General features: G+C 70.6%; 43 protein-coding genes (1 of these 43 running past the window's edge). 24 read left to right on the top strand and 19 right to left on the bottom strand.

The annotated features are described in order from the left end of the window. On the bottom strand, nt 1-420 hold the beginning of the coding sequence (locus DLJ59_RS16940; RefSeq protein ID WP_124773604.1) for a peptide deformylase. Its footprint begins 1545 nt before the window's first position; only the first 420 of its 1965 coding nucleotides appear in the window; it begins with the start codon at nt 418-420; the stop codon falls past the left edge of the window. On the opposite strand from DLJ59_RS16940, the gene DLJ59_RS16935 reads away from it, so the two are divergent. Further along, nucleotides 403-1218: an HAD family hydrolase gene (locus DLJ59_RS16935; RefSeq protein ID WP_158630847.1), complete on the top strand. Its 816-nt coding sequence runs from the start codon at nt 403-405 to the stop codon at nt 1216-1218. The two genes, DLJ59_RS16940 and DLJ59_RS16935, sit on opposite strands and share 18 nt — an antisense overlap. Before the next feature lie 121 nt (nt 1219-1339). Here DLJ59_RS16935 and DLJ59_RS36635 read toward each other — a convergent pair whose 3' ends face one another. The 3 genes from DLJ59_RS36635 to DLJ59_RS16920 are packed head-to-tail and all read right to left on the bottom strand — an operon-like array spanning nt 1340 to nt 3741. Further along, nucleotides 1340-2359, bottom strand: a complete 1020-nt coding sequence (locus DLJ59_RS36635) for a hypothetical protein (RefSeq protein WP_167493864.1) — start codon at nt 2357-2359, stop codon at nt 1340-1342. A gap of 3 nt (nt 2360-2362) precedes the next feature. Beyond that, a complete protein-coding gene (locus DLJ59_RS16925; RefSeq protein WP_124773601.1) occupies nt 2363-3373 on the bottom strand; it encodes a S1 family peptidase in 1011 nt (336 codons plus the stop codon). Next, a complete protein-coding gene (locus DLJ59_RS16920) occupies nt 3370-3741 on the bottom strand; it encodes a CU044_2847 family protein (protein WP_124773600.1) in 372 nt (123 codons plus the stop codon). The genes DLJ59_RS16925 and DLJ59_RS16920 overlap by 4 nt, the downstream gene beginning before the upstream one ends. A 253-nt stretch (nt 3742-3994) precedes the next feature. Here DLJ59_RS16920 and DLJ59_RS16915 point away from each other — a divergent pair, with 253 nt between their 5' ends. Then, the gene (locus tag DLJ59_RS16915) at nt 3995-6433 is read left to right on the top strand and encodes a hypothetical protein (RefSeq protein ID WP_124773599.1); all 2439 of its coding nucleotides are present in this window, start codon (nt 3995-3997) and stop codon (nt 6431-6433) included. A gap of 198 nt (nt 6434-6631) precedes the next feature. Next, a complete protein-coding gene (locus tag DLJ59_RS16910; RefSeq protein ID WP_124773598.1) occupies nt 6632-7537 on the top strand; it encodes a ferritin-like domain-containing protein in 906 nt (301 codons plus the stop codon). A 173-nt stretch (nt 7538-7710) separates the two neighbouring features. Here DLJ59_RS16910 and DLJ59_RS16905 read toward each other — a convergent pair whose 3' ends face one another. The 5 genes from DLJ59_RS16905 to DLJ59_RS16885 all read right to left on the bottom strand — a co-directional run bounded on the left by DLJ59_RS16905 (nt 7711) and on the right by DLJ59_RS16885 (nt 13315). Continuing rightward, nucleotides 7711-9837 carry a B12-binding domain-containing radical SAM protein gene (locus DLJ59_RS16905; protein WP_124773597.1) on the bottom strand — a complete coding sequence of 709 codons (2127 nt, stop codon included), beginning with the start codon at nt 9835-9837 and terminating at the stop codon, nt 7711-7713. A 10-nt stretch (nt 9838-9847) separates the two neighbouring features. After that, nucleotides 9848-11245, bottom strand: a complete 1398-nt coding sequence (locus tag DLJ59_RS16900; protein WP_124773596.1) for a TfuA-like protein — start codon at nt 11243-11245, stop codon at nt 9848-9850. Beyond that, entirely contained in the window at nt 11238-12404 is a 1167-nt protein-coding gene (locus tag DLJ59_RS16895) for a YcaO-like family protein (protein WP_124773595.1), read from the bottom strand. The genes DLJ59_RS16900 and DLJ59_RS16895 overlap by 8 nt, the downstream gene beginning before the upstream one ends. Nucleotides 12405-12431: 27 nt before the next feature. Continuing rightward, nucleotides 12432-12806, bottom strand: a complete 375-nt coding sequence (locus DLJ59_RS16890; RefSeq protein WP_124773594.1) for a class IIb bacteriocin, lactobin A/cerein 7B family — start codon at nt 12804-12806, stop codon at nt 12432-12434. Between the two features lie 146 nt (nt 12807-12952). Continuing rightward, entirely contained in the window at nt 12953-13315 is a 363-nt protein-coding gene (locus DLJ59_RS16885; RefSeq protein WP_124773593.1) for a hypothetical protein, read from the bottom strand. A gap of 322 nt (nt 13316-13637) precedes the next feature. Between DLJ59_RS16885 and DLJ59_RS16880 the strand changes: the two genes are divergently transcribed. After that, complete coding sequence (locus DLJ59_RS16880) at nt 13638-14417, top strand: MerR family transcriptional regulator (protein ID WP_124773592.1); 780 nt, start codon at nt 13638-13640, stop codon at nt 14415-14417. An 8-nt stretch (nt 14418-14425) separates the two neighbouring features. Here the strand turns inward: DLJ59_RS16880 and DLJ59_RS36955 are convergent, their stop codons facing one another. The 7 genes from DLJ59_RS36955 to DLJ59_RS37910 form a co-directional block, all read right to left on the bottom strand. Then, a complete protein-coding gene (locus DLJ59_RS36955) occupies nt 14426-17458 on the bottom strand; it encodes an ATP-binding cassette domain-containing protein (RefSeq protein ID WP_208648727.1) in 3033 nt (1010 codons plus the stop codon). 24 nt (nt 17459-17482) lie between these two features. Beyond that, nucleotides 17483-19666, bottom strand: a complete 2184-nt coding sequence (locus tag DLJ59_RS16870; protein ID WP_124773591.1) for an NHLP family bacteriocin export ABC transporter peptidase/permease/ATPase subunit — start codon at nt 19664-19666, stop codon at nt 17483-17485. Further along, entirely contained in the window at nt 19663-20472 is an 810-nt protein-coding gene (locus tag DLJ59_RS16865) for an HlyD family efflux transporter periplasmic adaptor subunit (protein ID WP_124773590.1), read from the bottom strand. The genes DLJ59_RS16870 and DLJ59_RS16865 overlap by 4 nt, the downstream gene beginning before the upstream one ends. After that, entirely contained in the window at nt 20469-21932 is a 1464-nt protein-coding gene (locus DLJ59_RS16860; RefSeq protein ID WP_124773589.1) for a SagB/ThcOx family dehydrogenase, read from the bottom strand. Before DLJ59_RS16860 ends, DLJ59_RS16865 begins: the two co-directional genes overlap by 4 nt. A 73-nt stretch (nt 21933-22005) precedes the next feature. Then, entirely contained in the window at nt 22006-24282 is a 2277-nt protein-coding gene (locus DLJ59_RS16855; RefSeq protein WP_124773588.1) for a TOMM precursor leader peptide-binding protein, read from the bottom strand. 139 nt (nt 24283-24421) lie between these two features. Then, on the bottom strand, nt 24422-25459 hold the full coding sequence (locus DLJ59_RS16850) for a hypothetical protein (RefSeq protein ID WP_124773587.1): 1038 nt from the start codon (nt 25457-25459) through the stop codon (nt 24422-24424). A 139-nt stretch (nt 25460-25598) separates the two neighbouring features. After that, nucleotides 25599-28478 carry an ATP-binding protein gene (locus DLJ59_RS37910; RefSeq protein WP_124773586.1) on the bottom strand — a complete coding sequence of 960 codons (2880 nt, stop codon included), beginning with the start codon at nt 28476-28478 and terminating at the stop codon, nt 25599-25601. 599 nt (nt 28479-29077) lie between these two features. On the opposite strand from DLJ59_RS37910, the gene DLJ59_RS16840 reads away from it, so the two are divergent. Continuing rightward, nucleotides 29078-30388, top strand: a complete 1311-nt coding sequence (locus DLJ59_RS16840) for a hypothetical protein (RefSeq protein WP_124773585.1) — start codon at nt 29078-29080, stop codon at nt 30386-30388. 97 nt (nt 30389-30485) lie between these two features. Here DLJ59_RS16840 and DLJ59_RS16835 read toward each other — a convergent pair whose 3' ends face one another. Both DLJ59_RS16835 and DLJ59_RS16830 read right to left on the bottom strand, forming a co-directional pair. Continuing rightward, nucleotides 30486-31562: a hypothetical protein gene (locus DLJ59_RS16835; RefSeq protein ID WP_208648726.1), complete on the bottom strand. Its 1077-nt coding sequence runs from the start codon at nt 31560-31562 to the stop codon at nt 30486-30488. Nucleotides 31563-31882: 320 nt separating this feature from the next. Further along, nucleotides 31883-32893 (bottom strand): mechanosensitive ion channel family protein, encoded by a 1011-nt coding sequence (locus DLJ59_RS16830; protein WP_244236073.1) that lies wholly within the window; start codon nt 32891-32893, stop codon nt 31883-31885. A 727-nt stretch (nt 32894-33620) separates the two neighbouring features. Here DLJ59_RS16830 and DLJ59_RS16825 point away from each other — a divergent pair. From DLJ59_RS16825 to DLJ59_RS16810, 4 genes are read left to right on the top strand one after another with little or no spacing between them, the layout of a single operon-like run. After that, nucleotides 33621-34217: a sulfite oxidase-like oxidoreductase gene (locus DLJ59_RS16825; RefSeq protein ID WP_124773583.1), complete on the top strand. Its 597-nt coding sequence runs from the start codon at nt 33621-33623 to the stop codon at nt 34215-34217. Continuing rightward, nucleotides 34187-34927, top strand: coding sequence for an FAD-binding oxidoreductase (locus tag DLJ59_RS16820; protein ID WP_124773582.1), 741 nt, complete (start codon nt 34187-34189; stop codon nt 34925-34927). The genes DLJ59_RS16825 and DLJ59_RS16820 overlap by 31 nt, the downstream gene beginning before the upstream one ends. 2 nt (nt 34928-34929) lie before the next feature. Next, nucleotides 34930-35223 (top strand): DUF6510 family protein, encoded by a 294-nt coding sequence (locus DLJ59_RS16815; RefSeq protein WP_124773581.1) that lies wholly within the window; start codon nt 34930-34932, stop codon nt 35221-35223. Nucleotides 35224-35271: 48 nt separating this feature from the next. After that, entirely contained in the window at nt 35272-35682 is a 411-nt protein-coding gene (locus tag DLJ59_RS16810) for a GNAT family N-acetyltransferase (RefSeq protein ID WP_124773580.1), read from the top strand. Nucleotides 35683-35718: 36 nt separating this feature from the next. On the opposite strand, the gene DLJ59_RS16805 is transcribed toward DLJ59_RS16810, so the two are convergent. After that, nucleotides 35719-36636 (bottom strand): NADP-dependent oxidoreductase, encoded by a 918-nt coding sequence (locus DLJ59_RS16805; RefSeq protein ID WP_124773579.1) that lies wholly within the window; start codon nt 36634-36636, stop codon nt 35719-35721. 482 nt (nt 36637-37118) lie between these two features. On the opposite strand from DLJ59_RS16805, the gene msrB reads away from it, so the two are divergent. The 15 genes from msrB to DLJ59_RS16720 all read left to right on the top strand — a co-directional run. Next, on the top strand, nt 37119-37610 hold the full coding sequence (gene msrB / locus DLJ59_RS16800) for a peptide-methionine (R)-S-oxide reductase MsrB (RefSeq protein ID WP_124773578.1): 492 nt from the start codon (nt 37119-37121) through the stop codon (nt 37608-37610). Further along, complete coding sequence (msrA, locus tag DLJ59_RS16795) at nt 37607-38113, top strand: peptide-methionine (S)-S-oxide reductase MsrA (RefSeq protein WP_124773577.1); 507 nt, start codon at nt 37607-37609, stop codon at nt 38111-38113. The genes msrB and msrA overlap by 4 nt, the downstream gene beginning before the upstream one ends. Before the next feature lie 325 nt (nt 38114-38438). Next, entirely contained in the window at nt 38439-39095 is a 657-nt protein-coding gene (locus DLJ59_RS16790; RefSeq protein WP_124773576.1) for a TetR/AcrR family transcriptional regulator, read from the top strand. A 304-nt stretch (nt 39096-39399) separates the two neighbouring features. Beyond that, entirely contained in the window at nt 39400-39903 is a 504-nt protein-coding gene (locus DLJ59_RS16785) for an OsmC family protein (protein ID WP_244236072.1), read from the top strand. 119 nt (nt 39904-40022) lie between these two features. Then, nucleotides 40023-41912 (top strand): Na+/H+ antiporter NhaA, encoded by a 1890-nt coding sequence (nhaA, locus tag DLJ59_RS16780; RefSeq protein WP_124773575.1) that lies wholly within the window; start codon nt 40023-40025, stop codon nt 41910-41912. Between the two features lie 779 nt (nt 41913-42691). Next, nucleotides 42692-43984, top strand: coding sequence for a serpin family protein (locus DLJ59_RS16770; RefSeq protein ID WP_158630845.1), 1293 nt, complete (start codon nt 42692-42694; stop codon nt 43982-43984). Nucleotides 43985-44146: 162 nt separating this feature from the next. Further along, complete coding sequence (locus tag DLJ59_RS16765; RefSeq protein WP_124773573.1) at nt 44147-45247, top strand: threonine aldolase family protein; 1101 nt, start codon at nt 44147-44149, stop codon at nt 45245-45247. Nucleotides 45248-45478: 231 nt separating this feature from the next. Then, the gene (locus tag DLJ59_RS16755) at nt 45479-46060 is read left to right on the top strand and encodes a dihydrofolate reductase family protein (RefSeq protein ID WP_124773572.1); all 582 of its coding nucleotides are present in this window, start codon (nt 45479-45481) and stop codon (nt 46058-46060) included. 510 nt (nt 46061-46570) lie between these two features. Further along, nucleotides 46571-50401 (top strand): CHAT domain-containing protein, encoded by a 3831-nt coding sequence (locus tag DLJ59_RS16750; protein ID WP_124773571.1) that lies wholly within the window; start codon nt 46571-46573, stop codon nt 50399-50401. A 43-nt stretch (nt 50402-50444) separates the two neighbouring features. Further along, nucleotides 50445-51668: a hypothetical protein gene (locus DLJ59_RS16745; RefSeq protein WP_124773570.1), complete on the top strand. Its 1224-nt coding sequence runs from the start codon at nt 50445-50447 to the stop codon at nt 51666-51668. Then, nucleotides 51665-53524 carry an AAA family ATPase gene (locus tag DLJ59_RS16740; RefSeq protein WP_124773569.1) on the top strand — a complete coding sequence of 620 codons (1860 nt, stop codon included), beginning with the start codon at nt 51665-51667 and terminating at the stop codon, nt 53522-53524. The genes DLJ59_RS16745 and DLJ59_RS16740 overlap by 4 nt, the downstream gene beginning before the upstream one ends. Beyond that, a complete protein-coding gene (locus tag DLJ59_RS16735; RefSeq protein ID WP_124773568.1) occupies nt 53524-54174 on the top strand; it encodes a 4Fe-4S single cluster domain-containing protein in 651 nt (216 codons plus the stop codon). Before DLJ59_RS16740 ends, DLJ59_RS16735 begins: the two co-directional genes overlap by 1 nt. Further along, entirely contained in the window at nt 54162-54626 is a 465-nt protein-coding gene (locus tag DLJ59_RS36950) for an FHA domain-containing protein (protein ID WP_208648725.1), read from the top strand. Before DLJ59_RS16735 ends, DLJ59_RS36950 begins: the two co-directional genes overlap by 13 nt. Beyond that, on the top strand, nt 54623-57232 hold the full coding sequence (locus DLJ59_RS16725) for a protein kinase domain-containing protein (RefSeq protein ID WP_158630844.1): 2610 nt from the start codon (nt 54623-54625) through the stop codon (nt 57230-57232). Before DLJ59_RS36950 ends, DLJ59_RS16725 begins: the two co-directional genes overlap by 4 nt. Next, the coding region (locus DLJ59_RS16720; RefSeq protein ID WP_148096953.1) for a helix-turn-helix domain-containing protein at nt 57229-57671 on the top strand (443 nt) is incomplete at its 3' end. The genes DLJ59_RS16725 and DLJ59_RS16720, both read left to right, overlap by 4 nt.

Here is a 57671-nt window from a genome sequence, read left to right as displayed (position 1 = left end):
CTGCACATGCCTGCCCAGGTCGCGCCCCTGACCCGGCCCCCACATCTGCACCGCCACGTTGTAGCGGTCCTTCAGATCCGCCCGGATGCGAAGCGGTTCCGCGCCACTGCCGGCAAGGGCTTCGCCAAGCCTGAGCACCGCGACGTCCGCAACGTCGAAGTCGTCACCGGTCGGCAGCCACGCCACCACCTCGGCGCTGCGTTCGATCCAACTGTTCGATGCCCCCAGCAGAGCGAAATGCAGCGAGACGCGGCTGTTCTTCGGGACTCTGTCCGGCTGTCGGACGGCACGGTCGAGCGCCACATTCACCACGTGGGCGCAGGTCAGCATCAGCCGCTCCCCGACAAGGAAGGCAAGCCCGACAGGCTCGGCTTTCGCCCGGCCGAGAACGAAGGCGATCGCTTGCTCGACCCGGTACATCAGCACAACCTCCGTCGGGAAAGCGGTTGGCCGATCGTATCGGCAGCATTCTGGCCCAGCCAGGATGGCGCGTTGATTCGTGGCCTGCCGAGGAGCACCATGACCGCCATGGATGAGTGGGCAGTTCTGTTCGACCTCGACGGCACCCTGGTCGACACCGCGCCAATCTGGCGGTCCGCTTTCGTAGCCCTGATCGACGCGCGACAGCCCGTTCCGGCCGGGGCAACAGACGGCCTGCTCGGTCTGACCGCACTGGAGGCCATCACGACGATCCACCGCCGGCTCGGCTGGTCCGGCCTGGACCCCGTCGAGGATGTGGCGGAAGTCGAGGCGGCGGTTCGGCAGCGTTACCGTGACGGTGCGACGAGTTGGCACACCGAGGGGCTACACCTGATCGCGGCTCTGCAAGCGGACAGCGCGCCCGTCGGGCTCGTCACATCGAGCAGCCGATACGTCCTCGACGCTCTGCTGATTCACTCCGCTGCGCCCCGGTTCGACGTCGTGGTTTGCGGCAACGACGTGAAGCGGACGAAGCCGGCACCCGATCCGTATCTGTTGGCGGCACGGCGGCTGGGCCTTCCGCCAGCACGCTGCGCAGTCGTAGAAGACTCACCTACCGGACTCGCCAGCGCAGTTGCTGCCGGGTGCCCGGTGGTGCTGATCGGTGGCCACGGGCAACCAGGGGCGGTCCCGGTGGCGAGCCTCGGTCGACTCACCGTGACCGCTCTGCGTCAGCTGGTATCTCCAGCGATTCACCAGGCATCCGGCGACGCCGCGCGGCAGCCGACAGAGTCCTGATTCCGGGGCCAGCCGCCAGGCACACGGGGCCACGGCGACGACGTGGGGGTCAGCCCGCTGCCCGCGCAGGCTGACCCCGACGCCCTCATCTTTCGTGGTCACCGCACTCGCGTCGTCCGCGTCACTCCGGGCCGAGCGGTGGTAGCGGAGGAATGCTGGTGGGCATGGTCGGCTGCCCCGAGGCGCCACCGTTGTGGCGGCGCAGGTATTCCCGAAGGGTATGGATCATGCTCTCGGTGGTCGAGCCCGAAACGCCCTCGATGTGGACCTGGTCGGTCGCGGAGATACCCATCACCAGCTCGATGGCTGGCCGCCCGGCGACCATGAGCCGTAGGGTCTGCCGGCCGGTCAGGTGCACGATGCCCCCGGTGGCGGTCGGGATCTCGGTCGCCGTCTGGTTCGACGGCACCGGATGGCCGGGCTGTCCCGGCTGGCCGGGGTAGCCGGGGTGGCCGGGCTGGCCGGGGGGCTGCGGCGCCTGGGTTCCCGGCGGGATGAAGATGTTCACCCGGTCACTGGCGGTCTCCAGCCCGTCCACGCTCTGCAGGTGGTATTCCTTCGTGGCATCGCTGACGGTCGCGCCGGACCGCATGTCGAGGATGGACTCGTAGGTCAGTAGCCGATAGTTCGACAGGTAGACGACCAGGATCTTGTAGAGCGAGGCGCGCAGCACGCCGTCAGCACCGCGGGCAATCTGGTACAGGCCATCCGGCGGCAGACCGTGGAAGACCAGAAGGTTCTCGCCCCACTTGAGGGTGACTTCGCCCGGGTGGCGGTTCAACCGCCGACGGCCGGCGTCCGCCGCGTAGTTCTCACCCTCCTGCAGCCAGGCGTCCATTTGGGTGTCGGTGGCGCGCGGGTAGGCCGCGGCGATCGCCGCGTTGTAGGCCGAGTACGAGGCGGCGAGCTTGATCCCACCGACGACGACGGCCGCACCACCGCCGAGGATGCCCAGGCAGCCGAGACACGCCAAACCTGCGAGGCCACTGTCGCTGGAGGCACCGACCAGCGACACGAGGCCGATGACAAGGAGCAGGCCGCCGCCGCCGAGCGCGATCAACGGCCCGAGGTACGAGGGCTTCTGCGGCACCCGGTTGAAGTACTTGTGTACCAGCTCTTCCCTACTGTGGTTCTGCGTCATGCCTCATCCCATGGATCGACGATAAAGTTTGCGCCAGGTCAGGCACTCCGTTGCCGGGACGTGGCTGACGATTTCGATCGCGTGGCTGGTCGACACACGGCTGGTGTCCAGGTCGTGATGGCTGGCGCGACCTGACACCGGCAGGCTGCGCAGGCTGTAGTAGTCCTCACGGACCAGCGCCAGGAGCGCCCGCGCGTGAACCGAGCCCGAATCGAGGCGGCAGGCTTCGCCCAGCAGCCGCTCGATGCCGTCGATGACCTCGCCGGAGTGATTCGCCGGGCGGACGCCTTGTAGCAGCACGAGTGCCCAGTAGTAGTACAGATCCGAGCTGCGGCGGTGCCTGCTGTGCAGATCGGGGAGCCGATCGAGAGCCGCCGTGTATCGCCGGGCGTTGAGAGACCGCAGCAGGGTGACGTAGTCGGGGTCTCCGGCGAGCGGATCGGCGAGCAGAGCGGCGAGCCACGGGGCGCTCGTGACGATGGTGTCGTTGGGAATGATCCAAGCGGATCGTTCCGAGAGCGACCTGTCCGCGCTGACGACCATGCCGACGACGAGCCCGGTGGCCGCGTCCGTAGCGGCACCGCCACTGAAGCCGGGCTCAACCCATGCCGTGTGACCATGGACGGCGTCGATCTGGAGCCACTCGCCGGTGCGGCTCGGGCCTGACACCCGCGCTTGGCTTCGACGCCCTTCCTGGCGGCGGTCCGGAAGCCCGAAGAGGTCGAGGATCGTTCCCACAGCGGGTCGGGTCGCCGGGCCCATCGGCGCGACCGCGCCCGCCGGATGACCGGCAATGTCGATCGTCGCGACGTCCGGAATCGGGTTGTCGACGCTGTCGAATGCGCGGGGGATGTCTACCGTGCGGGTGCCGGGCAGCGAGGCGACCTGGCAATGCCGCTGGCCGGGACCGATGAGGTGGGCGCAGGTGAGTGCGCGGGTCGGCGTGACAGCGAAGCCACATCCCGTGCTCGCGCCGGTCACCTCCAATCGCCACACCTCATCGGAGCCGGTCATGGCTTGCTGGTATCCGCGGAGTCATCGCGCCGCCAGAGCAGCTCGACCGAAATGTTGCCCTCTACGGCCGAGCGGGCGATCACAGCGCCGACCTCGGTCGTCAATTTCACCCCGAATCCGATCTTGATCTCGTCGGGACTCGACGCTCTACGCAGGTCGGCGAGTACGGCCTCGGCCGCATCGCGAATATGGCCCAGATTCGACTCGAAGAACTCGCGTGCTTCCCGGACGCCATTCACCCGTCTGCCGGCGGGAGTCGAGCCGCGACGTTCCTCCTCCACCTCGACAATGACTGAGGTGCCATCACGGACGACAAATCTGACCAGTTCGGTTTCCGGCATCGTCCCCCCAGATTCGATCTCGACCATACCAAGATGGATAGTCGGTTAAGACACCCGAACGTTCACCGTCAATCAACGCATGGCCGTCCGGCGGCAGCCGAGCCACCACATTAGACGGATCGAATCCGTGACGCGGTGTCGGGTTGACGACAAGCCTTTTCCCGAAGGACGTCCCATGGATCGATGAAAGGCGCTGCCCGACAACGATGCTGGTGTCAGACCAGCGGCGTGCCCCGACCCCCCGCCGCCTCCTTGATCATCCCTGGCATCATTCGCTCTCGTGTCAGCAGCGATCTCGTTCAGCGCCGAGCACGGCCTGTGGATGCTTCCCCGCGGCCAGCTCCGCATCGACTGCGCGACGTGGGTGAGGGCGCGGTTCAACGAGTTCGTCGAGCTCGAGCTGCTGCGCCACGGCAGCGGAAGCCGGAACGAGTGGATCGACGTCGTCGTGGCGCTCGTCCCGCGACCGGACAACGAGTACAACCCCAAGGCGATCTCGATCGCCCAGCCGATCACGTACGGCGGGTCGTACCGGGACCGGCACATGGCGTTCGTGTACGACGCCGACCACGGCCTCGTCGGAGGAGACCGCTTCCACGACCTGGCGGAGGCGGCGCAGGCGGCGGAGATCGGTTGCCATGCTCGGCTGAGGGCCGGTCAGGCGGACGGCGAGTTGCAGCTGTGGGTGTCCTCACCCGGAGAGGCGCTCGCGCTCATCGACGACTTCCTCAGCCGTCGCGAGGACCGGACGGACGGCGCTCTCGTCACGGCGGTGCCGGGAATGGACCACATTCCGCCGGCACGGGCCGAGCAGGCCGTGCTGCTCGAAGCCCAAGCCGAGAACCACGTACGCCAGTGGCGGCTGGACCCACCCGCCGACGTCTCCTCCACACCGCTGCGCGTCCAGCAACAGTCCGTGTTCGGCAACCACCTGGTCTACGTCGTCAACCAGGCCGGTGGTCGGATCGGACAGCTCAAGGACGAGGTGCTGTTCCTCGACGACGAGCGTCACCGGCGAGCAGCTCTGGACGCGCTCGAACGCGCAGGTATCCCGCAACACGATGCGGTTGTCGGCGACTGGTTTCCCGACGCGGTGCTGGTGCACCGTGGTGCGCGGTGGCTTCTCAAGCCGCGTGGTGCCGAGCCCTCGATGGGGTGGTACGACCCCGAGACCGAGGTCCTTCACGTCCATGCCGACGCGTACCGGGAACCCGCCGAGATCCTGCTGCGGCGGCACGGCATCGTCCCCGTCGCGACTCGCTGGGCCGCACCCGATCCGGAGCAGTTCCTCCGTCACCTCGGTGTCGCCGACCGGTACGCGGCCGAGTCCCGGCGGGCGTCGGAACTGGCCGAGCAACAGGTGTGGCGGATGTGGGCCCGTCACCGGGACGTGTTTCCCAACGGGCTGGCCGATCTGTCGCCCCTGCGGTGGACCGACGAGAAGGAGAACCGGATCTTCGCTGAGGACGGCACCTACTGGCTCCACCACGACAGTTACTACCTGCGTGACGTGGAGTCCCTGTTCGGTCCGCACGACCACGGCGAGTATCGGCACGGCCAGAAGCCCGTTCCCTGTCGCCTCTGCGGCAGAGACGCGCTGACCGCGACCCGGCGTGCGGAGCCGGGGGCCAAGTCGCTCGCGTACTGCTCCGGGTGCGCCCGTAAGGCCGTGAAGGGGTTCCTGGTCGACCGCGGCTGCGACGAGTCGTGGGAGCCACTGGCCGTCTGGTGCCTGCAGCAACTCGCCGCGGAACTGGGCGGCCCGCCCAGCCAGGCGCAGATCCCGCGGCTGGTGTCGACAGTGGAACCGGCCGCGGCGGACCGCGCCATGCTCATCCGTATGCACGTTCCCCGGGCCCGCGTCCGCCGCGCGGTTGCCGGCGCCGAGCAGCGCGCACCGCTCATCTGGGCCGACTGGCTGAAGCGGGCGGGGCTGCTCGGAGACGGTGTGCAGTTGGCTCGCGGCACCGTCACCGTCGCCTCGGACGGCCACCTGTGCCGGTCCCTCCTCGAACGGCACATCGACGACTTCCTGACCGCGAACGGCATCGCCCATGAGGTCGAGCCCTACTGGCCCTACGATCCCGACCTGAACACCACCGGCCTGCGGGCCGACTGGCTGCTCGACGACGGCACCTACGTCGAGGCCTGGGGCCTCCCGGACGAGCCGGCCTACGCGAGCAAGATGGAGCGGAAGGTCGAGCTCGCCGCTCGCACTGGCATCCGCCTCGTCGGCGTGACCTCGGCTGACCTCGGCAACCTGCACAACGTCTTCGCGTCGTGGATCATTGGCGAACCTCGGCCGGTGCCGAGCGTGGTATTCGGCAAGCCGGACGATCCACGGCTCCAGCGACCCAGGAAGCCTGGATCACCGGCACCACGCGCCACCAACCCCAGCGCGAACGCCGAAACACGTGCCGCGCGACTTGAGCGCTGCCGTCGGGCGGTCGCCCTCCAGGAGGCGGGAATGAACCGCGCGGCGATCGGTGCGGAGCTGGGAATGGGGCCGGATGCGGTGAAGGCCCTTCTGCGGGACGGAAAGTTCTACGCAGCCCCCGACTCCGATCCCGCACGTCGCCAACTGGCGGTCGACGCCCACGAGGCCCAGAGCAGAGGCATGACCAAGGACCAGTTCCGGCAGGCGCGGGCTCTCGCGCCACCGAAGGCGCACGAGTGCTGGAAGGACGCCGACGTTCTGTTCGAGCGCCACGCTGGTTGATGTCGTACAAAGGCGCGTCCGCGGGCGGAAGGGGCCTCCCACCGCACCCGCCGAACTGCCCCGGGTCAGGCATGCTCGACCATATTTCCGCAAACAATTCCTGAGGTTCGTTCTCACAGCTAACGTGAGAGTCATCCATTTCGGTCGGGTTGACTGAGACGGACAGCTAGGACCTGTATGCACCAAAACGGAGGCAGCATGGACAAGTGGTTCATCTCAGAGGCGGTGTCACGCAGTGCAGAATCCGAAACAGATCGGCGAAGGCTCACGGCCTTGGTTGATCCAGGGGTCTGCGCGGCCGATCCGGCAGGTGGCGGCTCGCCGAGCGACGCGGCCATCCTCAACTTCGCGCTCAATCTCGAATATCTCGAAGCCGAGTTCTATCTCCGCGCGACGACAGGATCCGGGCTTCCCGACGAGATGACTACCGGCACCGGGGTGCGCGGTGAGGTGTCCGGCGGAGGTTCAGTCAACTTCAGCAGCAACTTCGTGCAGAGGTTCGCGAAGGAAATCGCCGCCGACGAGATGCAGCACGTGGCCTTCCTGCGATCCGCGCTCGGCAACGCCGCTGTTGCTCGTCCCGCGATTTCGCTGGACACGAGCTTCACCGCGGCGGCGACTGCCGCTGGTCTAATCAAGCAGGGCGAAAGCTTTGACCCGTACGCGAACGACCTCAATTTCCTCTTTGCGGCGTTCCTGTTCGAAGACGTCGGAGTGTCGGCGTTCAAGGGCTCCGCGTCACTGCTGTCGAACAAAACGTACCTTGATGCGGCAGCTGGCCTTTTGGCCACCGAGGCGTACCACGCGGGGATTGTCCGATCCGCGCTCTACAGCGCCGGACTCACCGACGACACAGTATTTGACTCGGTACGAAAGATCTCTGACGCGCGCAACAGTCTTGATGGTCCAACGGATGACGACCAGGGGGTCGGCACGGCGACCGACCCGAATTTCATCCCCACCGATGAAAACGGCATGTGCTACGGCCGCACGGCCCAATCGGTTTTGAACATCGTGTACCTGAGCCCGAACCAGGTGAGTTCGGGTGGCTTCTACCCGGCCGGCGTGAACGGCGAGATCGCGGTGAGCGCCGCAACGGCCTGAGAGCCGCGCACACCCGGACCTGGCCCGGTTCCGCACCAACCGGGCACAGGGGCGCGTACCGTCAGGACCGAGCCGCTGGCGTCGGGATCGGGCCGGACCACGACGTACGACCTGCACTACCCGAACGACGACCGGTCGGGCGCCTGGACGGAATACCCCGCCGGGCGGCCGGCTCACCGCACCGGCTCGGCCGGGAGCCGATGCCGGCGAATCAACCGCTGCCCGATGAAGGTCCGCCAGACCCGGTCCGCGACGGTCGGTTCGACGATCCAGAGCCGACGCTGCGCCTCGGCGAGGGTGAGCGGCGCGTGGAAGAGATCCAGGAACAGTCGGCTGCTGCGGTTGAGTGCGAACACCTGCCCGTCGACCCGGCGGAACAGGTGCCGGTCCGCCGGCAGGTCGCCCGGGACGCCCTCCTGCTCGTCGGACCGGATCCGCCGGTACGCCTCCCAGACCTGCTCGTCGTCGCGGTCCACGAAGGCGCCGTTGGCGAGGAACTCGGTCTGGTCGTCGGTGTCGTGCCGAACCCGATCGTTGGCGAGGACGCCACGCACCGCCGTGCCGTACCGGTCGTGGTAGAAGAACGTGTGCGGGGTGTCGGTGCTGCCCAGCCACGGACGGTGGTAGTGCCCGGGGTTCAGGCCGGCCTTGGCCTGGGCGACCTCGGCCTGCGCCGCCTCGGTCACCGGCTCGTCGTACTTGAGCATCCGGACGATGTCCGACCCTTCCACCGGCCGCACGTTGGTGATGCCGAACCGATCGGGTTCCTTGGCGACGATGGCGCCCGGGGTGAGCATGAAGTCACCGAGCCCGCCGAGGGTCCACAGGTCCGGGTTGTCGCGCAGGAAGGTGACGCTGTCCAACGCCTCTTCGCGGGTCTCGGTGGGGAAACCGGTGAAGCCCATCATCTGCACACCGATGTTGGCCTTGGTCATCGCGGTCATGGTGCGGCGCACCTGTTCCGGCTTCGTACCCTTGTCGATCAGGTCGAGGATGCGCTGGTTACCGGACTCGAAGCCGACCGAGATGGCCACGCAGCCGCTGCGCCGCAGCAACTCGCAGCGCTCGTCCGACCAGTACTTCTCCAGCCGGATCTCGGCGCCCCAGCGGAAGTCCAGCCCTCGCTCGACGACCTGCTCGGCGAAGCGCAGGATGGTCGCGGGAGCGAGCACGTCGACCGAGAAGTAGATGAACTTGGCGAACTTCGACAGCTCGGTGACGTCCGCGATCATGGTGCTCACCGTGTCCTGCCGCCATGGGCTGGTGGGACCGTCGGTGTTCAGCCCGTAGTCGCAGAACGTGCACTTGTTCCAGTAGCAGCCCCGGGTCGGCGAGTAGTAGACGAACCGCTCCGGGCTGAGGTAGAGGTCCCAGGGCAGGCCGGAGAAGTCCGGCACCGGCACCTGCGCCAGGCGCTCGTACCGCAGGGGCAGTTGGCGCTGGCGGCCGTACTTGGGGTGCAGCCGGACGTTGGGGTGCCCGGCCGGGAGGGTGCCGGCAGCCACCGCGTCCAGGATCTCCGTGTACGCGCTCTCCCCCTCGCCGACGACGATCGCGTCGAAGTCGGCCAGCACCTGGAAGACGTACTCCGGTTTGCTGGCGCACTTCCAGACGTCGGAGATCTCCGTGCCACCCGCGATGAGGAAGACGTCCGGGCAGGCCCGCCGGACGAGTCGGGCGATCCAGAGCGCGAACGGCAACTGCCACTGGTACGTGGCGCTGATGCCGATCACCTGGTGCCCGCCGGCGGCCAGCCGTGGGATCAGCACGTCCTCGTAGTACGGCAGGAAGGGCCGGTTGAGCCGAGCGAGCAGCGTCTCGTCGGTCAGCGCGGCCACCGAGCCGATCGAGATCATCGGCGGTGGGTGGAGCCGGAAGCCGGCGTGGAACTGCCCGGGGAACCCGACCGTGCCGAGCGCGTCCATCCAGGAGATCACGCCCTCGACGGCGTCCTGGTAGTGCCGGTAGTCGTAGAACAGGGTCGGATCCTGCAGCACCCCGATCGACCGACGCAGCCGCTCCGGATCCGGGTCGGGCAGGCCGAGCTGGTTGGCCTGGGCCATCAGCGCGTCCGTGCCACTGAGGTCGTCGATCGAGAGCCGGGACAGCTCGCGGCGAAGCCAGTCGTACGCCGACGGGGTGTACGAGTGGTGGAACGCCTCGATGTTGGCGTCGATGATCTCCGCCGGCCGGTGCCCCTGTGCCCGGGCGTACGAATCGAGGTAGTTCAGGGAGTGGTATCCCGAGGTGGGATCGGTCAGCGGGGGGTAGATCAGTGCCGCCTTCACCGTGCCGCTCATCGACTCCTCCTCAACCGACCCGGGCCGCGGAACCGGCCAGGGTGTCCTCTTGGGCGCGCGTGCCCACCGCGGGCAGTCGCGGGGAACCGAACGCCTTGACGTACGCGACCAACGGTTCGGCGGCGTACCGGAACGCCGCGAGGTCGACGAAGCCCCGGTCCCACGCCGCCGCTTCCAGCTCGTCGGCGGCACAGCCCCACAGTCGGGCGAAGCACGCGTCGACGATCTCGGTGCGGAAGTGCAGTCGACCACCCGGGCGGCGGTTCCCCGTCGTACGCGGGACGAGCGTCTCGTTCAGCGACGCCGCGGTCGCCGCGACCTGCCGCGCCGCGGTGAGCAACGCGGGGGTACGCAGCGGCGCCGCGACCATCCACAGCGCCAGGCTGCGGTACGGCGTGGTGCCGAACGCCCGCACCAGCAGCCGCAGCACCGCCTCGCGGTCGTCGAGGCCCCGTTCCCGGTCGGTCAGCCAGTCCCATCCGCTCGGCGGCGCGCCGGTCAGCCCTCGCCGGCGGGCGACCTCGGCGGCGCGCTCCTCGACCATCGGGTCGGCGATGTCGACCTCGGCCAGCCCGGCCAGCACCGCCCGCCGGTGCCAGGTCGCCGACTCGGGATGCAGCAGCATCAGCACCGCGGCGGCCTCCCGGTCGCTGGCCCAGTGCCCGCCGACCGACTCGCCGGCGAACCGCGAGCGCCAGCTGTCGAGAAAGCGGGTGTGCAGGTTGTCGATCGGCTGGTCGCCGGCGTGCGCCGGGCACAGCTCGGGGGCGTTGTCCGCCGCCATCGACAGCAGCATCCGCGCGTCGGCGCCCTTGGTGTCGCAGGGGTTCTGCCGGTGCCAGGTCAGAAAGCGGTCCACCACGGTCGCCGCCTCGGGTGGCGCGCTGCGCTCCAGCGCCCGGTACGACCGCCGCCGGAAGGGCAGGTCCCGGCCGATGTTCAGCAGCAGCACCGCCTCGGCGTCGCTGAGCACACCGGCCGCGACGGCGCGGCGCAGCGCGACCCTGATGTTCACCAGGGGGACGCTCAAGGAACGGTGGCCTTCCTCGGCGGGCCCGTGCACGACGGCCACCTCGTCGTCGCCCGTGACGACCCCGTCGCGGTAGAGCTGGAACACTTCGCCCACGCCACGCATCCCGAACGGCCACAGCTCGGCGGCGCGCAGCGCGCCCATGCTGGCGGCGCCGGCAACTGTCACGCCGCTGTCGAGCAGGTCGAGGATCTCCCGGTGGCGGACCGGCGGGTGTTGCAGGAAGAACCCGTCGATGACGAGGACCCGGTCGCCGGGGGCGACGTCCAGGCGGAGCAGGTCGCCGTGCGCGACGGGCGGCAGCACCACCGCGTCGGGCAGCAGCCGACCGACCTCGTCGGCCGGCAGGCTCGGACCGATGAAGACGACGTCAGTCACGGGGCACTCCCGGTCGGGTACTCAGGGCACGCTCGTCGAACATCCGCAGGCCGGGGGCGAACACCTTGCTCACCGGTATGCCGATGTCGTCGTGGGTCAGGTCGACGCTGAACGGCTCGACGCCGGTGACCCGCTGCACCCGCGACGCCAGCTCGCGCAGCACCTGGGTCACGTCCCCCGCCGGTGGCGAATCCCGGCGGACCGGCCGGAGGGGCCGATCGACGGTGGGCGGCGGCACCGGCGGTCCGCCGACGTCCTGGTACGCGGTGGCGTCGATGTCATCCCGGGCACCGGAGACCATGACGAGCCTCGATTGCGCTGCCTCCGCCATGGCTCGACCGACGGCGATCTCCGGGTCCAGGTGGCAGCCGAAGCCGCCGAAGGTGACCGGCAGGTCCTCCGACCAGATCGAGGCGGCGTAGCAGGGGACGTCGACCGCGTTGGTGATGTCGCAGACCTCCACCCAGCAACCGGCCCGCACCAGCGCGTCGTGCACCGTGCGGGTCATCGCGTTGGTGGCGGTGGCCGGGTCGGCGTAGGTGCGCTCGGCCAACGGTGAGGTGCAGTACGGGGCGATGCAGTCGCGTTCGACGACCTCCAGCAGAGCGTGCAGGCTCGCCTCGGCGAAGGTGTTCCCGGTGGCCAGACCGTTGCTGCTGGGAGTGAACAGGGCGCGGTCCCAGCCACGCCGGATGGTGAAGTCGAGTTCGATGGTGGCGCGGGGCACCAGGCAACGCGTGCCGGTCACCAGCCCCCGGCCGGCCACCCAGTCGAGCTCGACGGCAGAGGTCAGGGGTGACCGTTCCGCCAGGTGCAGCCACCGGATGTCGTACGGCAGGTCGAGCGCCTCCGCCGGGGACCGGACGACGGTCCCCGGTCGGAGGTTCTCGGCATGCCAGGACTCGATGCTCTCCATGACCGCGCTGACCCGGGCCTGCGTCGCCGTGGCGCCGGTACCGACGCTCACCGCCATGGTGGCTCCCACCGGCCGGTAGGCGACGTGCACCGGTAGGCCGATCTCGTCGAGCCGGGTGATGTCGGCGACCCGGGTGATCCGGAACCGGTCGAGCAGGCGCCCGACCCGCTCCCAGGTCTGCTCCACGGTGGCCGTCCGGTAGGTGCCGGATCGGAACGCGATGGTCTCGGTCGTGTCAGTCATCGAGGCTCCCGGCGGGGGGTGGGGAACTCAGAGGATGAGGACGGCGATGATGTTGACGTTGTTGTCGGCGATGGGGGCCACGCCGCCGGCGACCGTCTCCAGCTCGGCCTCGGTCAGCTCGTTGAGGTCGACCAGCGGCACCTCGGGCACGTGCAGCACGTGCAGGCCGGGCGTGCCGGCCCAGTCGGCGACGATCTGGTCCTTGGTGTAGAGCGTGGCGGGCTGGGCGCGGTCGACCTCGACCCGGGCGCCGGGGGCGACCGGCAGGCCGGCCGCCGTCGCGTAGCCGGTGGGGTCGGCGAGCAGGCGCTGCAGTTCCTCGTCGCTGCGCCACACTGCGGTGACCAGTTCCGAGTACTTGGTCACGAACCTCGCGCCATATTCCTGGTCGTCGTTGCTCATCGTTCGGTCCTTTCCTCGGGTGGCTGTAAGACGGGGTGTGAGCGCCGTGGCGAGAACGCTACGAAGATCGAGCTTCGACAATCAACGATTTCCGCTGACTGCCATCAGAATCTGCCGCGCAGGCCATTGGGCGGCAGAGTTCGGTGTCAGGTGCAGCAGCACGGGCAGCAGCAGGCGCAGCTGGGGTCCAGGCCGGCGACGACGCTGTCCAGTTCGTCTTCGGCCAGCTCCACCTGAGCCACCGGCAGCAGCGACGGCACGAAGAGCACGAAGGTCCCGGTGCCGCCCGCCTGCTGCCAGGACTCGACCTGCACCTCCAGATCCGGATCGGCGTCGGTGATGTCCCGGACCACCCGGACCTGCACATCCTCGGACAGTTGGAGCCCGTAGCCGGCGAGGAAACCCCGCGGGTCCCGGTCGAGCGCCTGCTCCTTGGCCGGGTCGGCCCAGACGTCGGCGACCAGCCGGCTGTACGCGGCCACGAAGACCGCTCGATCAACAGGTGTCACACCCTGCTCCCTTCGATTGTCGACCGCCGGTGGCGGCGACAGGCAGCGCGGGAGGTTCCGGGCCGCCGGTTTCGCTTCATCGTGGGTCACCGGTGGATCCGGTCGGCTCGGAGAGTGGGAAATTCATCGAATGTGGCCGCGAAAAGGTCGCGCTGCGGCGAAAGTCGGGTAATTGGGAATCAGCGACTTGCGGCGGATGGTGATCCTAATGATTGTCACCACAATGGACAAGTAGTAATTCCTCGCCTGTTACCCGCCCTGCTCCCACCCTTACGCTGCGATCGGCGGACCGCCAGCGTGACAGCGGTTCGACGGGGTTGTCGTGTTCCGTCACCGAGTGCTGCCGGAGGCCACCGTGACCATCGACGAGGTGACGACGACACCCGGCGGCCCGGTCGGGTACAGCGTGGAGGAGCTCGCTCGCAAGGTGGGGATGTCGCCGCGCAACATCCGAGCTCACCAGGCCCGGCGGCTGCTGCCCCCACCGGTGCGGCACGGTCGGGCCGCGCTCTACGACGACTCCCACGTCCGCCGGCTGGACGCGATCCTCGCCCTGCAACGACAGGGCTTCAACCTGGTGTCCATCGAGGCGATGCTCGGGGTCCGGGCCAGCGACGAGGCCCCGGACGGGCTCACCGCGATGCTGCAACGCCTGACCGCCGACCGTCCCGCGCTGGCCCACGCGCTGACCCGGCACGGTGTGATCGGCCGGACCACCGACGGCACCGTCCGCACCGTCCGGCCCCGCCCGCTGCGCGCCGCCCTGGACCTGCACCGGGTACGAGTGGGTACGGTTCCGGCACTGCAGACCCTCAGCGAGGTGCTGGACAGCCTCCGCCCGGTCGCCGACGAGCTGGTCGCCGCCGTCACCGCCCGGCTGCTGACCCTCGCTCCGGAGCTGGTACGCAGCGACGCCCGGTCGTCCTGGGCCGATCTCGACCGGGAAACCCTGTTGCTGACCCAGGGTGTGGTCAACGTGCTCACCGAGGCGTTCCGGCTCGCCGTGGAGAACCAGTCGGAGGCGCACATCGCCGAGCTGCTGGAGAACCACCTCGACGCGGACGTGTGCCTGGAGGACAGCACGGTCATCGACAACGGCTGACCGGCCGGTCAGCTTGTCGCGGGCTGCCCGTCCGCCTGCCGGCCCTCCGGCACGGCGTCGGACCGTTCCGGTTCGGTGAGCAGTTGCCGCCGCGCCAACCGGTGGAACAACCCGTCAGGGTCGTCCATCAACTCGTCGAAACTGCCCCGCTGGACGATCCGCCCGGCCTCGAGGACGACGATGGTGTCCGCCGCACGAACCGTTGACAACCGGTGGGCGATGACCACCCGGGTCGCGGCCAGGGCCGCGGTGCTGCGGCTGACCACCTCCTGGGTCCGGTTGTCCAGGGCGCTCGTCGCCTCGTCGAGGAAGATGATCCGGGGTAGCGGGGCCAGCGCGCGGGCGATCAGCACCCGCTGACGCTGCCCGACGGAGAGCGTCCCACCCCCGAACGGCACCATCGTGCTCATCCCCATCGGCAGCGCCTCCAGGTCATCGGCGAGGCCGGCCATCCGCGCCGCCTCCCAGACCTGGTCGAGGGGGAAGCTGCCGGCCCCGCAGATGTTGTCGCGTACCGAGCCGGCGAAGAGCTGACCATCCTGCAGGACCACTCCGCACTGCCTGCGGACCGCGTGTACGTCGAGTTCGGAAAGGTCCTGGCCGTCGTAGAGCACGGCGCCCTGCTGCTGACGCTCGAAGCCGAGCAGCAACCGGAGCAGTGTGGATTTTCCGCAACCACTCGGTCCGACGATGGCGACGAACTCGCCCGGCCGGACGTGCAGGTCGATGTCGGTGAGCACCGGTGGATCGTCCGGCTGGTAGGCGAAGGTGAGCCGGTGCAGCGCGATCTCGCCGCGCAACTCACCCGGGTCAACCCGGTCCGGCCGCGCCTCGGGGTCGGCGCGCAGGATCTCCCGCAGGCTGCCCAGCCGGGGCACTGCCGCGATCACCTCGACACCGGCAGACACCAGCACCAGCAACGCGCCCAGCAGCATCGCGAAACCGACGTTGAGGATGAAGAAGTCGGCCGGCGCGACCCGGCCGGCGAGCGGCCCCATCAGCACAGCGAACAGGACCAGTTGACCGGCGATCGGCAGCACGGTGCCGAAGGCGACCAGGCCCGCCTGACTCTGCCGGACCCGTTGCAGCGCCGCTCGGGCCGTCGCGGCAACCTCCGACCAGCGTGCGTGGGCACGGGTCTCGGCGGCCGCCAGTTTGATCTTGACGATGCCGCCGAGCAACTGGTTGGTCATCGCCGCCGCCCGGTGCTCGGCCGGCAGGGCGGACCGTTGCTGGCGGACGATCAGCACGGCGAACCCGCCGAAGGTCAACATGGTGACGGCGACGATCCCCGCCCCCCACAGCCCCAGCACGGGCTCGACCACCAGGAGCATGCCGAGGGTCACCGCGACGGTCGCGGCCGCCGTGACGAGCTGCGGCAACAGCGCGCTCAACGCCTCACCGACGAACGAGATCCCCAACATCGAGTTGGCGATCTCACCGCTGCTGCGACCGGCGAAGAACCGGGCCGGCAGCCGCATCAACCGGTCCCAGATCGCCAACTGCGCGCCGGACTGCATCCGGCCGTCCAACCGCAGCAGACGCAGGTTCTGCACCACACCCACCAGCCCCGCGACCACCGCGGCGCTGAGCATCAGCGCGAGGAAACCGAGCAGGCCGGTCACCTCGCCCTGCCGGGCCAGTTGGCCGAGCACCTCGCCGGTGGCCAGCGGCACGCCCAGGCCCAGCAGCGCCACGCAGGCGGCGGCGAACAGCAGACCCCGCACGTCACGGGACGCACCCACCAGCCCGGCCCGCAGCAGGTGCCGCATCCGAGCGGTCGGCGGCAGCGGCGCCTGCACCTCGGTCGCCTCGGCGGCGAACGTGGCGGCCACCGTCGCGTCGATCGGACCGTACGCCCGGGTGTCCGGGTCGACGTGGTGGTAGCGGCCCCGGCGGAACACCAGCGGCACCGCGACGGGCCGCTCCGGGTCATCGCCGGCCCGCCACCCCACCAGTGGCCCCAGGTCCCGCCGCCACCACCGGTCCGGCAGCCGCACCTCACGCAGGAACAGGCTGGACGCCCGGGTCACCGCGTGCACCGCCGCCCGGTCGTCCAGTGGCGCGCGGCTGCGATCGGCCGGCTCGTTGATCGGGCTGCCCATCCCCTCGGTGACCACCCGCACCACCGACGCCGCCCGCCCGTACCTGTCGAAGCCGGCCTCGTCATCGGGAACCGGAACCGCGCCGCCGGCGCCGATCACCCCGATCGACCGGCGGGCCGCCGCGGCGAGCATCGCCGCGTCGGTCTCCCGGCGCTGCCGCACGGCGCTCAGTAAGGCCGCGTCCGCCTCCTCGATCCGCGTCTCCACCATCCGCAGCAGCCGGGCCACATGCTGGTCGACGGCCGACCGAAGCTGACCGTTGACCAGCAGGTCCCAGCTGCCGTGGCTCTCCACCGCGCACGGCGACTCGGCCACCACCCAGTCCCGCTCGGCGACCAGCAGCAACTCCCGTTCCCCCGACATCTCCGCCGGGCCACCGTCGTTGCGTCGCAGTTGCCCACCGGCGCTGCGCAGCCACCACGCCCCGCCGGTGGAGGTGAGGGCACTCCCCTGCGCCAGCGAAATGATCTCGCGCCCCCGGAGGGTGGACGCCTGCCGGGGCGCCTGCCCGCGGCGCAACGCGTCAGCGACGGTGACCAGCACCCGGTCCACCGCCGCGACCAACTCCGTCGCGGCGGCCCGCGCCCGCAACGACGGCCCCTCGTCGGCCACCCGACCGAGCCGAACATGCCGCTCCAGCAGGGACAGGTCACGCCGGGACAACCCGCGCAACTCCGTACCGGGCAGCGGCACCAGGATCAACTGCCACGCGCCGATCGCGGTGGACGTCGGCACCAGGCCACCCGCCGGCAGCCGGGCCACATGGTGACGACGCGAGGGGCTCATCCCGGCCCGGCGCACCGCGAACAGGTCGGCCTCGCCTCCGGTCACCAGCCACCCGGCCGCCGGGCCGTCCAGGCGGCAGACCTGGCGTACGCCGTCCGAGCAGAAGCCGATCAGGCCGCCGGCCGAAGGATGCTCCACCGCGCCACTCATCAGCGTCTCCTCGAATCGTCGTGGTCAGTGATCGCGGACCAGGCGCGCGTACGCCCCGTCCTGAGCGACCAACTGCTCGTGGGTGCCGCGCTCCACCTCCCGACCGCCGTCCAACACGACGATCAGGTCGCAGTCGCGGACCGTGGACAGGCGGTGGGCCACGATCAGGCAGGTCGCCCCCCGCCGGCGCAGATGCCTGTCGATTCGGCGTTCGGTCTCGGCGTCCAGCGCGCTGGTGGCCTCGTCCAGCACCAGCACCCTGGGGTTGCGCACGAGCGCTCGGGCGATCTCCAGCCGCTGGCGCTGTCCGCCCGAGAAGTTGCGGGCGTTCTCCCGCACCGGGCTGCCGAGGCCACCCGGGCGGGCCGCAACCTCGTCGTAGAGGCACGCGTCGGTCAGCGCGGCGACGACGTCCTCGTCGGCGACCGTGAGGTCCCACATCGTGACGTTGTCCCGCACCGTCCCCTCGAACAGCCGTTGATCCTGGTCCACCATGGCGACGGTGGCCGCCCAGAGGCCGTCGTCGGCGGCGGCCCGCTCAAGGCCGTCCACGGTCACCCGTCCGGTCCAGGGACGGTAGAGTCCGGCGACCAGCCGGCCAACCGTCGACTTGCCACTGCCCGACCGCCCGACGAGCGCCACCCGGGCGCCCGGCGGCAGATCCAGGCTGAAGTTCTCCAGCAGTGGACGGCCCAACGGGTTGTAGCCGAAGGTGACCTCCTCGATGCGCAGATGCCCCTCCATCGGTGCCATCGGGCGGGCGGGTCGGTCCTGAGCCGGGGGCAGTGGGTACCGCTCCACGTCGCGTAGCCGGTTGAGGTCGGCGCTCATGTCCTGCAACCGCGAGCCCAGCGCGGTCAGATTGCCCAGCGGGCGGTTCATGGCGGCGGCCAGGCTCTGCATGCCGACCAGTACGCCGACGCTCATCGCCTCCGCCACGACCTCGCGGCTACCCAACCCCAGCAGCACCGCGGTGGTCGCCGAGGCGAGCAGCGCCGGCAGGACCGAAAGCACCGCGGTGGGCACCCCCAGCCGCTGCTGACGGGTGGCGACGGTGGCATGGCGCGCCGCGAACCGGGCGACCGCGCGTTCCTCCTCGCCGCCGGCCTTCACCGTCTCGATCATCTGAACCGTGGTGTACACGGTGGTCACCAGCTTGCTGCGATCCGCCTGAAGGCCGGCGACAGCGGTGGACCGGGTCGAGGCGACATAGCGCAGCACGCTGACGTTCAGCCCGGCGAGGACCACCGCGCACAGCCCGAGCAGCAGGTCGTACTGGCAGAGCAGAGCCCCGTACGCCAGCACCAGGCCGGTGTCCACCACAGTGGTGGCCGTCCGGCGGGTGAGCACCTCAGCGACCACTTCGTTGCCGCGGACCCGCTGGCTGAGGTCGGCGGCCTGCCGCTGGTCGAAGAAGGTCGGCGGCAGCCGCAGCAGATGTCGGAAGAACCGGGCGGCGCTGGCGAGGGCGAGCGCCGTCTCCGCGCGTACGGTCAGGCGTTGCTGAAGCAGGCTGGCCAGGAAGGTCAGCACGGTGGCCACCGCCACCGCCGCCACCAGGCCGGCGAACGCGGCACGATCCTCCTGCAGCAGCACCCGGTCCACGAAGACCTTGGCCATCACCGGGATGGTCAGACCGACCACGGCGATCAGCAGACCGAGCAGCAGCATCTGCGCGATCGCCGAGCCCGGGCCCCGCCACCGCTCGGCCAGCGCCCGCACCAGCCGGTAGCGGGTGCCGCCGGGCCGGAACTCCGGGCCGGGCTCCATGGTGAGCACGATGCCGGTGAAGGCACCGTCGAACTCCTCCCAGCTCACCGCGCGGGGACCGGTGGCCGGATCGTTGATGAAGACCTTACGGCCGAGCCCTTCCAGCACCACGAAGTGCTCGAACCGCCAGAACAGCACCGCCGGCAGCGCCACGGTGGCAAGGCCGGCCAGGTCCATCTGGAAACCCTTGGCCACCATCCCGTACCGCCGGGCGCCCTTGAGCACGGTGGCCGCGGTGGAGCCGTCCCGGCTGACGCCGCAGACCCGGCGCAACTCCTCCAGTGGCACGTGCCGACCGTGGTGCGCGAGCAGGATCCCCAACGCGGCGGCACCGCACTCCACCGCCTCCATCTGGATCAGGGTGGGTGTGCGGACCCGTCGACGCCGGATGCGGGGCAGCTCCGGTGCGCCGCTGGCGGCGGTCGTCGGCGCGCTCATCGCCGCAGCAACCAGTCGATCGGGTGTTCCCGGTCCACTGTGAACCAGGCGGTGACCTCGCTGGCCGAGTTGAGCTGGAACGGCGGCGGGGACTTCGTCCAGCGCAGACCGCCCGGGGCGGCCGGGTCGGGCTCCAGGGCCACCGTCACCCGCACCACGCTGCCACGGGCGAGCAGCCGCCGGACGTCCGGCCCGGTGCCCAGGAAGGCACGCAGCGAGGCCTCGGTCTCCGGGAACGCGCCGACCGTGGTGACCTGGCCGGCCAGGGTGCCGAACACGTTGCGCGGCGCGGCCGCGGCGGCCACCTCGACGGACACGCCGGGTTGCAGCAGCGGCGCGGCGACGGCGGGGGCGTAGACGACCGCCTGCAACGCGTCCCCGGCGGTGTCGAGCCGTTCCAGGTCGGCCAGGTGTGTCCCCGGGGTGACGATCTCGCCTTCCGAGACCAGCCAGGCGACGACGTACGCGTCACCCGGCGCGGTCTCCACCCGCACCTTGCCGTCCGTCGTGCGCAGGCTGTAGAGGGGCATTCCCTTCGGCACCCGCTGGTGCGGTGACGCCCACACCTTGGTGACCTGACCGGCATCGAGCGCGTCGAGGGCGGAGATCCCGTTCGAGTGGATCAGCACCCCGGCCGCCTCGACGGTCCGGGGCACCACCGTGCGTACCGACCAGACCCCGGCGGCGACCACGACGATGACCAGCGCGGTGGTGGCCAACCAGTTCGGCACGGTGGTCAGCCGGACCGCCCGGTCCAGTTGCTCGGGCGCCTCCAACTGGCGCAGAGCCTGCCGCCGGAACTTCATGGCCGACCCTCCGCCGCGGCCGGGCCGGTGGCGCGGCGCGAGCCGAGCAGGAAATCGGCCACGCTCGGCTCGACCAGCGGGTCGAGCCCGGACAACTCGGCGAAGGCCTGCGAGTCCCCGGCACCGAGGGCGCACGGCGCCAGCCCCATGGCGGTGGCGACGAGATACATCTGCTGGGTCAGCACACCGGCGTCCTTGAGAATCATCGCGTAGCTCATCCCTTCGTACTTCCACATGAGCCGCTGCACGCGGGCGGTGACCACCAGGACCGTCTGCGGCGGCCGAGGCAGGGCGCCGGACGCCCGGGCGTACGCCAGCAGCCGGTCGGCGGCCGCTCCCCAGGCGGCGACCGGCTCCAGCCGGTGCCCGACCGGGTCGTAGTGGTAGAGCCCGGGATCGAGGCCGGCGCAGCGCGCGACCAGCGGATAGATCTCCAGTTCGTAGACGCCGCCGCCGCCCGGGTAGGGCCGGTGGCCGATCTCCTGCCCGCCGGCCTCGCCGACGGCGGTGGTGTGCTGCGACCGGTACAGGAATTCCGCCAGCCGTTCCAGGGGAAGCGGCGCGGCGTCGTCGTGGTCGCGCACGCTGCGCCGGTCCGCGACCACCTGGCTGAACGAGGGGTCCGCCTTGGCGATCGTCGCCAGGTCCGGCAGTGGCAGCTCGACCGCCCGACTCCCTTGGTACGGGCGGCGCAGTGGTTGCGGGGCGAAACGCTCCCGCATCCGGTAGGTGCCGCCCACCGGCAGCGCGTGCCGGCCGGCGCGGGAGCGGTGGTGCAGCCGCAGCTCCTCCGGCGACCAGTAGGCCAGCGGCGCCTCGTCGCACTCCGCCTCGAACTCGGCGTCGGTGACCAGGACCCGGGCGGTGGCCAACTCGTCGAGCACACGCCCGGCGACCTCCGGCGGCACGCCGAGCGTGCGGGCCACCGCCTCGGGTCCGACGCCCGGCACGGCGGCGGCCAGCACCGCGCCGAGGGCGGCGTCGGCGCAGCCGACGACGAGGGTGCTCAGCGGCGACGCGGCCACCAGCATGCCCCGTTCGTGCTGAAGGGTGGCGAAACGGGAGAGCCGATAGCGGACCCCCGGGGTGTGCAGGCGGGTCTCCGGCAGACTGCCCCGACCCAGGCCGGTGGGCACCAGGTCGAGCAGTGGCCGATCGTCGACCTGGACGCGGCGCTCCAGCCAGGAGTGGGCGAGCAGCCGGCGCAGCAGCAACTGCGCGGGCAACACCCGGTTCTCCCCCTCCAGGCCGCTGATCAGCCGGCCGACCTCGACGTCGTTGACCCAGTCGGCGGCGAGCCGCAGCAGCAGCGCCCGCCGGCCCATGCCCGGTTGCTCCAGGGTGAGTTGGAAGCGGGTCTGCCGCAGCGTCAGCGCGCCGTCCTCACCGAGCCGCAGCTCCGCGTCACGGCGCAGCCGGTACGACTCCTGAATCGGCGGACCGCCGACGGAGCCGCTCACGACGGTCGCCGACCGGCCGGGTCCACCACGGTGGTCATCCCCCACATCCTTCCCACGGTCCCGGGGTCGCCGGCTAGAAGAAGACGTTCAGCGGATTCGCCGACGTCTCGTCGGCGGCCAGCGGACTGCGGCCGAGGTGGGCCGGCACGTCCCACAGCCGGCCGGGACCGAGCCGGCGCCAGAAGTGCCGCAGTCCCGGCACGACGACTTTCACCACCGCCAGGTCGACATCCGGACGGGACTGGTCGACGACGATCACCTCCAGGCCGGCCTGCTCCGCCCGGCGTACGCACCGGCGCACGTCATCCCCGACGTCGCCGGTGGTCAGCGCCGGGTGGTCCGCCGCGGTGCGCAGCGGTCGACCGGGGTCTGGGGCGAGCCACTGCTGGTCGGCCACCCGCACGGTGCCGAACCAGCGCGCGGTGTCCGGGTCGTCGACGCCGTACCGGTTGCGGGCGGAGGCGGGTCCGGCGACGGCGGGCAGGAACTGGTTCACCTCGGTGAGCGCCCGGGTCAGCGCGACCCCCGCGTCCAGGTGCGCGCCGAAGCCGACCAGGACGTCCTCCGGCCCTCGGTCGACCCGACGGGACACCGCCGCGAACGTGGGTACACCCACGTCGGCGGTCAGGTCGAGGGCCCACAGCTCGCGGCCCAGGGCGGTGGCGTGATGGTCGACGCAGGCGGCCGTCCACGGGTCGCCGAACGAGGCGAGGTCCACGCCGGGCATCCGGGATCGGTGGTACCACCACAGGGCCACGCTGTCGCGCTCCACGAGTTCGCAGAAGCCCTGCAGGATCGCCTCGGACAGGGTGCCGCCGGCCGCGCAGCCGTTCGAGTCGGCCGAGCACACTCCCAGCCCGGTCAGCTCCGGATGCCCGTACCAGCAGTGCGCGGCGGGCAGCTCGCGCGGCGTCTCCCGGGTCAGCGACCAACCCGTGGTCCAGTCCAGCTCCACCTCGTCGGGCAGCGGGCGGGGAACGCGGTGCAGGTGACCCAGGTCGCGGTTGAGCCGGTCCCGGTCGGCGTACTGGCGTTCCGAGAACAGCAGCAGCTCCCGCAGGTGCACCGCGCGGTCCGGGCCCAACTGCCGGTAGGACGCCCGGTGCACCGGGCGGTCGCCGCGCCACACCCCGCAGTAGCGCTCCACCGCTTCGCCGACCGCGCTCATCCGGGCCTGCAGGTCGGTCCGGCCCTTGCCGCCGCTCTGCCCGCGCAGGTTGCGGCGCAACGCGGCGAGCTGGCGGGGCTGGGCGAAGTTGTGCCCGGCGGAGTACGTGTGGGTGACCCCGTTGTCGGTCGCCTCCAGCGGGGTCAGCCGGCTCACCACGCCCAGATACCGGCTGACGTGGTGGACAAGCGAGGCGTACGCCTCGGCGGGTTCCCTGGTGCGGGAGTCCCCGGGCCGGCTGGGCTGGGCGCCGCTCGGTGGCAGGTCGATCCGTGGCTCGGCCTTGCGGACGAGGTCCGGGTCACCGCAGGCGGGGCACTGCGGCTGGCGTACCAGTTGGTGGCTTTCCGTGCTCAGGTCCCGGGTGTCCACTGCGACCATCCGCCCGGTGAGTCGGGGCGAGACGCCCCGGACGGCGAGCACCGCGAGTTCGGCGGCGAGCAGCCCCGCCGCCATGGTGGCCAGTCCGGGCAGGACCGCGCGGCCGGGCTGGGGCAGCGGACCGGCCAGGTCCTGCCCGTCGAGAAAGGCGTTCACCTGTTCGTTTTCCTGCCAGCGTTGCCGCAGGCAGGCCCAGCAACCGGTGCGGCCCGGCACGAGGTGCGGGCCGAGGAAGACGACGTTGCCGTGTGGCCGGGCCAAGGTCCACGCGCGACCGGTGGCGAGCTGCCGGTCGTTGAACAGCGCCAGCCGAGGGTCGAGCATCGACGACGGCAGCACCAGCACCTGGGCGGTGGCCGGGCCGGGATCCGGTGCGTCCGGCCCGACCACTGTCGCAGCGAGCCCGAGGGCACGCAGCGCGTCGGCGGTCTCGGCCAACCCGGGCGCGCCGAGGTCCACGATGGTGACCGGTCCCCCGGCCATCCACCGCCGTCCGACGTCGGGCGGGACACCCCGTGCGTCCCAGCCTGCGGCCTCGGCCGCCGAGGTGTGCGTCGGACCGGACACCAGCAGGCCGTGGTCGCGCAGCCGGGCGAGGGCTGCGGCGACGGCGGCGACCGGGTGTCGGGTGGCCAGCCGAGCCACCACGTCGGCCAGCGGCGCGGCACCGTCGAGCTGTTCGGCCAGGTCCGCGGCGACCGGGTCGTCGATGAGTAGGCTGCGGGTCTCCCCCAGCACCACCAGCGGGCCGTCGGGCAGCCGCACCGGCACGTAGTCCGTTCGGAAGCGCGGACGCCACATCTGGGTTCCTCCCGAGCCTGGTGGCCGGACCGAGGGGTCCCGCCCGGATCACGGCTGCTGCCATCGTCGCGGTCCGGTGCGCCCCGATCCGAGTGATGCCACCGGTTTCTGCCGTCGCCGTGGAAGCTGCACGGCGGGGTCAGCCGACGGTGACTGTCAACGCGGTGTCGTTGAGCCCCAGCACCGAGGTGCCGACGGTCTGCGCCGGCACGAGCAGCGCGAAGGTCTCCACCCGGGTGACCCGGATCGACTTTCCGCTGGCCGCCGTCCGATGACCGGTGGCGATCAGATCCGGGCTCTGCGGCTCCAACCGGACGGTGGCCGGGCCGTCCGGCGCCGGACGCAGCGTGTCGGTGGCGTGGATCGTCAGAAACGTGAGCGTGCCGGTCGGCACCGCTACCGCGCAGTCGGACCATTCCGCGCGGTCCATCGTCCGCTGCACCGCCGCGCCGGCACCGGCGAGTTGCTGCCCGTAGACCTCCCAACCGCCGGCGAACTGGCCGTCGAGCAGCGGGCTCGACGCGATGAGGGTCCGGTTGCCCGTCGTGGACCCGATGCTGCGGGCGAACACCTCGGCGGCGAGGGCCCGACGGCTGGTCTCGTCCAGGGCGGCGCCGCCCGCGGTGGCCGGCTGCCCGTCAATGCTCCGGGCGACCACCAGCGAAGGTTGGGTGACCTGAACGTTGTGGCTGAGCTTCCACTGGCCGTCGGCTCCACGCACGAACTGGCTGACGTCGGTGGGGGCCAGCTCCGAGCCGGTCAACCGGAGAGTGGCCGTGGCGAGGAAGCAGGACGGTTCGCCCGGTGGCACCGCGAAGACCGGGTTGATGTGCTGGAAGGACGGTTGTGGCCGCTGGTTGTACTCGGCCCGACGGATAGCGGCGATGCTGAGGTCCAGCGAGGGCGACACCTCCTGGGCCCGCAGCGCCTCGACGTCACCGGCCACCGAGGCGGCCGAATCGGCCTGGTCGAAGGCGGTGAGCACCAGCGCGGCCCGGTCCCGCCCGAAAGCGGCCGAACCGTGGGGCGCCGGGGTGGCCGCGTCCACCGGCTCGCCACCACAGCCGGTCAGCACGAGCAGCGCCACCGTGGCGGCGGCGAACGGCATCGCCGGCACCGGCGCGGCGAGGGTACGCGGGCTCCTGACGGACCTTCTGCGCAGCATCTCGTCCTCCATCCACCACCGGCCCACGGGAATCGCACCGGATGCAGTCGAGTATGTGAGCGGCTGTCGGGCCACGACGGTGGCGGCGTGGCCTCGTGCTGCTCGGCCTGTCGACGTTGCACCGAATGACGTCATCCGGCCCGCATCGCGGTCATCGATCGGTGTCATCGAATCGAGCGACCCAGGCGACCAGACCCGATCGGGAGGCGACGCCCGCCTTTCGGTAGATGCGGGTCAGGTGCGCCTCCACCGTGCGGGGGCTGATGTTCAGCTGCCGGCCGATCAGTCGGCTGGTGGCCCCGGTCGCCGCCAGCCGCGCGATCCGCCACTCCCGGTCGGTCAGGGCGGCGACCTCGCGCGGGCCGACCGGACGGGCCAGCCGCAGGCCGACCCGTTCCGTTCCGCACCACCCGGCCAGCTCCAGCGCCCGGCGGCGGGCCCGCGCCGCCAGGCCGGTCTGGTCCGCGGCTTCCGCCGCCCGGGCCAGGGAGGCCAGCGCGAGGCTGCGCCGCAGCACCATCCCGCCGGCCCGGAACAGGTCGGCCGCGGTCTCCAGGTGCGGCAGCGCCGCCCGGACCTCGCCGCGGGCGAGCAACACCTCGCCGTACGCCGATTCGGCGAAGCCCCGCTGCCCGCGCAGACCGATCTGATCCGCCTCGGCCATCGCCAGCCGCGCCTGCCGTTCGGCGTCATCCACCTCCCCGGCGGCGAGCGCGGCGGCGCAGAGCAGCTCGTACCACCTGGGCCGGAGGGACGTCTGGAGACGGCTGAGTCGGCTGTCGCCGCCGGCCGAGAGCACCAGTTCCGCGCAGGTCGCCGGATCACCCGACAGCAGCGCCGCGGTCGCCAGCGCCGTCGCGGCGGTCCGACCGCACCAGGTGGTGAGGTCGGTGGCGATTCCGGCGGCGCTGCGGGCCAGCGCCACCGCCCGGTCGTCGTCGCGGAGGCCACCGCGCCACGCCGTCGCCTCCGCCTCGAACGCCAGGGCGAAGCTCAGCAGGTGGTGGCTGCCGATACGTCGGGCAACGATGCCCGCCTCGGTAGCCAATCCGATGGCGGTGTTCAACTGCCCGCCGTGGTAGGCCACCTGGCTGCGACCGAGCAGCAGCTGGCACAGCCCGTCGTCGCGGTGCGAGGCGCGGACGAGCGTCAGCCCTCGGTCGAGGTGCCGCACCGCGTCGGCCTGCCGTTCGAGGTACAACTCGCTCAGGCCGAGTGCGGTGAGGCAGTCGGGGTGGTCTCGCACGTCCCGGTCCGGCAGCGAGTCGACGATGCGGGCGCCGGCGTCGAGCAGGCCCCGGGCGTCGTCGAGTGCGCCGTCGTGTGCGGCGGCCAGACTGCGGACGGCCAGCAGGCTGGCCCGGTCCGCGCCGGAGCCGCCGAGGTCTCCGCTGGGCACGTCGGGCAGCTCGGTCACGGGGTGGCCGGCCAGGATGCCGGCGACGCCGATCTCGGTGGCGAGGCGGTAGCCGCCGGTGGGTCCGGCACCGGCTGGCAGGGCGGCCAGCTCCCGCCGGCTGATGGCCGCCGCCTCCGCGTAGTTGCCGAGCAGACGTTCCACACGCGCCCAGAGAGCTACTGCCTGTGCCCGCCGTCCCTCCGGGTCGGCGGGGAACAGCGGCACGATCTCCTGGAGCAGTGCCCTGCTCTCGGCCAGGTCCCCCGCCTCCCCGGTGATCTGGGCCAGCGCGAGCGACACGTCCTGGCGACGTTGGGTAAGCCCGGCTGTCGGTCGCAACGCACACAGCGCCAGCCGCAGCCAGCGGATGGCCAGGTCCGGCGTCTCGCGCCGGACCTCCTGCGCGGCCCGGCAGAGCACGTTGACGCAGCGGTCGGCCCAGCCGCCGTTCGGCAGGGAGAGCAGGCGCTCCGCGTAGCGGGCCCGATCCGCGGGTGGCGCGCCCAGTCTGACCAGTGCGGTGAGCGCCCGTTCGCACGCCTTCACCTGCCACGCCGGGTCGGTGTCCTGAGCGACCGCCATCCGCAGCACCGGGTGCCGGAAGGCGAACCGTCCAGTGCCGGGTACGCGGCGGATCAGGTCGAGCCGGGCCAACCGCCAGCCGGCCTCGACCGCCCGGGACGCCGGGACCTGCGCGACCTCGGCGAGCAGGTCCGCGGTGAAGGGCGCATCGACGATCGCCCCGGCCCGCAGGCAGGTCAGCTCGACGGGGGGCAGGTCCGCCCATTCGCGGCGCAGCACGGCCAGCGCCGCGTCGGTCAGTCGGGCACCCGGTGCGTCCCGGGTCGGGTCGGCGCTGTTCGAGGTGGGACTGTTCGGCAGCACCGCCAGGTAGCCGGGGTTGCCGCCGGTCAGGTCGTACCGGGCGCGCAGCGCCACCTGGTCGACGTGGGGGTGCAGGAGCCCGACCTCGGCGAGGCTGAGCGGGCGGAGTTCGAGCCGATCGTGTGACGTCGGTTCCGCGGTGACGTGCTCGTCGGCATCTGGTGGCCCGAACGGCATCGCTGTCGCCATCTGCCGCGGGCGGTAGACGAGCACGAGCAGCAGCGGGGCGGGCACCGGATAGCGCAGGAGGTGGGCGATCAGACCGGTGGAGGAGGCATCCGCCCAGTGCAGGTCGTCGAGGACCAGCACCAGACCGTCGCGGGCCGCCAGGCCGATCAGTCGGCGGGCCAGCTGGTACGTCCGGAACCGCCGGGCGTCCGACGCCCGCGCCGGCGCCGCTGGCACCGCGGCTACGGACTCGGCCCAGGTCTCCTCAGTGGGCTGTCCGGCACGCAGCCCGCGTCGAGGTGACTGCCCCTCGGTGAAGGCGTGTCGAAACACGTGGAAGGGGACTCCTCGCTCATCCGGCGAGCAGGTCCCGACGGCCCAGGGGACGGTGGGGACGCATCGAGCCAGGGCCTCGTGGACGAACCGGGTCTTGCCGACGCCCGGCTCTCCGACCACCTCACAAACCATTTGCCAGCCCCGGCTCAGCACAGTCGCCTGGGCTCTCCCGATTCGGGCCAACTGTGGTCGCCGCCCAACGAAGCGCGGGCTCGATGATGCGCTTTCCAGCCCAGGTGTCATCACGCAGACCAGACGCCTTCCGGCACACTCAAGGGGAATTGATGGCACTATACCGGAGCGCCGTCGAATGTCGAAACATAACGATGCGACCGACCGCTATTTAGCAGGTGGCGTGGAGGTGCAGGTTCTTTCCGACATCGCACCACAAGCCGCAGAAAAGGACCGGTCGGGGCCTGGGGGCTGCGGCCGGGCACCCGGGTAATCATCGGAGCGCCACGTCTAATCTGATATCACCACGATCATGGCCGCCTATATTCAATCACCCGAACCGGTCATATTCCTACCTTGTCCTTAAACCCTGACGCTCATCCCACCTGATGAGCAGTCAGCGACGGCTCACACGGCGACAAATGACTGGAATCCCGTCCCGGAATTGGCCACCTGCCGCCAGCCTTCAACATGCGAACAGCAACATGCAGAAGCGGCAAGTACACAGCGAAAATCCGTGGGTCCACCTCCCGTCACGCCGGCGGGCCGGCTCCACCTGCCGCGCGACATCCTCCGATCCCGAGATCATCGAGACGAGCGGACCATGGTGCCGCCGACGACGCCGGCAGTAGCGTGAGGCCGACCGTGCCCAGGCCCCAAGGAGGCAGACGGTGGAAAACGAAATTCAGCTGATCAGTGACGGCGATGGCCTGGCGGTCATCGGGCATCCGGCGGCTGTCGATCGTTTCCTCACTGCGGAGCGACTGCCGTCCAGAGACCTCGGGCTGCAACGGCTCAGCTCCGCCCTCAGCACCGGATCCACAGTCGCCAAGGCCGGCTTCGAGATCGCCGCCCACTCCGGTCGCTGGGTCCAGTTGACCGCGGAGTCCGCCCGGGCGATCCAGAAGTACGGCCTGATGAAGGGCTCAGAGAGCGGTGTCAGCCGGGCCGTGCTGACCGACCACGGCAAGATCACCGGCCTGCTCGAAGTGGTGTGGCCCCCATCCGCCGGCGCCCTGCTGACCAACCCGGCGTTCCTGACCGGGGCCGCCGGACTCATGGCGCAACTCGCGATGCAACAGACCATGAGGGAGATCACCGACTATCTCGCCGTGATCGACGCGAAGGTCGACGCCGTGCTCCGCGCGCAGACCGACGCCGTGGTGGCGGACATGATCGGGGTGCAGTTCGTCATCGACGAGGCCCTGACGATCCGGGAGCAGGTGGGCCGGGTCTCCGAGGTCACCTGGTCGAAGGTGCAGGCCACGCCGGTGCTGCTGGCCCGAACCCAGGTGTACGCGTTGCGGCAGCTCGACGCCATCGCCGAGAAACTGGCAACCCAGAGCGGTGTCGCCGACCTGGCCCAGACGTCCAAGGAAGCTGAGAGCAAGGTTCAGGAGTGGCTCGCGGTCCTGGCCCGCTGCTTCCAACTCCAGGACGCGGTCGCCGTGCTCGAACTCGACCGGGTGCTGGACGCGTCTCCGGGAGAGCTGGAAGATCATTGCGTCGCCATCCGGACCGCCCGGCGAAACCGGCTCGAACTCATCTCCCGCAGCACCTCTCACCTGATGTCCCAGATGGACACGGCCGCCGGCACCGCCAATGCGAAGGTGCTGCTGAACCCGACCACGTCCCGCGCCGTGGTGCATTCGACCAACCACGTGGCGACCACCGTCGTCGACTTCCACGAGCGACTGGGCATCGGGCGAGATCGCCAGTCCTGGGATGCCAGGGGTTGGCTGGACGCGGCCGTGGAAGTGCGCGACATGGTCCTCGAAACCGGGACCGAGGTGCGCGACAAGGTCCTCGACACCGGAACCGAGGTGGGGGAAAAGGTTCTTCAGACCGGGGCGGAGGGCATAGGTGTCGCCAGTCGGTTCGGGGTGGCGGCCTTCGGTCGGGCCAGATCGATGATGGGCAAGGCCTCCGACGAGATCACCGAGCTGGCACAGCGTCAGTTCGGGAGTAAAGAGCAATCCTGATCGGGTTACCTCGACGCCGACGCCGAGGGCGCGAGCGACGCCCTCGACGCGGTCCGCGATCTGCGCACGGTGTTGGCGGCGTAGCGGCTGGGCGTCGTCAGTCGGCCTCGCGGTGCCGCTCCGACTCAGACGCATCTCTGCACAGTGATCCGGACTCACCGCCCGGTCCCGGTCTGGCCCCGTCGGCCGGGTCCGGGCGACAGTTCTCGCCGTTCAGCTCCGCGTCGGGCCGATAGCGGTACGCCGCTTCCCGTACCGCCGAATCGGACTCCAGTCCGGCGCCGAGCGCGCCGCCGACCGTGGCCAGCGAACTGGCCAGCCAGCCCAGCTTGACCTGGTGGGCGATACCGGCCGGTCGGCCGGTGGATTCGGAGAGCAGGTCCCAGGGGACGGGGGCGATCGCCCCGATGATGGTCAGTGCGGCGAGCGCCATATACAGCGCGAGGACGCCGACCACCACGGTGAGCACGGTGACCAGGTTGAAGAGGACGACCTGCTCCCGGGCGCGCGGGCCGTGCGGGCTCCGCTCCCAGAGGCGCGCGCCGAGCACCATCGTCAGCACCACCGCCAGGACGGAGCCGGCGGCGAGCAGGGCGAGTCGCAGGTTACCCAGGGCCGCCGAGAGCTGCCAGATGTCGGCGCTCACCAGCGCGAGGACGGCGGTCGCGAAGGCACCCACCAGCAGCCGGGAGAGCCGGACGGCCAGCCGCCACGGTCGGTTCGCCCGGAGCATGCCGAGCAGCAGCCGTAGGTTGCCGCCGATCACCCCGGTCAGCAAACCGATGCTGGAGCCCTGGTGGTTCACGCGCGCGCCGAGTTCCTGGGCCCGCCGTGCGGTGGCCAGGCGTCGGCGGCGCGGGCCGGCTCGTACCGGGTCGCCGACCGCGTCGGTATCGCCGAGCAGTGCCGCGAGGAGCCGGTCCCCGGCCTCGGTCATCCGCCGGACCACGGCGACGGGGCCAAGCGCGGGCATGGAAAGGACCGCGACGCCGTGGGTGATGCTGGCGTGCGCGACCACGGGCCGCCGCGCGGTCTGCAACGGCAGGTCCGTCACGCAGAGGACCAGACTCCAGCCCTCGGTCAGCATCCGGCGCCTGGTCGCCTCGATGAGCTGACCGAGGTCGGCCGGCTCTTCGACGAGCCGTGCCACCTGGAGGCGTATCGCCCAGTCCACCTCTGGGACCCTGCTGCGGAGTCGGTCGGCAATTGCGGTGGCGGCCGCCCGCGCCAAGTCCGCCGTGGCCCCGGGGGCGGCCACGACACCCACGACGACGGTCGCGCGCCCGGTCATCACACCCCCGGAGCCAACCCGACCGCCTCCGAGGGCGGGGCGGCGTTCTGTGGCGCCGTCATCATCACCAGAGGTCGCCCTTCAGGAGCGTTGACGGTACGCCCATCGCCGCCTCCTGGTCTCTGGCGGCCCGGTCCAACTGGTTCCCGGTAGGCGTCGATTCATTCACCGGCGCTCAGGCAGCCACTCCGGACACCTCCAGGTCAGGGCTGGTACTGGCTGCGGGTGCGGGGCAACCACTGGGGGTGGTGGTCGCGCAGGTAGCGGATCAACCCCTCGCGCAGGTCACAGCGCAGGTCCCAGGCGCTGGCGCCGTCCGCGGCCGAGGCCTCCACCTGGAGGACCACGGTCTGCGGGGTGGCGTCGACCATCTGGAGGACCCACCGGTCTCGGTCCCACAGCGGTGATTCCTCGATCAGTCGGCGTGATTCCCGGCGCAGGTCGTCCAGGTCGGCGGTGTGGTCGACATGTAGTTGGATCTTGCCAATCACCCGCGACTCGTTCCGGGTCCAGTTCTGGAACGGCCGCTCGGTGAAGTACGTGGTCGGAAGGTTGAGCATCCGCTCATCCCAGAGCCGAATCACCACGTTGGTCAGCTTCACCTCCTCGACGCGGCCCCATTCGCCGTCCACGACCAGGACGTCGCCGACATGCAGCCCGTCGGCGAAGGCGACCTGAATGCCGGCGAACGCGTTGCCGAGCGCGGTTCGGGCGGAGAGGCCGATCAGTGCACCAATCACCCCGGCCGAGGTCAGAACGGAGATGCCGAAGAGACGTACCGGTCGGAAGGTGATCACGATCAGGCCGACGGCGACGATCGTGACGACGGCCACCGTGAGCCGCCGCACCGGGCGGATCTGCGTCCGAGCCCGCCGAACCCGCCGGCTCGTGATCAGATCGCTCGGCAACCGGCTGAACGCGACCGCCTCCGCGACGTGCAATGCCTTGATCACCAGCCACGCGCCCACAGCGATCAGGACCAGCAGGATGGCGTGCCGCAGGTAACCCTGCCACCCGGCCGGCCCGGGCGGCAGCGCAAAGTACAGCGCCCCGACCAGTAGAACCGTGGCCGCCGGGCGTCGGCAGGCGTGCCGAAGCGGCTCCAGCAGCCACTTGTAGCGGCCACGGGCAATCCGGCGGACCAGCACGCCGGAAACCAGGTCCACGACCGCTGCTGCCGCCAGCGCGCCCAACACGACCAACGCGGTACGCATCAGAAGCCGTTCACCGTGATCCCGATGCCGCCTTTCCCGGGCTCGCCACCGCATTCCCCGCGTTCTGGGTGCCATCGGCTTCGCCGATTCCCCGCGTTCAGGGTGCCATCGGCTCCAGCGGCAAGCGGTGATATCCAGAATTCCCAGATGGCCGTGACCGACGACCGGCCGTTGCCGAACGGGGACGGTCGGCCTGCCCGTAGGCTTCCTGTGAACCGGCGTACGACGCGTGCCGGCGCCCTATGGTCGGTCGCGGATCTGCCGGGGCCGGCTGGCGTAGGTGCGCCCGGGCTCGCCGCCGCCACGATGCGCGGCGGGTGCTCGACCGACTGTCGGCACGCGCGTCGGTGCCGGTGAGGTCGACGCGGCCGAGGGCGAGGTGCTCCGGCCGAGTTGTCATGGACGAGCAAGTCCATATGATCTCACCCCGGTGGCGTCCGCCCCACGTATACGCACCGCAGCGACCGTCGGCAGCGCCGCTGCTGCTTCCGCACGTCGCAGACCGCCAGCGGGGTTTGCCGACAGATGCCACGTCGGCCTAGCATGGACGGTATGGTCCAGTTACATACGCCGGAGTGCGGGCGATCACGTCCGCACCAAGGAAGATCTCATCACCGGGGCGCTCGTTGACGATGACTCCATCAGCGGGCACCACATCGACATCCGCGAGCCGGGTGGAAGCAGCAGCGGGATCGCCGCCATGCGGCCACCACGCGGGGAGGGACGCATGGCAGTGATCACACGTGGTTTCGGTGGCCGCAGACGCGACGACACCGATCTCCCACCCGGTCAGTACCGCACTGACGACTTCCCGGTGCTGTCGGCGGGACCCACGCCGCGCATCGGGCTCGACAAGTGGGAACTCGCCGTCGTCACCGAGATTGGCGAGCGGAGCACGTGGTCGTGGACGGAGTTCACCGCCCTTCCTGCCGACGAGACGACAGTTGACATCCATTGCGTCACGCACTGGTCGAAGTTCGGCACGCGCTGGCGGGGCGTCTCCGTCGACACGTTGCTCGCCGATGTCGAGACGTCGGCCGAGTACGTCGTCGCCCACTGCTACGGCGGCTACACCACCAACATCCCGCTCGAGGACCTTATCGACGGGCAGGCCTGGGTGGCGTACGAGTTCGACGGCGAGCCACTGGCTCCGGTGCACGGCGGGCCAGCTCGTCTCCTCGTTCCTCACCTGTACTTCTGGAAGAGCGCGAAATGGCTGCGCGCTCTGGAACTGCGTCTCGACGACGAGCCTGGGTTCTGGGAGACAGCCGGCTACCACAACTACGGTGACCCATGGCGCGAGCAGCGATACCGGGCGGACTGACCTGGCGGCCGGCGACCGTCGCGGCCACCAGGGCGGAGACTGCGACGGCGCGGACCTTGGTCCTCGACGTCGACGGCTGGACGGGTCACCTGCCGGGCCAGCACGTCGACATCCGGTTGACGGCTCCCGACGGGTACACGGCGGAACGCAGTTACTCGATCTCGTCCGCCCCGGGACCGGGCCGGCTTGAGGTGACCGTCCAGACGGTGATCGACGGTGAGGTCTCGCCGTACCTCGTCGACGTTGCTGGGCCGGGTGACCAGCTCGAGATCCGTGGGCCGCTCGGCGGCTGGTTCGTCCGGCGACCGGCCGACCCGCGCCCGGCGTTGTTGATCGGCGGCGGGTCCGGCGTGGCGCCCCTGGTGTCGATGGTGCGGGCGGCGACGGCTCCCACCCGGCTGCTCTACTCGACCCGGTCCCCGTCGGATGCGCTGTTCCGGGCGGATCTTGCGGCTGCGGAAGCCGCGGACGATGCCCGTGTCGCCGTCACCCACGTCTATACCCGGGTCGCGCCCCCCGGCTGGCCGACCCCACCTCGACGGCTGGACGCGGACGCCCTCGCCCGCGTCGCATGGCCCCACGATGCCGACGTTGTCGCGTTCGTCTGCGGGCCTACCGCATTCGTCGAGACCGTAGCCGACCTTCTCGTCGACATCGGCCACAACCCCGCGAACATCCGCACCGAACGCTTCGGACCCAGCAGAGGATGACCATGTCGACCACCAACGTCGGAGCAGACGACCCTTCCTGGGTGGACGGTAACGCCCTGGCCGGGCCACTCGGTGAGCTCATGGGGACCGATCTCACCGTTGCCGAGCTCACCTGCGCCAATTGCCGGACCACCCGCCCGCTTGCCGCGATGCGCGTATTCGACCGAGCGCCCGGCCTCGTCGCCCGATGCCCTGGCTGCGAGGACGTCGTCATGCGCCTGGTGCGCACGACTGAGCGGGCCCTGATCGACCTGCGTGGATCGCTCGTCGTCAGCTTCCCGCTGCCGAATGCCTGAACACCGAGAATCCGAACAGTCGAGACGAAGCGAGATCCAGGAGAAGACATGGCGAGCAACACCGAAGACATGATCACGTTGACCAGCGCCGAACAGGACTCGGGCGGGGCGAACCTGTCGGCAGCCACCCCGCCCGACGCGGAAGACTTCGTCATCACCAACAACAGCGCGGGCGGCATCTACGAGGCCACGATAGGGGGTCGGACAGCCGCGGGGCTCGTCTACAGCGAGGTCGGAAGCCGGGTCATCCTGTCGGCGACGTCCGTGTTCCCCGAGTTCCGGGGGAAGGGAGTGGCAGGCAGGCTTCTCGGCGGCGTCTTCGACGAGCTGCGCAGGCAGGGAAAGACCGCCGCCGTCACGTGTCCGTTCGCGACAGCATTCGTCGATGCTCATCCGGAATATGCCGATGTTCTCGACCCGACGTTCCCTCGGTCGCACCCGGCCCAGCGGGCGCACTGAACGCGCCCGCCCCGCAACGTCTGAACGCGCGAATCCTCACCAACGAGCGCGGATGATCGTCTTCCCGGTGGCCCGCTTGGTCGGGTTGAGAGCGGCGACGGCGTCGTCGAGGTTCGCGACGTTGCCGATGTTCGTCCGCAGTCGCCCATCTCGTACACGCCGGACGATCTCACTCAGTTGGGCTCGATCAGCCGTCACGACGAAATCGATCGTCAGGCCGTCCGCGGGCCGCACCTCGGGCGGCCCGACGACGGACACCAGGGTTCCTCCGCCTCGAATCAGGCCTGCCGACCGCTTCCCGATGTCGCCGCCGATGACATCGAAGACCAGATCGACTCCACCGACGTCTTCGAGGACGTCGTTCTCGAGGTCGACGAACTCCTGCGCGCCGAAGTCGAGCGCCTTCTGCCGGTCGGCAGCGCGCCCGGTGCCAATCACGTAGGCGCCGAACTCACCTGCGAGCTGCGTCACCATCGAACCGACTGCGCCGGCCGCACCGTGCACGAGGACGCTCTGCCCGGACTGAAGGCGGCCGTGCTCGAACAGCCCCTGCCAAGCGGTCAGGCCAGAGATCGGCAGGCTCGCGCCCACCGTGAAGTCGACGTCGCCGGGCAGCGGTGCGAGGTTGCGCGCCTCGACGGCCACAAACTCCGCCAGGGTGCCGTCGCGGGTCCAGTCGGTGAGGCCGAATACCCGCTGTCCCACCGACAGTCCCGTCGTGCCATACCCGAGAGCGGTGACCACTCCGGCCAACTCGTGTCCGGGGATCGACGGGGTCCGGTCACGGCCGAGGCGATCGGTCCAGGTCGAGGGCCACGTTATCTCGGTCGGGACGAACCCCGACGCATGAACCTGAACGACGACGTCGTCAATCGCCGGCTCCGGGTCGGGCCGCTCCACCAGCGTCATCCCGGCCGTTCCCGCGGCCTCGTCCGTCACCACAATCGCCTTCATCAGACACCTCCCTGTATCCAGTCCTCGTGTGCACAGTCACGAGGGGCACATTTCCGTTTCCCAGCATCGGCGGCGCCAAGCCTCGGCGCGGCCCCACACGCTGATCGGTAGCGGTTGGGGCGCGAGGATGTCGCCGGGAATGGCGGGGACTTCTGTCGAACTCGACGCCGGCGGGCAGGTCGGGCAACTCATCGCTGCCGGAGGCACGCCGTCGGACGTCCCGAACCTACTGGCGGCAAAACTGGTCTGTCAAGTCCAATGTTGCGTCCCGTGATTGCTGGTGTGACTGCATAAAATCCCAGCTCACCGTGATTATGAGGGCCACCGCCGACATCATCAGTCACCAGCTCCTGGACCTTCCAGTCCGCGCAAGACACCGGCTGCGGGAATACAGCCGACCCGGCGAGTGTCTGTACTTGCGTGCCCAGGTGCGCTGCACCTGGCACCGCAGCTATGCGTTGTAAGGCCGTGAAGGGAGAGCTGTGTCCCAGCAGACCCAGTACCGTAAGAACCCGGAGGCCGTTTCGCGACTCAACCCGGAGCAGTACCGCGTGACCCAGCAGGACGGCACGGAGCGACCGTTCGCCAACGCCTACTGGGACAACCATGAGCCCGGCATCTACGTGGATGTCGTGTCCGGCGAGCCGCTGTTCGCATCGGTCGACAAGTACGACAGCAACTCCGGCTGGCCGAGCTTCACCAAGCCGTTGGCCAAGACAAACGTCGTCGAGCGCGAAGACTCCAGCCACGGAATGATCCGGACTGAGGCCCGCTCGCTGCACGGCGGCAGCCACCTCGGCCACGTCTTCACCGACGGTCCCGTCGAAAAGGGCGGACTGCGCTACTGCATCAACTCGGCGTCGCTGCGGTTCGTCCACCTCGACGACCTGGAGAGCGCAGGGTACGGCGAATACCGCACCCTGTTCACGAATGACACCAGCACTGGTACGACGACAAGCAAGGAGACGACGTGACCACCGAAAAGGCAATCCTCGCCGGCGGCTGTTTCTGGGGCATGGAGGAGTTGTTCCGCCGAGAGCCCGGCGTCGTGTCCACGCGCGTCGGGTACAGCGGCGGCGACGTACCGAACGCCACCTACCGCAACCACGGCACCCACGCGGAGTCCATCGAGGTCGTCTACGACACCGAGAAGACCGATTTCCGCGCGCTGCTCGAGTTCTTCTTCCAGATCCACGACCCCTCGACGAAGAACCGCCAGGGCAACGACATCGGCGTCAGCTACCGCTCGGCGATCTTCTACACCAACGACGAGCAGAAGCGGGTCGCCGAGGACACGATCGCCGACGTCGACGCCTCGGGTCTGTGGCCCGGCAAGGTCGTCACCGAGGTCACCGCGGCGGGTGACTTCTGGGAGGCCGAGCCTGAGCACCAGAACTACCTGCAGACCTACCCCAACGGATACACCTGCCACTTCCCCCGCCCCGGGTGGAAGCTTCCGAAGCGGGCGTCGGCCTGACACCTGCGGCGCGCGGGCCCCTGGTCCGCGCGCCGGCTCGGCCCGAGGGCCGGCCCGAACAGGGAGTCCGCTGGATGAATTCGCGCTCCCTCCGAAGGGCCGCTCTCACGGCGCGTCGTCCAGCAACTCGAAAACATCTCTTGCATCGGACCAAATAGTCCATTGAAGCTCTCGCTAACGATGATCTAGCGGTGCTGGCACACCTTCATCAAACCGGCGGAAGCATGTCCCGACCTTCACCATCCGGTGAATGCGACGGGACATCGCATGGACTCCATGGTCCCGTTTCCCCTGGATTATCTGGCGTGCTGGATACACTTGACAGATGAGCGACGAGCAGGTGGCTGCGCCGACGAATAGGCGGAGGATCAGTCAGCGGGGCATCGCGACGCGTGAGCGGATCCTCGACGCGGCGAACCGGCTGATGCTCGTGCGCGGAGTGAACGCGACGACCCTTGACGACATTCGCGAGGCAAGCCAGACGAGCAAGTCCCAGCTCTACCATCACTTCGCCGACAAGCAGGAACTCGTGCGCGCCTTGGTCAAGTATCGAGGCGCGCTCGTGCTTCAGCGTGAACGCGCCGGGCTCGAACGCCTGAGATCGTTCTCAGGGCTGGTCCGTTGGCGTAACGCGCTGGTGCAGGCCAACTCGCTGAACAACGGCAAGCACGGGTGCGGCCTCGGGTCAATGGCCCTCGAGCTGTCCGATCAAGATGAGCAGGCTCGATCGTCGCTGTCGGAGACGTTCGAGGCATGGGAAAAGCTGATCAGTGACGGCCTGCACCGGATGCGGGACAGCGGCCTGCTGCGCCAGGACGCCGACCCGGAGAAGTTGTCCACGGGGCTGATGGCCGCATTGCAAGGCGGCTACCTGCTGGCGAACGCCGCACACGACGTCGCCCCCATGGAAGTCGCTCTGGACATGGCCCTGGAACACATCAAATCGTTCCTCGTGCAGCCGTCCGGTGAGTCGACCCACTAGCCGGGTTCATCAATCGTGGCCAGGCTGCTCACAGCGGATGCGAGCAGCCCCGAGGCCGATGTCCCAGCCAACGCTTCGATGCTGGACCAATTGGTCCGTTCTCGGAGTTGGAGCTGAACGGGTTGCCCGAGCGCCGCTGGATCGAATTCGCCCATAATGCAGCTCGAACCGCCACGCCGTCCGGGTCGCCGGGGCCGGCGACTCTGGGACATGCCGGAGATTGGACTATCTAGTCCGCGAAGGCTAGCCTGCGGAGGTACCCGGCCATGGGGTGACACGCCTGGCCGCAGCCCCCGCTCAAACCGTGGCTCGGCTGCTGCTGGGTCCCCCCGACGCTGGGCCCCTCACCAACCACTGGATCTACAGGAAGGCGCGGCTGATGGAAACCGCTCAGGATCATGTCATCGCATCGGCCCGAGTTGTCCTTCCGGCCACTGAGCGCCGGCGCACGGACATGACCACCCGCGACTTCACGTTCGTCGCCGACGAACCGCACAACGGCGCAGTCGGTGACGGCCCGACGCCGACGGAGTACCTGTTGATGGCGCTCGCGTCGTGCACTGCTCAGACGCTGCGCCAGTATGTCGACTACAAGTACGACACCGCCGGCGATATCACCGTCGAGATCAACTACCACGAACCCGAGCAGGAAGGCGCAGCGCGTTACCTGCAGCGCACGATCACGCTCAGCGAGGAGCCTGACCCCGACGACCTGAAGGTGATGCACGACATCGCCGAGAAGTCACCGGTCACCCTGCTGATTCAGTTCGCCTGGAGCGTGCGGACCGAGTTCGTCGGACCGCGCTGAGGGGCCAGCGACGGACCCGTCGCTCTCCCCGCAGCCGACCGCCGCTGGGACGCGTGCCCCATCGCGGCACGTGATCCAGCTGTCCGTGCTGGTCCGGCCAGCACGTCGAAAGGTGACGTGTGACCGAGACCAAGTCCGGCCGGACGATCCGGAAACGGAACCTGGCGTCACCGCTGCGCACATTCCTGCGAATCGAGTCCGGCAGCGCCGGCGTGCTCGTGGCCGCCATCGTCGCCGCACTGCTCTGGGCCAACATCGACCTCGATTCCTACGAAGCCGTGTGGCGCACCCACTTGTCCCTGCGCCTCGGGCACCTCGAACTCTCCCGCGACCTGCACACCTGGATCAACAGCGGCTTGATGACGCTGTTCTTCCTCGTCGTCGGCCTTGAGGCGCGGCGCGAGTTCGACCTCGGCGACCTCCGCGACCGGCGACGTTTCGTGCTGCCCGGCATGGCTGGCCTGATTGGCATGCTGATCCCGGTACTGATCTTCCTGGGGATCAACCACGGCGGCCCGGGCGCACATGGCTGGGGCGTGGCGATGTCGACCGACACCGCCCTCGCGTTGGGCCTGCTGGCACTGCTCGGCCGGGGCGTTCCCGACCGGGTCCGGATTTTCCTGCTCACCGTGTTCGTGGTCGACGACTTGATCGCCCTCATCGTCATCGCCCTGGTCTACAGCGAGGACATCACGGTGATGCCCATCGTGGTGGCCGTGGCGGCATTCGCGGTCATGTTGACCCTCCGTGCCATCGGCGTCCGACGGGGCTGGGCGTACGTGCCGGCCGCCGTCGTGATGTGGGGTGCGCTGCTGGTCAGCGGAGTCGACCCTGTGGTGGCCGGACTGGCCATCGGGTTGAGCGCTTTTGCCTACTCCCCCGGCCGAACTGAGCTCGAGAAGGTCAGCGGGCTGTTCCGGTCGTTCCGTGAGCAGCCGACTCCCACGCTCGCGCGTACGGCTTCGATCGGCCTGGCGAACACGCTGTCGCCCAACGACCGCCTTCAGCGCATCTACCACCCATGGGCCAGCTACGTCATCGTGCCGCTGTTCGGCCTGGCCAACGCCGGCATCAGCATCGACGGTCCGTTCCTGGCCCAGGCGTTCGCGTCGCCTGTCACCTGGGGCGTGTTGCTCGGGTACGTCGTCGGAAAGCCGCTCGCCGTGATTGGCACCTCCGCCGGGCTCACCTGGCTCTCACACGGACGCATCCGTCCGACCGTGGGCTGGGCGGGCGTGCTCGGCAGCGGCACGATCGCCGGGGTCAGCTTCACGGTGTCACTGCTGGTCGCCAGCCTGGCCTTCACCGGCGACCAACTGGCCGAGGCCAAAGTCGGGGTGCTCGGCGCCGCGATCGTGTCCTCGGCGCTGACCTGGCTCGCGTTCCGCGTCACCAGCACGTTGCCTCAGGACAAGCGCATCCGGGCGCTCTTCGGCGACATGACGGAGCTGATCGATCTCACCCCACCGGTCGACGAGAAGCAGGACCACGTCCGCGGCCCGGCCACCGCGTCGGTAACGCTGGTGCAGTACGGCGACTTCCAGTGCCCGTACTGCGGGACGGCCGAACCGGTCGTCCGACAGTTGCTGGGCGACGCCGACCTGCGTTTCGTGTGGCGTCACCTGCCTCTGCCAGACGTGCACCCGCAGGCCCGACTGGCGGCCGAGGCCGCCGAAGCAGCCGCCGCTCAGGGCAAATTCTGGCAGATGCATGACCTGTTGCTCGACCATCAGGACGAGCTGGACATCGCTGCTCTCATCACATACGCCGGCGACCTCGGCCTGGACCAGAAGCGGTTCCACGATGATCTGACAAGCCAGGCCCACGCAGGTCGCATCGACAGCGACATCGACTCCGCTGACAACAGCGGAGTGTCCGGCACCCCGACGTTCTTCATCAACGGCCGCCGCCACTACGGCGCCTACGACATCGCGGCCTTGACGGCGGCCATTCGTATGGCCCGAGCCCGAGCCCACCTCGGCCGTGACGCGCCGGCGACCGTCAAGTAGCGCGTTCCGTCGATACGACGGCACGCCGGGTGCGACATTCGGCCGCTGATCCCCCCGCCCGCCTGGCGTCGCCGACTCCGACGCCAACGACTGGCCGTACTGGCCCCTGCCGGCGCGGTTCCGCCTGCAACGCTGGACAACACCGGAGGCGGACCGTCCGATGGAACGTCCCCGAAAATCGCTCCACCTCGACCGCGATAGCTGAATTTGGTCGAGGTGGGGCTGCGTCATTGTTGAGTGGCGTGGCCCTATTGCTGTGGGAGTGTTGACGCGATGCCTGGTTTTCGCGGATCAATTCCCGTCAGTACGCCCGATCGCTGCGGCAACGCCTGCAGGGCGTAGTGCGCCCGCGACTTCACGGTTCCCTCCGGAATCCCCAGCATGGTCGCGGCCTCGATCGTGCCGTCGCCGGACCCGCGCTGACGGCCTGGGCGGCAACACCGCACCAACCGCCCGAACCGGGTGCGGCCCGGGTGCGGCGCCCGGCTGCCGCCGGCCCCGCGCACCGGTACGCCGTAGGTGACGAGCACCAACGGTCGGGGGTCCCCGGCCCGACATGTCTCGATCAGTTTCGCCAGGGCCCGAGGCGGCACCGGCCGATTGTTCAGCCGGAACCCGGTCACCTTCACCAAGACCTCAACCACGAAACCGGCAGCGATCCGACCGATGCCTCGCTGATCGCAAGCTTCTTCAACGCACGAGTGACATACATTGTCGAGCTTCGATTAATCCTGCCCTACGCCTGGTGCGTTCCCATGGGCCTGCTCTACCGTCGACACATGGTCTCGCGTCGATCGGTCCTGCGGGCGGTACCAATTGCGGCCGCTGCCCTCACCGCCACCCCAGGTCATCCCCGTTGGCTCGGTCCGTCGTCGACCTCGACGGATACGGACCGCGTACCACCGGACCCGGCCACGATGCAGGCCGCCGCCACCGCGGTTCGCGGCTTCACGGCCGACCTCTACCGCACACTGGCCTCGACCCACGCAGGCGCCAATGTGGTGTGCGCGCCGTACTCGGTCGGGCTCGCGCTCGCGATGACCAGGGCGGGCGCCGCCTCGACCACGGCGGACGAGATGGACACCGTGCTCCACGCGCCGCATCCGCGCCCCAGCGCGCTCGACAGCGGGCTCAACACCGTCGACCAGACGCTCGCCGACCGGTACCAGGACGGCGACGGGACCAGGCAGCCTCGGCTGACCACGGCCAACGCGCTGTGGACACGACTCGACCTGAGCCTGCGACCCGAGTTCCGGGACACCCTGGCCGGCTACTACGACGCCGCGCCGCACCCGGTCGACTTCCTCGGCGCCCCGGAGGTGGCCCGCCAGGAGATCAACACCTGGGTGTCCGACCGGACCAACGCGAAGATCCCGGAGCTGTTGACGCCCGACGCCGTCAGCCCCGACACCCGTCTGATCCTCACCAACGCGATCTACCTCATGGCAGCTTGGAAGTACCCGTTCACCGCCACCGCCACGGCGGTAGAGCCCTTCACCAGGGATGACGGCAGCGTCGTCGACGTCTCGATCATGCGCGGGCCGTTCGACAGGATGGGTTACCTCGAAGGGGACGGTTGGCGCGCAGTCGACGTGCCGTACGCGGGCGACGGGCTTGCCATGGCCATCGTCATGCCCACCCGGGGCGATCTCGCCGCGGTCGAGGCGAACCTCGACGCGGCCTGGCTGGGCGCGTTGCTGACCGGGTTCCAGATCACCGACGTCCAACTACGCCTGCCCCGGTGGAGGTTCCGCCTGCCGGCCGAACTGGGAGCCGCGCTGGGCAGCCTCGGCATGCCCACGGCATTCACTTCACAGGCCGACTTCACGGCCATGAGCACCGAACCGGCCCTGTGCATCGACGACGTGGTGCACGAGACGTTCATCGCGGTGGACGAGAAGGGCACCGAAGCCGCAGCCGCGACGGCCGTCATCGTCCGGCCGCCGTCGATCCCACAGGGGCCGCAGTTCTTCGTCAACCGGCCGTTCCTGTACGTCATCCACGACCGGCTCACCGGCGTACCGCTGTTCCTCGGCCGGGTCCACGACCCCCTGGTCGCCGGCCCAGCCTGACCGGAGGTACCAGTCGACCTCGTCGGTCGGCTGGTACCAGAGCCGGGAAGGATCGTGACAATGCGTCACGAGCCAGTCGCGCCAGCTGAGCCCGCGACGCTGGTCGCCTGTCCCCAGAGAACCCGCGTGGCCGCCATTGCGCTGACATGCGACGATCCGCGGATGTCCCACAACACCAGGCAGCGTCGGTTCGCCGCGCTGCGCGCCTGCGACCGAATCCTCTCCGGCGTCCAACCTACGACGATGAGGGACCGGCTCGCAGACATGGACGCCGGCGGGGATCTGGACGACGAGCCCGACTTCTACGGCGACGGCCCGGTGACGATGCTGGAAGAACGCGTGGCGAACTTACTGGGAACCGAGGCCGCCGTCTTCTTTCCCACCGGCACGATGGCCCAGCAGGTCGCGCTGCGCTATGGCGCTGACCGCAGCGGGCACCCGACCGTCGCTCTACACCCGCTCGGCCACCTGGAGATGGACGAACGGCATACCTACGCCCACCTGAGCGACCTGCGCAGTACCTGGCCGACGACTGAGCCCCGCAACCCCACCGCCGAGGAGATCACCGCGCTCGCCGAGCCCGTGGGCACCGTCGTCCTCGAGCTCCCGCTGCGCAACGCCGGCTTCGTCCTCCCCTCCTGGGACGAGCTCGCCGCCGCGTCCGCCGCCGCGCGCGCCATCGGTGCACGCGTACATTTCGACGGCGCCCGAATGTGGGAATCCACCGCACACCTGGCGCACACCCTCAGCGAAATCGCCGACCTCGCCGACAGCACGTACGTCTCGTTCTACAAGACGATCGGCGGTATCAGCGGTGCGGCGCTCGCCGGTACCACGGAGCTCGCCGCCCACGCCCGCATCTGGCGGCACCGCTCTGGCGGCCAGGTGTTCCAGCAGTGGCCGGCCGCCCTGAGCGCGCTCGCTGGCCTGAACAGGGAACTGCCGCGCGTCCCCGAGTATGTGCGGCACGCGCGGACAGTCGCCGCGGCACTCGCCACGCTTCCCGGCGCACTGGTGTATCCAGAACCTCCGCACACCCATCGATTCCGGCTCTGGCTACCCCACCCGGCGCAGGCGCTGAACGACGCTGCCCTGGCGCTCGCCGAGGAGGAAAAGGTGTGGTTTGCCGCCGGCTGGCAGGAAACAAACGTGCCGGGCATGGCGATGACCGAGATCACCGTCGCCGCGCCCGCCCTCGGGTGGACCACCGACGACATCGCCGAGGTTGGTGATCGCTTCATTGCCCGCCTCGCCGACCACTGACCTTCAGGTGCCTGCCACAGCGTTTCAAGGAGCTCATCGACGTCATGCAAAAGCGGCGGGCCCGCACCTAGCGCTTCGCCGACCCGGTACATCGAAGTCCGGCAGCGGTTCCCGCGCGAACATCCCGGCCACGTGCTGGGCGGCTGGCCGCCGCCCGCGGATTGAATTCTTACCGGAGCGGCAGCTCACGACGCGCTAATTTGAGGGCTTCCCAAGGCAGAGGAGAGCCCCGTGGGCACGGTGGTCATGTACAGCTCGGTGTCGGTGGACGGCTTCATCGCGGATGAGAATGACCAACCCGGGCCGCTGTTCGAGTGGTTGTCCAGCGGTGACATCCCGTTGGACGAAAGCGGCGTGCTGAAGGTGTCGCGGCCGTCCTACGACTACACCCGGCCGTACTGGGATCAGATCGGGACGACAATCGTCGGCCGCCACGTCTTCGACATGACGGACGGCTGGGACGGGAAGCCTCCGGGCGGGATCGACCACGTCGTCGTCGTGACCCATCGGGGCAGGCCCGAGGGCTGGCACCCCGAGGCGCCGTTCCACTTCGTCGACGGCGTCGAGGCAGCCGTGGCCAGGGCGCAGGAGCTTGCGGGTGACCGCATGGTCGAGGTCGCCGCGGGCGACGTCGGTGGCCAGGTGCTTGCCGCGGGCCTGATCGACGAGGTGCGCATGGACGTCGTACCCGTCGTGTTCGGGTCCGGCAAGCGCTACTTCGGGTCGGTCCACGCGCAGCACCTGTTGGCGGATCCGGACGTGGTGATTCAGGGCGACCGGGTGCTTCACCTGCGCTATCGAATGCGCCGCTGACTCCCGCAGCCGCATCGGTCGATCAGTTGATGCCCTGATCGCAGGGCATGTCGCACCGATCAGGCGCATGGTGCCGCCACCGACAGGACCGGTGGCGTGTTCGGTGCGACAGCCATCCATAGCGTGGACGGCCTGGTTGTACAGCTGCCGCCTGCGGCCGTACGGCGAGCTGTACGGACTTGTACGGGCTAGACGGTGTCCCCTGTCCATGCGGCTGATCGTCCGCTGTTCTTGAATCCGGCCACGCTGGCGGGCCGGCCGGTGGACAGGGGACGGATGGATGTTGGTTGCCGCAAAGAGTTACCTTTCGGTCCCTCCACAGTGTCAGATCGTCGCCTCGGGCAGACCGGATCGGGTCATTGTTTCCCATCTCTGCGTGTCGATACAGTGACGCATCTACTTCCCGCAGGCGGGCCGGGCGACCCGTCCGAGCCCGGTGACCTTGGACGGGTGATGATCGCGGCCTCCGACAGCCATGAACGATCGGCCCCGGCGGTCGAGCCAGTTCCGGTGGCGGATCGCGCGCACCGCGGCATATGGCACCTGGAGTCGTACGAGATCGGCCTCGACTCGGCGGATCTCGAGACGGCGATCGAGGACCTGACCTTCGCCACCGAGCACGCCGGCGACCATCCCGATCGGGCGTTCTGGTGCTACTGCCGGGCGCTCGCGCATGCGTACCGCATCGACGGCGGGTGGCGGGACGAACTGCCGGTGGCGATCGAGTGGTGCGAGCGGGCGTTCGCGGATGCGCGGGGGATCGATCGCGGCTCCGTCGCGGTGTTCCTCGGCGAACTGTACTGGGCCCGCTACGTCGAGCACCGCGAGGAGCCCGAGGTGGCGCACCACCTCGACGCGCTCATCGATGCCGTCGCGGCAGTCCAGCTCGACGACGCGGAGCCGCTCGTGACCGCGAACCTGCGGATGATGCTCGGCACCGGCCATGCGGAGCGACACCAGCGTTCCGGGCGGCGGGCCGACCTCGACGCCGCCATCGCGCTGCTGGCGCCGTCCGTGGATGAGTTGCCGGCAGACGTCGCCGAGGTGGCCGCGGGGGCCCTGTTGCTGTCCTGGGCGTACCACGCCCGGGGTCAGGAAGACGGCGACCCCGGCGACCTGGACCTCGCGATCACGCTCGTGGAGCGGACCGCCGCCCGCCTCGACCCGGCGACCGAGCCCCGGGTGGTCAACCTGCGGTGGGCGCAGTACCTCTTCCTAACCGAGCGCCTGGAGCGCGACGACGACCACCTGGACCGTGACGAAGCGATCCGGTGCCTGCGCCACGCTGCGGAGATTTCGCCGGAGCCGGACGCCGACCTCGCGATGGCGCTGGCCGAGCTGCTGGGCGACCGCGGCGAGCTGTACCTGGATACCGACGACCTGGCGTCCGCAGCGGTGTGGGCTGGTGTCGCCGCCAACGCCGAGACCGACCCCGCCGACGGCTGGTACCCGCGTCTGTCGCAGGCCAATGCCTACCTGACCCGCTGGGTGCAGCTGCAGGACGTCGACGACCTCGCCCGCTTGGCCGACGCGTTGACCGGGGCCATCGAAGCCGGGCTGCCGGACGCCGACCTGCGTCTGATCGCCCACCGCGACCGGCTCAAGGCTCGCTACGACCTCGACCAGCGTCGGGTGGCGGCCGGCGAGGTCGCCGAGCACGATGCGGCCGCCACCCGCGTGCCGCTGGCGGTCGCCGCGGACGGGATCCTGCGCGACGAGCCGGACGGCGCCGGCGAGCTCCGGTCCGACCTGGCCGCCGTGGTCCTCACACATCAGCTGGTGCTGGCGGCCGACGACCTGCTGAGCCCGGACATCGCGCGGCTGCGCGAGCTGCTGACGCTCGCCCGCAGTCACCCGCCCGACCCGCACCGCACCCAACTGCTGGCGATCGTCGAGGGCGCCATCGGCGCCTACGAGGCGGACGACGGCGCCGGCGACTACGGTCTGACGTCCATCGCCGAGGCCATGGCCATGCCGGAGTTCGACACCTCGACGACCGGTGACCTGCGCCAGATGATGTCGGTGACGAAGCTCCTGCGCGGCTCGCGCACGGGTGACATCCGCGACCTGGACAGCGCGATGAGCGGCCTGTACCGGGCGCGCCGCGACACCGCGGAAGACCAGCCGCCCGGCCGCCAGCTCGAGCTGTTCCAGACGCTGGCCGCGATAACCCGCACGGGCATCGACGGGGACAAGGCCCAGCTGGAATCCGGCATGGACCTGGCGGCGGCGTTGCTACCCGCTGGCGACGCGGCGAACCCGATGGAACGGATGCTGGGGACGGCGCTCAGGCTGCCGCGCATGCTGCGCGAGGGCGCCGGCACCGTCGAGATCACCGCGATCGTCGACGCGCTACCGTCGAGCGCCGCGCTGTCCGGCGGCCTGTTCGGCTACCACCTCAGCCAGGCCGTCCGGGCGATGGCGGCCACGGCGAGCGTCACCGCGGCGTACAACCACGGCAGTCCGGCCGAGCGCGCCGCCGCCAGCGCCGCCTTCGTCCATGCCGTCGACGCGGTGAGCGGCGGAAAGTCGCTCCGCGGAAACATACTGGTCATTGCCGTCAACCTGGCGCTCGACCTGCTTGATCGACATCCGGACCCGGTGCTCGACGAGGCCGCGCGGCGCTGGGCCGCGGAGAGCGTGGCCCGCTGTGCGCATCCGAGCGACCAGTCGTGGGCGCCCGCGTGGTTCAACCTCGCTCGGCTGCACCGGCGATCCGGCGGCCGCGACGACCTGGCCCGGGGGCGAGCCCACGCGCTGTCCGCGCTGCGGGGGCGGACCTGGCAGATCGTCCTGCAGTACGACGCCGACTACGGTCTGGAGGCGGCCCGGCGGCGGGCCGGCGACGTCCGGCTGGCGGTCCAGTGGTGCCGCGCCGACGCCGAGGCGGCGGCCCCCGCCGACCGGCAGCCGATCCTCGCCGACCTGGTCCAGGCGCTCGACGCCGGCCGCGGCATGGTTCTCGGCGTCGCCGCGTCGGCCGGGGCCGTCCACGACGCGCTCGTCGCCCGGGGCGAGCCGGCGCTCGCCGCGCAGTGGCTGGCCGGCGAGCGGTTCGACCACTCCGATCCGCAGTTCGACGTCGCCGACCTGCGACACCGGGTGGTGACCGCGCTGGCCCGCGACGTGGGAGCCTCCCCCGAGGCGGAGCTGTTCGCGGCGGTCACCGTCGACGAGATCCACGCTGCCCTGGCCGCCGCGGACCGCGACGCCCTCGTCTACCTCGTTGGGAGCGACACCGCCGAGGCAGGGTACGCGGTGGTCGTCACCGCGGGCGGCCGCATCGATCTGCTCGCCCTGCCCTCGCTGCGGCTCGACGACTCCCCGCTCGGCTGGTACCTGCACACCTATCGCGGCGTGCAGGTCCTCACCGGCGGCGACATCGACGCCTGGCGGTGGTCGCTGAGTCAGCTGTCGTCGTGGGCCTGGCAGGCCGGGATGGGCCAGCTCGTCGACCACTGCCGTACTCTCGCCCCGGACCGCCCGCCCCGGCTGGTCCTGATCCCGATCGGCGCTCTCTCCGTTGTGCCCTGGCACGCCGCCTGGCGGCTGGTCGACGGCGCCGAGCGCCGGTACGCGGTGCAGGATGCGACAGTCACCTACGCCGCCTCGGCTCGGACCTGGTGCGACTCGGCCGGCCGCCCGCCAGCCGACGAGGCCGAGACCGTCTCCGCTGGCCAAGCCGGTTCGGCGCTGATCATCGCCGATCCGACCGGCGACCTGCTCAGTGCCGCCGACGAGGCCGACGCCATCCGCCGGTCGTTCTACCCCGAGGCCACCTATCTCGGCCGACCCGTGTCCGCGGCGACCGGAGCCGGCACGCCCGACGAGGTCCTGGCCTGGCTCGCCGCGCCCGACGCCCCGCCCGCCGCGGTCCTGCACGCCGCCTGCCACGGCATCGTCGAGCCGGACCGGCCCAGCCAGTCCCACCTGCGGCTGGCCGGCGGCCCGCTACGCGCCGACGACCTCATCCGGCTCGCCGCCGCACACCGGCGGATCGGCACCGTGGTGTTGGCCGCGTGCACCACGAACGTCGCCGGCGAGGAGTACGACGAGGCGCTGACCCTGTCCACTGCGTTCCTCGTCGCTGGCGCCGGGTCCGTCGTGGGCTCGCTCTGGGCGGTCCCGAGCGCCAGCACGGGGCTGCTGATGTACATGCTCCACCACTTCCTGCGTGAGGGGCCCGGCGATCCGGGCGAGGCCCTGCGCCGGGCGCAGCTGTGGATGCTCGACCCTCGGCGGAGGGTGCCTGACGGCGCCGCGGACCTGTTGCGCCAGGTCAACCCGGACCGCCTCGCGGAGCCGTACCGCTGGGCCGGCTTCACTCACCTGGGCCGATGAGGAGGCCTCATATGGATTCCTTTCCTCCCCCGGGGGTGCTGCCTTGAGTTCCGGAACGTCCTACGACTGGGCCTACGCGCTGGAGCGGGAACGGAAGCGCCAGGCCGAACTGCGCGCGGAGCTTGAGCGGCTGCGGGTACGGCACCGGCAGCTGCGGCGACTGCAGGCGGCGCTCGCCACCCAGGGCATCAGGGCCGCCCTGGCCGAGGTCGCCGACGTCGCCGCGGACGCCGACTCGACGCAGTTGGGCATCGCCGTGACGGAGGCTCGCACCAGCCTCGACGCGCTCGAAGCGCGGCTGGAAGGTGCGCTGGCGCAGCGTACCCAGGAACGGGCGGCGCGGTGGGCGGCGACCCCGGCCGTGGCGAACGACCTGCCGGCGGAGCCGTCGCTCGTCACCGCCCTCGCCGAGGAGCGGGCCCGGGCGGACGGCACCGCCGTCGCCGCGCTGGCTCGGGCCGCCGCCGACCTGGTCGAGACGGAGGCCGTGCGCTGCGTCGACGACGAGCGCGCGGAGCTGGTCCGGCTCGCGGGGCGCGTCCGCGAGTTCGACGCGGTGCGCGCTCGCCGCGCGCTGACCGACCTCGAGTCGCGGGTGGCGGCGTCGATCCGGCTCCGCCGGGACCTTGAGCAGGCCGAGCAGAGGCGGGTTGAGCTGCTCACGCTGGCCGGCGAGCTGCCGGAGGAAGAGCGGGCAGCGCTACGCCAGCGCGTCGCCCGGACGCCGGACGAGGAGTTGGCCGGCCTGGGCGATGAGGTGCGGGCCGTCGTGGCCGCGCACCGTCGCCGCCAGGCCCGCGTCGAGGTCACCGAGCAGGTACTTGCCGCCCTGGGAGCTCAGGGGTACGAGCTCGGCGAGTCCTTCGACGACCTGCTCGCCGGCGGCCGCCAGGTGACGCTGCTGACCTCGGCGAAGACACCGGACTACGGCGTGCGCCTGACCGTCGACCCGGAGCGCGACCGGTTCATGGCCATTACGGTGCGCCGCGACGACGCCGACGACGGGGACGACCAGCACGCCCAGCAGCTCGTCTGCGACGACCTCGATCTGATCGAGGCAGAGCTCGCGACCGGCGGCCTGCGCCTGCGGAAGGTGCTGCGCAGGCCGGTCCAGCCGCGGGTCGCGACGATGCCCGCCCGGCACTGGCCGGCCGCCGTCAACCCCGGCCAGTCGGCCGAGGCGCAGCGCACCGAGGAACTGCGGCGGGCGGCCGAGTACGAACGACAGCGACGGGCCAACCAGCAGGCGAAGGGCAGGACGTCATGACGGCACCGGTGTACAGGCATGAGCTTCCGGCCTGGGCCCGTGAGATCGAGCTGTCGCTGCCCCTGCACCCGCAGGTCCTGCTCAGCGGCAACGTCCGAGACCTGTACCCGGTGGTCACCCTCGGTCCGGAGGCCGAGCCGGACGACGAGACTGTTGACCTCGTCGACCTGTCCGAGATGGTGTGGAAGGTGGTATCCCGGCGCGGCTACGCGGCGATGCTCCTGCTGAACCCGGTCACCGCGAAGGTCGACGTGCGGGCCGACGATCAGGCGCCCGAGTGGATCGCACCGCTGCGGCGCTCCAACTACGACACTCCGGGAGCGATCGGCGACTTGCTCGTCCAGGTGGTGCAGAACCGGGATGCCCCGGTCGCGCTGGTCCTGCCGTACACCGCCCGGCTCGCCCCCGTCGACGGGCTGCTCGACCCGGGCGACCGCGCGCTGCTGACCCGCGCCGAGGTGCTCGGTCATCAGGCCGCGCCGACCCGCGGGCACGCACCACGCACCGCGATGGCGCCGTTCAACACCGTCGTCTGGGTGTGCGAGCGGCAGGAAGAGCTCCACCCGCTGTTCCCCATCGGCAGCCCGATGCTGCGGGTGGTGCCGGTACCCCGGCCGACCCTCGACGTCCGGGCGACCGCGGCGCGCATCCTGTTCGCCGGGATGGCGCCGGACGACCGCCGATCCCGGGCATACGCGATGGCCGAGGTCACGCACGACATGACGGTCCGCGACGTCATCGCGTGTGGCCGCCTGGCTCGAGACCGCGGCCTGCCCGCCGACCGTTACGCGGACGCCGCGCGGCTGCTCCAGGTCGGCATCACGGACGACCCGTGGTCCGCCGAGCGGCTGCGGCAGAAGATCAGCACCGCCGAGGAGTACCTCAACCAGCGCGTGGTCGGCCAGGAGCGGGCAGTGCGCAAGGCCGTGGACATCCTGATCCGCTCAGCGGTCGGCCTCAACGGCGCGCACGCGTCCAGCTCGCCGAACCGGCCACGCGGGGTGCTGTTCCTGGCCGGCCCCACCGGCGTCGGCAAGACCGAGCTGGCCAAGGCGATCGCCTCCCTGGTGCTGGGTGAGGACGCGAAGCCGCACCGCTTCGACATGAGCGAGTTCCGGGCCGACGAGGCCCACCAGCGGCTGATCGGCGCGCCGCCCGGCTACGTCGGTTACGCCGCTGGCGGAGAGCTCACCAACGCGGTACGCGCCAACCCCGTCAGCGTCCTGCTCTTCGACGAGATCGACAAGGCCCACCCGCGCATCTTCGATCTGTTCCTGCAGATCCTCGAGGACGGCCGGCTCACCGACGGCCGCGGCGCGACCGTGTACTTCACCGAGTGCTTCCTGGTCTTCACCTCCAACCTGGGCGTCAGCGAGCCAAAGAACCCGGACGGCGAGAGCGCCCCCGCGGCCGCCGGACCGCCTGCCGTCAGCTACCACACCCAGCCAGCCCAGGTGGAGCGGCTGCTCCGAGACGCGTTCACGCAGTTCTTCAACCAGACGCTCGGCCGCCCCGAGCTGCGCAACCGGTTCGGCGACAGCTACGTCGTGCTCGATTACATCCGACCGCACGTCGCGCCAGTCATCCTGGCCAAGGCGCTGCGCTCGGTCGCCGCCCGCGTCGCTCGCACCCACGACCTGCGGCTGGACATCCGGCCCGACGTCGAGGCCAAGCTCAGCGACATCATGCTCGAACGCCTCGCCGACGGCGGCCGGGCCATCGGAACCCTGGTCGAGACCGTGGTGGTCAACCCGCTCGGCCGGTGGATCTTCGACAAGACTCCCGCGCCCGGCTCCGTCATCACCCTCACGTCGATCGCCGGCTCAGACGGCGACTGGCGCGTGGAGGTGAGCTGATGGCCCGGCTGGCGCGCGTCTACTTCCCGGTCACGGCACTCGGGCCCGGCCGCCGGCTCGGCGTGTGGTTCCAGGGCTGCCCGATCGCCTGCCCCGGCTGCATGTCGCGGGACACCTGGCCCGCCGACGGCGGGACCGAGGTGCCCGATGCCTGGTTCGCCGGCGCCTGGGCGGCGGCGCTGACCCGCGGAGCCACCGGCCTCACCGTCAGCGGCGGGGAACCGACCGAGCAGCCGCAGGCCCTGCTCGCCCTGCTCCGCGCGGTGCGCTCCACGCCTGCTCCCGCCGGTGCGGACCCGGCCGATGTGCTGGTCTACACCGGCCGCGAACGCGACGAGTTCGCCGCGCTCGTGCCCGCCGGCCCCGGCCTGGTCGATGCGCTCATCACCGGCCCGTACCGCGCGGCGGAGCCGACCACGCTCATCTGGCGAGGCTCGGCGAACCAGCGGCTGCACCTGCTCAGCGACCTCGGCCGCGAACGCTACGCGGACTCTTTGACGCACCGGCCGGAGCGTCCGCCCCTGCAGGTGGTGGTCGGCGACGACGACGTCTCCTATGTGGGTGTCCCGCGTACCGGCGCCCTGCCGCGGATGGAGCGCTCGCTGCGCAGCTCCGGCATTCACCTTGGACGGTCGTCGTGGCGGCCGTGACCTGGGTGTGCCCCGTCGGCGACTGCGCGGTGCGGCAGGACCGTCCGGGCAGTTGCACCGTCGACCTGGTGCAGCTAGTGCGGCAGACCGAGCCGGAGGCACCCGCCGCTGACCCGCCCGCCCCGGCCGCGAGCGGCCTCGCCCTCGACTGCCCCTGGGGGCAACTGGTCGACATTCCCGCCGAGGAGCTGAGCATCGGCCGGTCCAGTCCGGCATTCCGGGGCGGCGGCATCGACCACTACGACCAGGTGTCCCGGGCCCACGCCCGACTGTTCTGGATCGACGGCCACCTCCACGTCGACGACCTCAACTCCGCCAACGGCACCTTCGTCGACGGCCAGAAGATCACCCCTGGCGCGCCGGTGGCCCTGAACGCCGGGCAGGAACTGCGCCTGGGGCTCGACGTTCCCTGCAGGATCGTGCAGCTCAACGAGTTCGGAGAACCGGTGTGAACCCAGAGGAGACAGCACCCGCGCCCGAGACGGCCGAACCGCCCACCCGCCTCCAAGGGCCTGGGCGCGCGACGGCCGGCGCGCAACCCGGCGCGACTCGGATCCAGAGCGCACCTCGGCAGCCGGGTGCGACGAGGATCCAGAGCGCCCCGCGGGGGAAGCCCGCCGCCGGCGGTACGGACCCCAGCCGGTTCATCCCCGCCGAGCTGCGGGAGCGCTACGTCATCGGCGAGCTGCTCGGATCCGGGGGCGAGGCCACCGTATGGCTGGCCCACGCCGCCGATGAGGTGGACGTGCCGGTGGCGCTGAAGGTGTACCGGCCCGGCGTCGCGTTCGACGAGGACCTGCGCCGCCGGCTCGACAAGCCCGAGTGGCACCGATACGTGCCGGAGCTCTACGCGTACGGTGTCGCGGGCACGGCCGACGGCATCACGGTCGGCTGGGAGGCGATGGAGTACTTCCCGCTGGGCACCATCGCCGACCTGGCCGCCCGGGAGGTGCCACCCGGCGGGGCGCTGGGCGTCGACCGGCTGCGGGCGATCGTCGCCGAACTCGTCGACGCGTTCGACTTCTGGGAGAACACGATCCAGCGCCGGCAGGCGGACGTGTCACCCGGCAACATCCTGATCCGCTCCGACGGTTCCCGCCCGGAACTCGTGCTGGGCGACTTCGGTGGCGTGCTCAGCACCGGCCTCAGCACACGCTTCGCCGACCTGAAGGCGAAGGCCGCATACATGTCACCCGAGGCGTTGGCCGGGCTCAACGACCCGCTCGGGCCGTACTGGAGCCTCGGCGCGATCTGCTTCGAGCTGCTGACCGGCCAGCTGACGTACGGCGTGAACCTCACCGAGGACACCATCCGGGTCGCGCTGCTCTTCGACGAGCCCGACGTCGACGAGCTGCCCGAGCAGTGGCGGGACCTGATCGCCGGGCTGCTGACCCGACGACCGGAGGACCGCTGGGGCGCCGGAGAGGTGCGCAGCTGGCTCGCCGGCCGCAAAGTACCTGTCCGTCGCCGGCCGAGCGGCGCGGCTCGCCTGCCGGTGACGTTTGCGAGCACGCCGTATACCGACCCGGTCGCGCTGGCCGCCGCCATGGTCGACGCCAGCGACGAGGCCGCTGCCTGGCTCAGCGGCGCCGGCGGGGCCCGGCTCGGCGAGTGGCTCGCCGACGAGTTGGGGGACAACCGCTTCGACCGGCAGATGTTGGCCGACGTGGCCGGTGACCTGACGTCCGCGCACGTCGCCGTGGCCGCGTTCGCCGCGACGTACCTGCCGAACATGCCGCCGCGGTACCGGGGCGCGACGATAACGGTCGATCGGCTGCGCACCCTCGCCGGCGACCCGGCCCGCCACCCGCTACTGGTGGAGGTGATCCGGCGCGGGGTGCTGCCGTACGCGGCCCGCCACCGCTGCGACCACCCCGACTGCGCCTCCGCCGCACCCGGCGGCGACGGCTGCCGTCGGCTGGCGGCGCTCGGCCGGCTGCTGCCGCGTGCCGTCAGCATCGCCATGAACAGCCTGGCGGCGCTACCCGCCGAGTTCGGCGACAGCGATGCGCAACGGTCCGCTTCGATCGATCCCGCCGGCGGACGGGTGCTGACCCGGGCCGTCGAAGGGGACCTGTGCGGAGACGCCGTGCTGCTGGCGACCGGGCCGGACGCGGTCAAGGGTCGCCGACGCGTACTCAAGCTCATGCCGCGCCCCGACGAGCCGTGGTGGCAACTGAGGCGCCGGGCCGCCCTGACCGCCCGACCGGACAGCCCGGACGGGCTCGCCGCGCTCCTCGTGGCCGAGGCGCTGCGCCCGTTCGCCAAGGCGTACCAGCGGGCGCTGATCAAGGCACGCCGGGTCCGCGACGACCGGCCGGCTGGCGGCCCCCGCCGGGCCGGCGCGGGCTTGCGGGCCCTGGCCGCCCGGGCGGGAACGCGCCTCGACAGCCGAGCCGGGCAGCGCACCTGGCCGTGGCTCGTAGTGGTGCTCTTCGCCGCCGTCGAGGCGCTCGGCCTGGCGCCGGTGGTCCGCTCGTGGCCGGCGGAGGAGCCAGCCGTCTCCACACTGATCTGGCAGGGCGTCACCTGGCTGAAGCCCCATGCGCCGGACTTCGCCACTACCGCGACCGACCCGCTGGCGGCCTGGATCGTCGCACTGCTGCCGGAGGCCACCCGCTGGCTCGGCCCGGCCGCCGTCGCCGCGGTCGTCGTCGTGTGCCTCGCTCTCGCCCGCAAGACCGACGGCCAGAGCACCGGGGCGCGGCTGGTCCGGGTACTCGCGGCGCTGGCCGGCCGCGCCGTCATGGCCGCGTACCTTCTGCATCTTGCCGTCTGGGTGCTCGCTCCGGTGGCGATCGGCCTCACCGCGACCACGCCGTGGGTGGTCGCCGGCCTTGGCGTCGTGGTCGCGCTGGTCTTCCGAGGGCTCACCGGCCCGCCCCGCACAACGGCCACGGCGACGGCGCCCTGGCCGATCCGGCTCGCCGTCGGTGGCGGCCTGCTGGCCCTCACCCTGATCCTGCTGCAGCACACACCGCTGCCCGAGGCCGCGAAGCCGGGGGCGGCACCGGCCCGCGTCGCGCCGGCAACGGCGACTACCAGAGGCACAGCGTGACGCCGTGCCGAGACGCGACGCCGCGCGGTGGCGGGACCTCGCATCAAGACCTCGCCCCACGTCGCGACGTCGCGCCGCACGACGAGGCACTCGACTCCGCGGTGGACCCCGCCGCGATCACCACTCGGGTGGAGTTCGCGTCCTGCCTTGCCCGGATCCGCATCGCCTCCGGGCGGACCGTCCGTGAGGTCGCCGACGCGATCGGACTACCGTCGAGCACCGTCGGCGGTTACTACGGCGGCAAGCACCTGCCGGCACGCAAACCGCCGGACACCCTCCGCCGGCTGCTACGGGCGTGCGGCGTCACCGACGAGATCAAGCTCGTCGCCTGGGAGGACGCCCTGCGCCGGGTCCGCCTTGCGAAGACCGTCGCGCCCCCGCCCCTCCGCGCGGTACGGGTCGGTGGCGATCCGCCCACCGCCGACCCGTACCGCGCGGA

This window comes from Micromonospora inaquosa (assembly GCF_003857055.1).
GTDB lineage: Bacteria > Actinomycetota > Actinomycetes > Mycobacteriales > Micromonosporaceae > Micromonospora > Micromonospora inaquosa.
This window is presented reverse-complemented; position numbering and strand designations above follow the sequence as displayed.

Excerpts from the sequence above, each read along its gene's own strand:
- DLJ59_RS36635 (WP_167493864.1), bottom strand. The coding sequence starts at position 2,359 with ATGACGCAGAACCACAGTAGGGAAGAGCTGGTACACAAGTACTTCAAC.
- DLJ59_RS16925 (WP_124773601.1), bottom strand. The coding sequence starts at position 3,373 with ATGACCGGCTCCGATGAGGTGTGGCGATTGGAGGTGACCGGCGCGAGC.
- DLJ59_RS16920 (WP_124773600.1), bottom strand. The coding sequence starts at position 3,741 with ATGGTCGAGATCGAATCTGGGGGGACGATGCCGGAAACCGAACTGGTC.
- DLJ59_RS16910 (WP_124773598.1), top strand. The coding sequence starts at position 6,632 with ATGGACAAGTGGTTCATCTCAGAGGCGGTGTCACGCAGTGCAGAATCC.
- DLJ59_RS16905 (WP_124773597.1), bottom strand. The coding sequence starts at position 9,837 with ATGAGCGGCACGGTGAAGGCGGCACTGATCTACCCCCCGCTGACCGAT.
- DLJ59_RS16895 (WP_124773595.1), bottom strand. The coding sequence starts at position 12,404 with ATGACTGACACGACCGAGACCATCGCGTTCCGATCCGGCACCTACCGG.
- DLJ59_RS16890 (WP_124773594.1), bottom strand. The coding sequence starts at position 12,806 with ATGAGCAACGACGACCAGGAATATGGCGCGAGGTTCGTGACCAAGTAC.
- DLJ59_RS36955 (WP_208648727.1), bottom strand. The coding sequence starts at position 17,458 with ATGAGTGGCGCGGTGGAGCATCCTTCGGCCGGCGGCCTGATCGGCTTC.
- DLJ59_RS16870 (WP_124773591.1), bottom strand. The coding sequence starts at position 19,666 with ATGAGCGCGCCGACGACCGCCGCCAGCGGCGCACCGGAGCTGCCCCGC.
- DLJ59_RS16865 (WP_124773590.1), bottom strand. The coding sequence starts at position 20,472 with ATGAAGTTCCGGCGGCAGGCTCTGCGCCAGTTGGAGGCGCCCGAGCAA.
- DLJ59_RS16855 (WP_124773588.1), bottom strand. The coding sequence starts at position 24,282 with ATGTGGCGTCCGCGCTTCCGAACGGACTACGTGCCGGTGCGGCTGCCC.
- DLJ59_RS16850 (WP_124773587.1), bottom strand. The coding sequence starts at position 25,459 with ATGGAGGACGAGATGCTGCGCAGAAGGTCCGTCAGGAGCCCGCGTACC.
- DLJ59_RS37910 (WP_124773586.1), bottom strand. The coding sequence starts at position 28,478 with ATGACACCTGGGCTGGAAAGCGCATCATCGAGCCCGCGCTTCGTTGGG.
- DLJ59_RS16830 (WP_244236073.1), bottom strand. The coding sequence starts at position 32,893 with ATGCGTACCGCGTTGGTCGTGTTGGGCGCGCTGGCGGCAGCAGCGGTC.
- DLJ59_RS16825 (WP_124773583.1), top strand. The coding sequence starts at position 33,621 with ATGGCAGTGATCACACGTGGTTTCGGTGGCCGCAGACGCGACGACACC.
- DLJ59_RS16820 (WP_124773582.1), top strand. The coding sequence starts at position 34,187 with ATGGCGCGAGCAGCGATACCGGGCGGACTGACCTGGCGGCCGGCGACC.
- DLJ59_RS16815 (WP_124773581.1), top strand. The coding sequence starts at position 34,930 with ATGTCGACCACCAACGTCGGAGCAGACGACCCTTCCTGGGTGGACGGT.
- DLJ59_RS16810 (WP_124773580.1), top strand. The coding sequence starts at position 35,272 with ATGGCGAGCAACACCGAAGACATGATCACGTTGACCAGCGCCGAACAG.
- DLJ59_RS16805 (WP_124773579.1), bottom strand. The coding sequence starts at position 36,636 with ATGAAGGCGATTGTGGTGACGGACGAGGCCGCGGGAACGGCCGGGATG.
- DLJ59_RS16790 (WP_124773576.1), top strand. The coding sequence starts at position 38,439 with ATGAGCGACGAGCAGGTGGCTGCGCCGACGAATAGGCGGAGGATCAGT.
- DLJ59_RS16770 (WP_158630845.1), top strand. The coding sequence starts at position 42,692 with ATGGTCTCGCGTCGATCGGTCCTGCGGGCGGTACCAATTGCGGCCGCT.
- DLJ59_RS16765 (WP_124773573.1), top strand. The coding sequence starts at position 44,147 with ATGTCCCACAACACCAGGCAGCGTCGGTTCGCCGCGCTGCGCGCCTGC.
- DLJ59_RS16740 (WP_124773569.1), top strand. The coding sequence starts at position 51,665 with ATGACGGCACCGGTGTACAGGCATGAGCTTCCGGCCTGGGCCCGTGAG.
- DLJ59_RS16735 (WP_124773568.1), top strand. The coding sequence starts at position 53,524 with ATGGCCCGGCTGGCGCGCGTCTACTTCCCGGTCACGGCACTCGGGCCC.